Here is a 52407-nt window from a genome sequence, read left to right on the forward strand (position 1 = left end):
GCGTTGAGTTCCCCGCCCACGAACCACTTCGCGAACGGGGCCTGCGTCCAGTCCAGCGCCTGCCCGAAGTCCTTCTCCCAGGACAGCAGTTCCCGCGCCTGCCTGGTCCAGAACGCCGGCCGGTCCGCGGCCGCCTCCTCGTAGACCCCCGGCCGCGCCACCGCATTGGCCGCGAATTCCGGATCCGGGGCGAACCGGCGGTTCTCGTGCAGCAGGTTCTCAAGCGCCGGAGCAGATAACGGGGTGTCTTGGGCTGGCATGTCTCTTCCTTTGTCTCACGGGAATTTTGAGGCGACACTGCAAGTGGGATGGCACCATATATGGCCGGACAAATGCTCGGAGTCTTGGCAAGCCAGGAATCCGGGCGCCGGCTCTCAGCTATTGCCATCGGGTCAAATTCCGAAGAGCCTCGCGTCCTTGCCGGTCCATTTGAAGTCCGGGGTCTGCTTTGAGAGGAAGGCCTCGATGCCGATCTCGGGCTCACCGCTGGTGGCCATTTCACGTTGCCATGCGGCGTTGCGCTCCGCCAGATCGGTGCCGTCGTCGGCAATGACATCGACAATTTCCTTCATCGCCTGGATGGACAGTTGCGAACGGGTGGCCAGACGCTGCGCGAAGCCGGTGACCTCCGCCCAGAAGCCGGCGTGCGGCACCACCTTCGCCAGCAGGCCCAGGTCCTTGGCCTCTGCGGCCGTAACGAAGTCGCCGCTGAAGAGCAGGTATTTGGCCGTCGCGGGCCCGGCCAGCCTGACCAGCCGCTCGATGCCGGAGAGCGGGTAGACGATGCCGACCTTTGCGGGGGTGATTCCGAAGACCGCCCGGTCCGAGGCGATCCGGATGTCGCAGGCGCCGGCGATCTGCCATCCCCCGCCGATGCAGTAGCCGTTGATGGCCGCGATGGTGGGCTTGTGGAAGCGGGCCAGGGCATTCTCGCCCGCGGTGACGTGGCCGCCGTCGTGCCGGCCGGTGGCCGGATCGTGCAGGATCTCCTTGAGGTCGGACAGGTCGGCCCCGGCGGAGAAATGCTCCCCGGCCCCGCGCACTATCACCACCTTGACCGAATTGTCGGCGCCCAGTTCGGCCAGTAGTGGCGCGAACTGGGCCCACATGTGCTTGGCCATGGCGTTGCGCCGGCGCTCGTTGTCCAGCACGATCGTGGCCACCGGGCCGTCGTATTCGACCCGGAGCGATCCGGTCATGGTCGCCTCCCCTGCCGTTCTCACGCCCGGACCGCCTCGGGGACAGGTGCCTCGCGGACCACTCCGGCCTCGATCAGCCCGGCAATCTGTTCTTCGGACAGCCGCAGTTCCGCCAGGATCCTGCGGGTGTCCTCGCCCAGGGCCGGGGGCGCCTTGCGGATGGGTGTGGCTGCCCCGTTGACGGACAGGGGCCCGCGCAGCAGCGGCAGTTCGCTGCCATCGCTGCGTCTGACCCGTTGGACCATGTCCAGCTCCCGGACCTGGGCGTCCTCGAAAACCTGCCGGTAGTTGTAGATGGGTCCGGCGGGAATTCCCGCGGCGCGGAAATCCTCGATCCATTCGAGTCCGGGCCGTCCGGCCAGCAGCTGCTCAATGCGCAGCTGGAGGGCTTCGCGGTTTGCCGCGCGGTCCCGGCCGCTCAGGTATTCCGGCTCGTCGGCCAGCTCGGGCGCGCCGAGCAGGCCGCACAGCTGCCGCCACTGCTTGTCGCTGCCGACGGCGATGATCACCAGAATATCGGCGGTCTTGAAGACCCCGTAGGGCGAGAGCACCGGATGGTCGTTGCCCTGCGGCACGGGCACCTCGCCGGTGCTGAGGTAGCGCTGCCCTTGGAAAGCGGACAGCGCCAGACCGGCCTCGAGCAGCGAGGTGGACACCTCGATGCCCGCGCCGGTGCGCTGGCGTTCAACGAGGGCTGCGGCAATCCCAAAGGCGGCGAACATGCCCGCGCTCATGTCCACGATCGGCACCCCGAACCGGTACATGTGCCCGGCGTCCGTGCCAGTGACCGACATCAGCCCCGACATGCCCTGGGCTACCTGGTCCAGGCCGGCGGCCTGGCTAAGCGGTCCCGTGCTGCCGAATCCGCTCACTGAGGCGATGATCAGCTCCGGCCGTTCGGCGCGCAGCTCGTCCGGGTCAAGTCCCATTCCGGCCAAGACCCCGGGCCGGAAGTTCTCCACCAGTACGTCCGCCCCCAGCACCAGCCGGCGCAGGAGCGCCTTGCCTTCGTCAGTGTAGAAGTCGATGGCGACCGAGGACTTGTTCCGGTTGGTGGAGTCGAAGTACAGGCTGTGCTCGTCCTCGAACGGGGGCCAGGATCTGCTCGAGTCCCCGCCCTTGATGCTCTCCACCTTGATCACTGTGGCCCCCATGTCGGCCAACAGCGCCGTCGCGTACGGGCCGGCCAGGGCACGGGTGAGGTCGACGACGGTGATGCCCGCCAGCGGGGCCGAAGCCGCGGTGCCCATGCTCAGGCCCCCAGCTTCACGTTGATCTGCTTGGTCTGGGTGAAGCCGGCGAGCATGCCCTCCAGCGAAACCTCGCGTCCGATGCCGCTTTGCTTGTAACCGCCGTAGGACTGGCCCACGACCTGGCCGCCGCCCTGGTTGACCTGCACCCAGCCGGCTTCCACACGGTGCGCGGTGTTCAACGCGTTCTCAAGGTTGTGGCTCCACACGTAGGCGGCCAACCCGTAGTGCGAGTCATTGGCCATCCGCACCACGTCGTCGACGTCCTTCCACGGGATGGCCACCAGGACCGGGCCGAAGATCTCCTCCCGGGCCAGGCGGAAATCGTTACGGGCCCCGGCGAATACCGTGGGCAGGTGGTAGTAGCCCTCGGTGAGCGGGCCCGACGCCGGAACCTCGCTGCCCAGCGCCACGGTCATCTCCGGGTGGTTCCGCCCCTGATCAAGATAGTCGGCGATCTGGCCGAACTGGCTGCCGTTGATAACCGCCCCCATGTCCGTGGCCTCGTCCAGCGGATCGCCCACCTTCAGCGCGCCGAGGCGGGCCACGAGCCGTTCGAGCACCTCGTCGTAGACGTCCTCGTGCAGGAACAGCCGCGAGCCGGCGGTGCAGCTCTGGCCCTGACGGGTGAACCGCGAGGCCGCCAGCAGCCCCTCGATGAGGTTCTCGTCCACGGCGTCCGGGAACACGATCGACGGGTTCTTCCCGCCCAGCTCGAGCGAGACGTGGGCGAGGCGTTCGCTGGCGGTGCGTCCCACCCCGCGGCCGACCTCGGTGGAGCCGGTGAAGGAGACCTTGTCCACACCGGGGTGCTCGGCCAGCGCCTGTCCGATCACGGAACCGCGCCCGGTCAGTGCGTTGACGACACCGGCGGGCAGGTGGCGGTTGCAGATCTCGGCCAGCAGCAGGATGGTCAGGGGGGCATCGTCGGCGGCCTTCATGATGACGGTGTTACCGGCGGCCAGTGCTGCCGGGATCTTGAAGCCGGCAATCATCAGCGGGGAGTTCCATGGCAGGATGCAGGCCACCACCCCCAGCGGCTCAAGCCGGGTGTACTGCAGCTGGTTGTCGCCGGCCGGCAGCGTGGTGCCCTTGACCTCGCCGGCGATGCCGGAGAAGTAGCGGAAGAGGGAGACCAGGGTGACAACCTCGGGACGAGCCTGGGTGCGCAGCGCGTTGCCGGTATCCAGCGCGGTGAGCCGGGCGAAGTCCTCCGCGCGGGCCTCGATGTCGTCGGCGATCTTTGCCAGCGCCCGGGCGCGCTCGGTGAAGTGCAGCGACCGCCACGCCGGGAAGGCGCGGCGCGCAGCGGTGACGGCGCGTTCGACGTCCTCGGTCCCGGCGGAGGGCACGCGGGCGATCGTCTGTTCGCGCACGGCCGGATTCCGCACATCGCGCCATTGCCCGGTACGGGCCTCGGTCCGCTCACCGTCGATCCACATCAGCAGCTCGGCACCGGAAAGGATTTCCTCGATGGGGCTGTTGGCAATTGTTTCGGTCATGCTTCCTCGCATTCAGGGTTCCCGGCGTCCCGGCCCCGGAGCGGGGCGGTATGTCGGATGGGTCGTCCGGCTCAGCGGTGGGCGAAGACCGGGGGGCGTTTTTCGATGAAGGCGGCCATACCCTCCTTCTGGTCCTCGGTGGCGAAGCAGGAATGGTTGAGCCTGCGCTCGACGTGCACGCCTTCGGCCAGGGACGTTTCGAAGGCGATGTTCACCGCTTCCTTGGCCATCAGGGCGATGGGCTTGGACATGCCCGCGATCGTTTCAGCGGCGGCCAGGGCCGCCTCCATCAGGTCGGCCGCCGGCACGATGCGGGCGACGAGGCCGGAGCGTTCGGCTTCGGCGGCATCCATGGTCCGGCCGGTGAGGACCATCTCCATGGCCTTGGCCTTGCCGACCGCCCGTGCCAGGCGCTGGGTACCGCCCATGCCGGGGATCAGGCCGAGCCTGATTTCGGGCTGGCCGAATTTGGCATTCTCCGCGGCAATGATGAAATCGCAGATCATCGCGAGTTCGCAGCCGCCGCCCAGGGCGTGGCCGGCGACGGCGGCGATCAGCGGGGTGCGCACTGCGGCCAGTCTGTCCCAGTCGGAGAAGAAGTCCTGGGTATACATTTCCATGTAGGTGCGCGGGGCCATTTCCTTGATGTCGGCGCCGGCGGCGAAGGCACGTTCGGAGCCGGTGAGGATGATCGCGCCGATGCCCGGATCGCGGTCGAAGGCCTGTGCCGCGGCCAAAACCTCCGCGCCCAGGGCAGCGTTCAGGGCGTTCAGGGCTTCCGGGCGGTTCAGCGTAATGATGCCGACGCGGCCCTGCTCCTTGACGAGAATATTCTGGTAGTCGCTCATACCGTTTCCTTCACCGTTTCCTTCGTTGCCGGATTCTTCGCCTTGGAGTTGGCCCGGATTTCGTTGATGATGCCGGAGAAGTCCTGGTCGGCCCCGTCGCCGCCGGCGAAGCGGCGGTAGACTTCCTCGGCCAGGACGCCCATCCGGCCCTCCACCCCGGCAGATTCCAGGGCCTGGACGGCCAGGCCCAGGTCCTTGGCCATCAGGGCACCTGCAAAGCCGGGTTCGTAGTCGCGGTTGGCCGGGCTGGCCGAGACCGGGCCGGGCACCGGGCAGTTGGTGGTCAGGGCCCAGCACTGGCCCGAGGCGTTGGACGCGACGTCGAAGAGCGCCTGGTGGGACAGCCCAAGCTGCTCGCCCAGGACGAAGGCCTCGGACACGGCAATCATGGAAATGCCCAGGATCATGTTGTTGCACACCTTCGCCGCCTGGCCCGCCCCGGGCCCGCCGCAGTGGACAATGCGCTTGCCCATCGCTTCCAGGAGGGGTTTTGCCGCGGCGAAGTCCTCGGCGTCCCCGCCGGCCATAAAGGTCAGCGTCCCGGCCTCGGCCCCGGCGGTGCCGCCGGAGACCGGGGCGTCCAGGCCTCGGTGGCCCGCCGCCCGCACGAGGTCATGCGCGGTGCGTGCGTCGTCGACCGCAATGGTGGAGCATTCCAGGAACAGGGTGCCCGGTGCGGCCGCAGCCAGCAGCCCCTCCGGTCCCTGGTAGGCTGCCAGCACGTGGCGTCCGGCCGGCAGCATGGTGATCACGACGTCGGCGCCGCGGGCGGCGTCCGAGGCCGAGGCGGCGACCGTGATCCCGTGCTCCCGGGCCTGGTCCAGGGCAGCCGCTACCAGGTCGAAGCCCGTGACCGGGTAGCCGGCCCTAGCCAGATTGGCGGCCATCGGCCCGCCCATGTGCCCCAGCCCGATGAAAGCTACCTTCTTGCTCATCTTCTCAGCTCCTGACGTGTAGTTCTGACGACAGCCCAAGTTCGCGCGGGCCCAGGTCCGCGAAGTACTCCCCGACGTCCGCGGCAGTGACTTCGTGCAGCAACGGCGGGGTCCAGCGCGGGGTGCGGTCCTTGTCGATGACCTGCGCCCGGATGCCCTCGGCCATATCCGGGCCGGCCAGGGCCCGCAGGGACACCCGGTATTCCTGGTCCAGCACTGCTTCCAGATTGGGCAGCTGCCGGGCCCGGCGCAGCGACGCCAGGGTGACCTTCAGCGCGGACGGTGACTTGGCCAGGATCGCCTCCGCTGCGGCACGGGCGGCCGGAACAGGGCAGGCCTGCAGCGCCCCGAGGATCTCCTCCACGGAATCGGACGCGTAGCAGGCGTCGACCCACTCCCGCTGCGCGGCCAGGTCCGACGGCGGAAACGAGTTCCGCTCCATGGCCCGGACGGCTTCGGCGGCATCCGCCTGTGCCAGGGCCTCCGCCAGGGCCGGCAAGCCGGCACTGTCGACGAAATGATCGGCCAGCCCCAGGGCGATGGCGTCGGCCCCGGTAATCGTGCCCGCGGTCAGGGCCACGTGGGTGCCCAGCTCGCCCGGGGCGCGGGAGAGCAGCCAGGTCCCGCCGACGTCGGGCACGAAACCGATGCCGGTCTCCGGCATGCCGACCTTGGTCCGCTCGGTCACCACCCGCAGACTGGCATGGGCGGAGACCCCGACGCCGCCGCCGAGCACGACCCCGTCCATGACGGCCACATACGGCTTCGGGTACCGGGCGATCATGGCATTGAGGCGGTACTCGTCCGCCCAGAACCGCGCCGTTGCTTCTCCCTGCGCCAGGGCGTCCCGGTAGATCGCCACAATGTCCCCGCCGGCGCACAGCCCCCGATCGCCGGCCCCGGTGAGCAGCACGGTGACCACGGAATCGTTGTCGGCCCATTGGGCAAGGGCCTGCGTCATGGCGGTGACCATGCCGTGGGTCAGGGCGTTCATCGCCTTGGGCCGGTTCAGGATGAGGTGCCCCAGGTGCCCCTGGCGGCGGATGAGGATTTCTTCGCTGGTCTCCATCGCCCTACACCCCCGCCACGGTGCGCCCGACGATCAGGCGCATGATCTCGTTGGTGCCCTCGAGGATCTGGTGCACGCGCAGGTCCCGCATGATCCGCTCCAGCCCGTATTCGGCCAGGTACCCGTACCCGCCGTGCAGCTGGATGGCCTCGTTGGCGGCATGGAACCCGGCGTCCGTGGCCACCTGCTTGGCCATCGCGCACAGCCTGACCACGTCCGGGGCCCCCCGGTCGAGAGCATCGGCAGCCCGCCGCAGCAGGGTCCGGGCGGACTCCAGCTGCGTGTCCATGTCGGCGAGCCGGAACAGCAGGGCCTGCTGGTTGATCAGCGGTCCGCCGAACGCGGTGCGCCCCTTCAGGTACGCCGTGGTCTTCTCCAGCGCCGCCTGACCGCCGCCGAGCGAACAGGCACCCATGTTGATCCGGCCCCCGTTCAGGCCCTTCATCGCGATGCCAAAGCCGTCGCCTTCCCCGCCCAGCCGGTTGGTGACCGGGATGCGGACGTTTTCGAAGATCACCTGCCGGGTCGGCTGGGCGTTCCAGCCCATCTTCTTCTCGTTGGCCCCGAAGGACAGCCCGGGGGTATCCGCCGGGACCACGAGGGCGCTGATGCCGCGGGACCCGGTATCCGCGGTCCGGGCCATCACGATATACACCGCCGAGGCCCCGGCACCGGAGATGAACTGCTTGGTCCCGGTGATCACATACGAGTCCCCGTCGCGGACCGCCCGGGTGCGGATGGCCGCGGCGTCGGAACCGGCCTCAGGCTCGGTCAGGCAGTAGCTGCCCAGGGCCTGCATCGAGGCCAGCTGCGGCACCCACCGGGCACGCTGTTCCTCGTTGCCGAAGGTGTCGATCATCCACACCACCATGTTGTGGATGGAGACGTAGGCCGCGATCGCCGTATCACCCTTGGCCAGCTCCTCGAAGACCAGCACCGCGTCCGAGCGGGACAGCCCGGAGCCGCCGAACTCCTCGGCGGCGTAGATCCCGCCCATGCCCAGGGCGCCTGCCTCGGCCAGCATGTCCACCGGGAAGTGCTTGGTCTCGTCCCATTTCGCGGCGTTCGGTGCCAGTGCCTCGGCCGCGAAGTCCCGCACCATCTGGACCAGGGACTGCTGGTCCTCGCTGAGTTCAAACATCTGGATCCTTTCGAAGCGTGCAGTGGTGTGGTGGGAAGCGGCCCTATTTGCTGACCTTGCCCATCAGCGAGGCGATCGGACGCAGAAACAGCGGGCGGGCGAGGAACCAGGCGGCGGCCATGACCACCGCGGAGGCGGCGAAGAGCCAGAACCCGGCCCAGCCGCCGTCGTCGCGGGCGGCATACATGTGGTTCAGGTTGCGCAGCGCCCCGGTGGCAAAGACCAGGAAGACGTGGACGATGACGAAGAGGACGAAGTAGAGCATGACCGGAAAGTGCACCGCCCGGGCCGCCTCGACCGGGTAGATCCGGTTGAGCTTCTCCGCCTGCTTCGGCCAGGCCGGGGACATCCGCAGGCCGGTGACCAGGGCCAGCGGTGCGGCGATGAACACTGTGGTGAAGTAGGCCAGGACCTGCAGGGCGTTATAGTTGATCCAGCCGTTTTCGGTGGGCCAGTCCAGCGAGGCATACTGCAGCGCCGCCGACACCGCATTCGGGACCACGTCCCAGCTCGTCGGCACGATGCGCATCCACTGCCCGGTGGCCAGCAGCAGCACGATGAAGACGGCACCGTTCAGCACCCAGAGCGCGTCCAGGGTCAGGTGGAACCACAGGTCCAAGCTGATCTTCTGCGGCGGGTTCTTGGTGCGGATCAGGCCCTTGTTGTTGCGCGTCCAGTGCGCCTTCGGCCGGGCGGTGGTTCGCACCAGCCAGCCGGTGCGGATGATCAGCAGGATGAAGAACGCGTTGAGGAAGTGCTGCCACCCCAGCCACGCCGGCAGCCCCACGGGTGCGTCCTCAGGCAGTTCGGAGTGGCCCGGATAGGCTGCCAGGAAGCCTTCGACCGCGGGCAGGGTCCGCAGCCACTTGGCGGCCAGGACCAGGAGCACGAGCGTGACGACGGCGATACCGATCGTGACGGCCATCCGGACCGGTTTGTTCTGCGGCAGCATTGCCGTCTTCGTTACCGTGGGCATCGCACGGTTTCCTTTCGTGAACGGAAGCATTGATGGCTGTCCGCCGGAACCAGGGCCTCCGGCGGACAGCTGGACTAGTTGGCCTGGGCGGAGAGCGCCCCGGCATTCTTCGCCCGATCGCCCAGGGCTTCGATCAGCTGGGGCACGACGGTGAAGACGTCTCCAACGATGCCGAAGTCGGCGACGTCGAAGATCGGGGCATCCTCGTCCTTGTTGATCGCCACGATCGTCTTGGACGTCTGCATGCCGGCCCGATGCTGGATGGCCCCGGAGATGCCCAGTGCGACATACAGCTGCGGGGACACCGCGACGCCGGTCTGTCCGACCTGGTATGACTGCGGCACGTATCCGGCGTCGACCGCGGCTCGGGAGGCCCCTACGGCGGCACCCAGGGCATCGGCTAGCTGTTCGACCAGCACGAAGTTCTCCTTCGATCCCAGGCCGCGCCCGCCCGAGACCACTGCCGCGGCACCGCGCAGCGGCGGGCGACTGGAATCGGCAGCCGTGGGATGGACCTGCTCGATGACCGCCGCGTTGCCCGCCTCGACGTCCAGGGACACGGTGGTCACTTCCGGAGTGGCGGCCGGGGCCCGGTCCTCTAGTGCGCCCTGGCGCAGCGTGATGACCGAAAGCCTGCCCGGCACGGTGGCTTGGACGTTGTAGGCGCCGCCGAACACCGAGTGGGACGTCGCCGGCGTGCCGTCTGCGGTGACCATGACGTCCACGGCGTCGGCCAGCAGGCCGGCACCGCAGCGCACGGCGAAGCGGGCAGCCGCCTCGCGGCTCTCCACCGAGTTCGCAGCCACGACCGCGGACGGGGACAGTTCCCGCGCCGCGCTCTCCAGCGCGGCGGTCTGCGCCGCGGCGAGCACGGCGCCGGCCCGGTCGCTTTCGACCAGGAAGACTTGCTGCGCACCGAATTCCCCGAGCCGGGCCACGAATCGGGTACCTTCACCGGGCCTGGCGGCCAGGACGGCAACCGGGGTGCCCAGCTTCGCGGCGGCCGCGATCACCGCGGGCGCGCTGTTGGCGATGCCGCCTTCAGCCGAGATTTCAATGAGTGCCAGTACGTTTGCCATAACGGTTCCTCCGTTCAGATCAGCCGGCCGGCGGCCAGGAATTCGGCCAGCTCGTTGCCGGCATTACCGTCGTCGTGGATTTTCCTGCCGGCGGTCCGGGCCGGCCGTTCGGATATGCTCAGCACGACGGACGCCGATGCCGCCGCATCAAGCCCGAGGTCCGACAGGGAGAGGCTGGTCAGCGGCTTGCGCTTGGCCGTCATGATGCCCTTGAAGCTCGGGAACCGCGCTTCCGCGGCACGCTCGGTCACAGAGACGACCGCCGGCAGCGACGCGCGCACGGTCAGCGAGCCGTTTTCGACGCCGGCCTCACCCGCCACGGACGCCTCGTCGATCTCGACCGAGTTCAGCGACGGCAGCAGCGGCAGACCGAGGTGCTCGGCGACCATGGCCGGCACCACGCCGCCGCGGCCGTCGGTGGACTCGTTGCCCGCCACCACAAGGTCGAAACCGGTCCGTTTGGCCGCGGCGGCCAGCACCTCGGCGGTGCGGACAATGTCCACACCCTCCAATGCGTCGTCGAGCACGTGGACCGCCGAATCCGCGCCCATCGACAGGGCCTTCCGCAGCGCCTGGGCCGCGTCGGCCGGGCCCATGGCCAGCGCAACGACCTCGGTGCCTTTCTTGTCGCCGTCCTTGTAACGCAGCGCCACCTCCAGGGCCCGCTCGTTGATCTCGTCGGCAACGCGCTCACTGCCGTCGCGGTCCAAGCACCCGGTCGCCAAGTCGAGCCTGCGCTCCTCCTCGGTATCGGGCACCTGCTTCACCATCACCAGAATTTTCACCGCTATCTCCTTCGTCCGCGGCCTCAACAATTCTAATATAGCTAACATTAATATGATAGGAAGATCAAGGGAAGGTTGTCCCACGCCTGGGAAGGGAGACACCAATGGCTTCTGTGAACTTCACCATCGACGGTCCCGTGGCACGTGTCGTGCTCAACCGGCCCGAGGCCCTTAACGCGATCGATAGCGGAATGGACGCCCAGCTGTACGACGTTTGGACGGAGGTCAACCGCAATCCCGAGGTCCGGGTGGTGGTACTCTCCGGCACCGGGGACAGGGCCTTTTGCGCCGGCGGTGACATTTCCGAGGTGGATCCGTCCCCGCAGCAGGTCGCGCTGGGAGGCGGGTTGACCGGTATCGGGGGTGAGCTGTTGACGTTGCGCAAACCCCTAATTGCCGCCGTCCACGGTTTCGTGCTGGGCGGCGGGTTCGAACTGGCTCTGTGCGCCGACATTATCGTCGCCGCGGATACAGCAGTGTTCTCCATGCCCGAGGTGAAGATTGGGATCATGGCAGGTCCGGGGGTCATGCACCGCGCCATCCGCCAGCTGCCTCACCGCGTGGCGATGGCGATGATCCTCACCGGTGAGCGCCTTAGCGCTGAGGAGGCACTGCACTACGGCCTTGTCAATGAAAGCGTTTCGTACGGCGAACTGCGGCCGGCGACCGAACGCTGGGTGGAAAAGCTTCTGGCGGTCTCCCCCCTCGCGGCCCAGGCTGCCAAGGATGCCGTGCTGTCCAGCCAGGCGCACCCGATCGAGGTCGCCCTTAGCACGCGCTATCCGGCGATTGACTCCTATGCTGCCTCAGCCGACCATCGGGAAGGGCGGCACGCCTTCGTGGAGAAACGCCGGCCCAAGTGGCGCGGGGAATAACTGCCTGCACGGACGCCATTGCCCGGGGCCGCCGGAGACCACACGCTAGAAATTGCGTAGTCGGTGCTGCAACCTTGGGTCCACACCCTGCCGAGCACAATGTTCTGCGGAACTCCCCGTGCATGGCAAACAGTGGCAGGATGAACCGCAGCTTCCAGGCCACCATCCGGACCAATGCGATGAACGCCGCCCTGCTGCTAAACCAGCAACGCCTGAGGGGACTGCCGCCACCGGTTCCGGGTCCTCCACCCCCTGATAGGCCACTTGAACAGGCTTGGGCTGCGGTATGGTTTCGATGCCGCAGCCCGGCCGCCGACTCAGTCCTCCCTGCGCTTGGTGCCGAACACCGACGCAGTGTCGACATTGTTCAGAATGGTTGCCGCTTCGACTACGCGTCTGATTTTCACGCAGGCCGGAACCGCAGCCGCCGCCAGGAGCAGGACAACCCCGAACGTGCCGCGGCGCTTCGTGGCTGTGCCGCCCTCCATCGCTTCAGTCATTGCTTTTCCTTTCAGCTTCCGACGTAGAGTTGCTCAAGTTCGGCTCGTTCGCTGGCGGCACCGACGGCACCAGGCTCCGCAGCCCGGACGGCGGAAGTCGGTTCCGATGCCAGTCCGCTGCTCGGCATGATGTAGCGCGTCTTCCATGCGGCACGCCGGAGCAGTTTGGTGAGCACACTGTAGACAATGGCCCCGTCGCTCCACTGGGTCACGATCCGCCCGGTGGCGCTCTTGTAGTAGTTGCTGGCCCCCTCGAACGAAGCGCCGGCCAGGCGCTGCTGGATCACGCTGTTGAACCACTGGGAAACCGAGTCCCGGACTTCCACCGAGCTTGCCCGCCCGCGGGCCAGGAGCTTGATCGCCGCAACAACGTAGTCGGCCTGCGCCTCAAGGTGCGTCACGATAGCGCCGCCATTGGTGTTCGGGCCGTACATCATAAAGAAGTTGGGGAACCCGGTAGTCATGATCCCCAGCAGGGCCTGCGGCTCGCCGTTCCAGACTTCGTTCAGGCTCCTGCCATCTCGTCCGATGACCTCCACCGTGGACACGAAATCGGACTTGAACCCCGTGGACATGACCAGTATGTCGACTTCGTGCTCCTGTCCACCGGCATCCACCAACCCGCGCTTGGTGACCCGGGAAACGGCGCGGGGTACGACGGTGACATTCTCGCGGGTGAGGGACGGATAGAAGTCGTCCGTCAAAATTGGGCGCTTGCCGCCGAAGGGATACCCGGGCGTTACCGCCTCCCGCAGATCGGGCCGTTCCGCGAACACCGTATCAATGTATGTCCGGGCTGCCTTCTCGGCGGCCGCGTTTTCGGGAGTTCCCGGGCGCCAGGAAGCATTCCTGTACTGCGCTTTCTCCCGACGCATGAGCATCATGGCACGCACGATGCGCTGGGCGGCGTGCGAGTTCATGGCCGCCCTCTCCGAGGTGGTGAAATCACGTGCCCCCTTGGGCAGGACCCAGCCCGGTTCTCGCTGGAACATCTTCACCTGGCCGGCGACGGGAGCGATGCTCGGGACCACCTGAGCCGCGGTCGAGCCCGTGCCGACAACGGCCACCGTTTTCCCCGACAGGTCCACCGTGTGGTCCCAGCGTGAAGTGTGGAACCTCGGGCCGGCAAAGTCCTCCAGCCCCGGCCAGTCCGGGTAGCGTGGATCGCTGAGCAGGCCCACCGCGCTGACGACCGCCTCGAAGCGTTCGACCCGGCCGTCCTTGAGCAGGACAGTGTACCGCTGCCGGTCTTCGTTCCACACCGCGCTTTCAACCTCGCAGCGGGTCCGGATGTGCCTGCCCAGGCCGTATTCGTCCACCACGGCCTCGAGGTATTCCAGCAGTTCGGCCTGACGGACGTGGGTCCGGCTCCACCGCCATGGCCTGAAAGAGTACGAATAGAGAACTGAAGGCGTATCCACCTCGGCCCCGGGATAGCGGTTGTCCCACCACACGCCCCCGACGTTGGGGGACTTTTCGTAGATGGTGAAGTTCTCGATTCCCGCCTCCTTGAGCTTGATGCCTGCCGCGATGCCGGAGAAACCGGCACCGATGATTGCCACGCGGGGTGATGCAGTGCGCCCATCCACCATCGTGACCTCCCTTCAAGTTGCTATATATTGAAAAAGATTTTGATATATCGAAAGCAGAAATGGTATAATGAAATAGAACATAGTTCGCGCCTGTTCAGCAGTCAATACTTTTCGAGGACGGAGTCCCTGGATGAAGCCCGCTCCCGCCGCCGCCCGGGCCATGGCCGTGATCAACTACCTGACCGTTCACCCCCAAATGGCCTTCACCCTGTCCGAGCTCTCCTCTGCCCTGGGTGTTAGCCCGGCATCGATGTCCTCCATCCTCCTGGCGCTGTCCGAGTGGGGTTACGTCCTCCGCGACCGCCGGCACCGCACCTACGCCTTGGGTCCGGCAGTGGTGGCTGCCGGGCATGCCGCCTCCCAGCGTCATCCGGTCATTGAAGCTGCACGGCCTGAACTCAGGCGGCTGTCCACCTTCGGGAGTGAATGCATCGGCAGCGCCGCGGTGGCAGAGGAAATCCTGATCCTCGCCATCGAGGGCCGTCCCTCCAGCCAGTCGCGGGAAGCTTGGATCGGCCAGCGAGTCCCGCTCATCCCCCCATTCGGGCAAGTCTTCCTGGCCTGGGCACCTGAAGCCGATGTGCAGCACTGGCTTGGACGGCTTGGACCGGACGGAGCAGCCCGGCACGGTCGGGAACTGGTCGAAGACCTCCTCCAGGTGCGCGGGCGAGGCGTAGCCATCGGACTTCGAAACGAGCAGGTGGATACCGTGATCGGGCTCATCAACGAATCCGCGCACCGTCTGGACAAGGACGCGGAGATCCATAGAGCATTGCAGCGGGCCATCCCGGACCAGACGGATAACTACTCGCTTCGCGCCGTAGACCCAGGCGCACGATACGACGTCGCGAACCTGGCCGCACCGGTTTTCGGCCCGGACGGCACCGTGGCGTTCGCCATGACGCTGTATGGGATCAACGACATTCCCGGTTCCGACCTGCTGGAGCTCTGCTCCGAAATGCTGCAGTCGGGACGTACCGTCACCCGCGCAATTGGCGGGAGATGGGCCGCCCATATGCCTGAGAGTATCGCGCTCTAGCACGCCCCCTCATCATTCGAAGGAGAATGCACGATGGATCCAACCCCCTTCACTCGAGGACTCGCCTTTGCCGCCAAGGAGCATGTCGGCTCCCGGGTACCCCCGGAATGCACCGAACGATTTGCCTGCGACACCGCATCCGCCGCCCAAGTCCCCGCCGGCGTACGGCTTGAGTTCAGCGGCAACGCTGGGGCGGTCGACATTGACGCCACCACGGGCACCATGCACCCGCTTGCCGCTCCGGTGCCGGAACAGTATTTCTCGGTATGGCTGTCCGGACGCCTGCACACCCGGATCCCGGCCGCCCCGGGGGCACGCCAGAAGCTCCACATCGACCTGCCGCCGCACGGACGCAACAAGCCGGTGACCATCCACCTGCCCGAGGGCTATCGCCCCGTCCTCCACAGCATTGAGCCGATCGGAGGCACAATCTTCCCGTTGCCGCCCCGCCAACGCTGGGTGGCTTACGGCGACTCCATCACGCAGGGCTGGACCACCAGCGATCCGGGCCGGGCCTGGACCGCAGTGGCGGCGCGCGAAGCAAACCTCGACGTCATCAACCTCGGCTTCGCGGGCGCGGCACGAGGTGAACTGCCTGCGGCCAGCTTTGTCAGCACGGTCCCTACGGACGTGATTTCGCTTGCTTGGGGGACCAACTGCTGGTCGCAGATCCCGATGGACCGCAGCTACATCACCGAACTTATGCGGTTCTTCCTGACCGTGATCCGCAGCGGCCACCCCGAAACCCCGATCGTGGTTCTGAGCCCGCTCGTCCGCCCCCAGGCCGAGTCCATCCCCAACAGCGCCGGCGCAACCCTTGAGGACCTGCGCCAAGGAATCGAAGCGGCAGTCGCCACGTTCGCCACCACTGAGAATGACGGACGCATCCACCTCGTTCCGGGCCGGGAACTGATCTCCTCATCGCATCTGGTGGACGGCATCCACCCCGGGGACCAGGGGCATGCGCTGATTGGACAGGCGATGGCCGCAGCCCTGACCTCCGCCATACGAAGCGGCTACGGCGTCGAAACAGCACCCCGGGTACGCTAGGCCCGGCAGGCAGCGGCTAGGGCATGTCTCTTTATTGGCGTAGCCAGATCAGGCATGCGTAGAGGGCGATGCCTGCCCGGTAGGTGAGCGCGAGCTTGTCGTACCGGGTGGCGATGCCCCGCCATTGCTTGAAGAGGTTGAAGGACTGTTCGACGGCGGCCCGTCCCTTGTAGGTCTCGGCGTCGAAGTTCACGGGGCGGCCGCCGCGGGAACCCCTGCGTTTCCGGTTGGCGATCTGGTCCCCGGGCTCGGGGATCACGGCCCTGATCTTCCTGGCACGCAGCAGTTCCCGGTTGGCCCGGGAGGAATAGGCCTTGTCCCCGAGCACCGCATCGGGCCGGGTCCTGTCCCGGCCGCCGCCGGGACGCGGGACACGGACCGCATCGATGATATGCGGGAACATCCGCGAGTCCGAGCCCTGGCCGGGGCCGATGAGGAAGGCCAGCGGCCGGCCCTTCCCGTCGCAGGCATGGTGGATCTTCGTACTCAGCCCGCCGCGGGAGCGGCCGACCGCATGGTCGGACGGTTCCTCATGCAGTTTCCTGTAATTCGCCGGGTCCCCCTGTGGCGCGGGGAAGGTTGGCCGCGTGCTGGTGGGCGCGGTTGATGGTCGAGTCCACCGACACCGTCCAGTCGATCCGTCCGGCGGCGTCGGCCTCGGCCAGCAGCGCGGCGTGGATCCTGTCCCAGGTTCCGTCGGCGCTCAGGCGCCGGTGGCGCTTCCAGACGGTCTGCCAGGGACCGAAGGCCGCCGGCAGGTCGCGCCAGGCGATCCCGCACCGGTACCGGTAGACGATGCCCTCCACCACCTGCCGGTGGTCGCGGAACGGCCTGCCCCGCTGCCCGTCCGAAGAGGGAAGCATGGGCTGGATGCGGGCCCACTGCTCGTCGGTGAAAACCTGGAAACGCGACACGCCTCCAAGCCTTCCAGCCCGACCCGGACCTATTTAGGAGACACGCCCTAGGGCTAAATGCCGCCGCTCCTTGGTGGTGTCCCCGGTCATTTCCGCCATGTTTGCTCCGGGGTATGCGGCAGGGGCACGTCCTGGATGATGTGGGACACCACGGCATGTGGGCTCCCGCATAGGCTCCGACGAACCTTCATGCCCCCTGCGGATGTTCTCCGCCGTCTGGACGTGCTCCCACCCAATCCGGACACCGGATACGCAGCCGCATCTGGTGGCAAGCAGGTACTCGGCGCGGCGGTGGGAAATGTACTTGGCCGATTAGGTCTTCTGCGGCCCATAATCGATTGACCTGTCGACGAAGTTGATACCCCCGTCCAGAACGGTGCAAAGCAGCCGTCCGGCGTGGACATCGTCGATCGCCGGGCCGCAGTCGGCATTCTCCGCACACCCCATCGCCTCGAAGCCGAGGACCGACACGCTGAGTCCGGCGTTCCGAACGGCCACCGCGGCAGGTTTCCCATGGTCCCCCTCACCTGGTAGAAGCCCAATGGCTTCCAACGGTCGACAGCGTCGGCCACTTCAACCCGGATCGCCGTCATTCGGGCACGGGATGAAGGTCAGTGCGCGCGCCCGATGCGGCTTGGAATTCTACGGGGAAGGCGGAAGACGCGGACCTGCCACATGCGTCCGTGTCTTCCACTCCGGCGCCTGCAACGCATTCCTGGCAGGTTAGCCGGGTAGGTCGAATTCCGGCTCCTCGGGCCAAGGCAGCCCTGCCGGCAGATCGCGGCGCGGCGACAGACGCCACTCGGGCCTGCGCTTCTGAAGGAACGGTTCCACGCCTTCGGCAGCGTCTGCGAGCCGTCCCATTGCAGCAATTGCGGCCGAATCGAACCGGTGGGCGTGCATCGGGTGGTCCATGCCTGCAATCCGCCACAATATCCGCCGGGTCAGGGCCGCGAAAACGGGGGGCGACGTTCTCGGCGATCTGCCCGGCGATGCGGTAAGCTGCGTCGAGCAGTTCGCCGGGGGTGTGCAGACTGCGCACCAGTCCAGCGCGGTCGGAAGGCCGACGACCTGCGGCAGGAACCAGGTTGTGACGGCGTCGGGAACAATGCCGCGGGCTCCGGTCACGAAGCCGAGCTTGGCCCCTTCCACCATGAGCCGGAAATCCATCGGCAGCGTCAGCGCGCCCCGAATCCGACCGCCGGCCCATTGACGGCCGCAATGGTGGGCTTCAGCGATTGGAAGATGCGCATCGTAATCCGACCGCCGCCGTCGCGCTTGCTGCGGGGATCCATTTCACCGTCCGAATAGTTTTAAAGGTCTTCCCTCCCCCGGACACGTCCGTCCCCACGCAGAAGCCGCGCCCGGCACCTGTCACCACAACAGCCCGGACAGCGTCTTCCGCGTCGGTGTCGTCGAAAATCTCCAGCAGTTCTCCGCGCATTTGGGGGTCAGCGCATTGAGCCGCTCGGGGCAGTTCAACGTCAGGGCGGCGATGCCCTTCCGGACCTCGTACAGCACCTGGCCAGCCATTGTCCTGTTCTTCCGTTTCCTGGCCTAGTCGGTCACGGCAGTCTTGAGACGCTGGGAGCGGGCAGCGAACGACGCGAGACGTTCAGCAGTGTCCCGGTGCTCGGACAGGGCGGCAATCTGCTCCTGTTCGAGGCGCAGGTGTGCCTCGTAACCGTTCACTGCTTCGGCGGTGAGGAGCCGCTTAGTCGGACCAAGAGCCTGCACCGGCGAGGACGCCAGGGTTTCGGCCAGTTCCCGTACCCGTTGTTCCAGGAACCCATCGCCGGCGATCTCGCCGACCAGCCCCCATTCCAATGCCTCCTGCGCTCCGACCGGGCGTCCGCCGAGCAGGACTGTCGTGGCCCGGCGTGGGCCCACGGCCCGTGGAAGCAGGTAGGAAACCCCGCAGTCCGGGCTCAACCCGGCCCCCGCATAAGCCCCGATGAAGGATGCCTGCGGCGAAGCAACCGCAAAGTCGGCGTTCAGCACCAGCCCCAGCCCGGCACCGGCGGCCGGACCGTGGACGGCCGCAATGCTGACCAGCGACGACCGGGCCAGCCGGAGCAGGCCCTGGTGCATTGTGCCGGCCAACCGGGCAACGAACGCCCCCCGCTCGGGCGTCTGGGCCATCGCCGCGACGTCCCCTCCGGCACAGAAGAACCGCCCGTTGCCGGCCAGGACTACCACGTGGCAGTCCTGGTCTGCCTCTGCCAGGGCCAGTGCCTGGCAGAACTCGTCCGCCAACTGCTGGTTCAGCGCGTTGGCTGCATCCGGCCGGTCCAGCGTAAGCCAGGCGATGCCGTCCCGCAGGGCAAATTCGAGCGTCTCAAAACCGGCCGTCACCGCGGAGCCATCCGGACTGCGCCATCCAAGCGGATGGTTTCTCCGTTGAGCATGGGGTTTTCCACGATGTGAGCCACCAGCGAGGCGTATTCCTCCGGTGCTCCCAGTCGTGACGGATGCGGTGTCTGCGCCTCAAGCGAGGACACCGTCTCCTCCGGCAGCGCCTCGAACATCGGGGTGCGGAACAGTCCCGGCGCAATGGTGACCACCCGGATACGGTGCTGGGCCAAGTCCCGAGCGATGGGCAGGGTCATTCCTGCCACCCCGGCCTTGGACGCTGAATATGCGGCCTGCCCGACCTGCCCGTCAAAGGCCGCAACCGATGCGGTGCAGACCAGCACGCCGCGTTCCTCCCCGACCAGCGGCTGTTCGACAATGCGTACCGCTGCCAGCCGGATGACATTGAAGGTGCCCACCAGGTTGATTTCGACGGTGCGCCGGAAGTCACCCAGGGGAAATGGGCCGCTCCGGCCTGCCACCCGTGCGCCTAGGGAGATCCCTGCGCAGTTGACCACGATTCGCAGCCGTCCCAGTTCCGAGGCCGCGTCCACCGCTGCCTGGACCGCCTGCTCGTCGGTCACGTCGGTGGGCACGAAGCGCACCCGATTGCCCAGCTCGCGGGCCACCGTCTCACCTGCCGATGTTGCCAGGTCAGCAATCACGACTGCCGCCCCGTCCGCCGCCAGCCGGCGCACCGTAGCCAGACCCAGCCCTGACGCCCCGCCCGTGACCAGTGCTGCATTTCCGCTACTATCCATCACAAAATCTCCTTCCAAAGTCACAACAAATAGGGCTGTCCGGTGCCATCCCGCTATAGGCAGCCCCCCAGGTGTCCCGCCCCCGGAAACTTCACCATTGCCCCTCGGATGGAGCAATCCGGGCAGGGGCCGTCAGCGTACGGGCTCGGGTGACGGGACAATCTGTGGGGCCAGCCGGCCCGTGATGATCTCCTCTGCCTCGGCGATGATCCTGCGCACAACCTGTTCGCAGGAGGCAACCTCGTCGATCAGGCCCTGGGTCTGTCCCGCCCACCAGAGTCCGCCTTCCATGTCTCCGTTCTTGAGCACGGCTTCCCGGCCTCGGGCTCCCGAGGCCAGATGCGCGATGTCCTCAAACGTTGTTTCGGGACGGGCAGAGATCTCCAGGATTTCCTCTGAAACTGAATTCCGTGCCACTCGGGCCGAATTCTTGAACTTGCGGAACACGATCCGGGTGTCGCGCTCGGTGTTGGCTACAATCTGGTCCTTCACGTTCCGGTGCACCGGTGCCTCGTCGGTGGCAACGAACCGGGTGCCCATGTTCACTGCGGCAGCGCCCAGGGCCAACGCGGCCACCAGCCCGGCGCCGTCGGCGAAGCCGCCGGAGGCGATGACTGGGATGTCCAGGGCCCGCGCGGCGGCGGGCACCAGGATCAGGCTCGTAATGTCTTCCTCGCCCGGATGCCCGGCGCACTCGAATCCGTCGATGCTCACGGCATCGACCCCCAGGGCCTGTGCCTTGAGCGCATGCCGGACCGCTACGGCCTTGTGCACCACCTTCACCTCGGCGGCCTTGAATGCGGGCATGTGCGGTTCCGGACTGCTGCCGGCGGTCTCGACAACGGGGATCCGGTTCTCGATGATCACCTGCCGGTATTCCTCGTACGGCACCGGGCGAAGCGTCGGCAGGATCGTCAGGTTCACCCCAAACGGTCTGTCCGTCAGCTCCCGGCACGCCTTAATCTCGGCATCGAGAGCTTCAGGCGTCGGCTGGGTCAGTGCCGACAGGAACCCCAGGGCCCCGGCGTTGGCCACGGCGGCGATCAACGGCGCCTTACCGACCCCGGTCATTCCTCCGCACACGACCGGATGCTCGACCCCGAACGTCTCGGTAAAAACATTGGACAACATCGCTATCCCACCTATCCGTTTCAGCTTCACGTCACCCTGGCCCCGGCCTGCCGCTTTGGCAGCGGGGTGTCCGGCCTTAGTCCCGGACCAAATGCGGGAACTTCGCCCCGACGCCCCCGTCGACCAGAATGTTCTGTCCTGTGAGGTATGAACTGGCATCCGAGATCAGGAACGCCAGCACGCTGGCGATCTCCGCGGCCTCCCCGAAACGTCCCAGCGGCACGTTCGCCGCTTGCCGCGCAACGAAGTCCCCGTCGTTGAACAGCCCGGCCTGTGTCCGCGGAGTCATGATCACTCCAGGAGCCACTGAATTGACACGGATGTTGTCCGTGGCCAGTTCTACCGCGGCCGAACGCACCAGCGACATCAACGCCGCCTTTGCCGCGCCGTAGGCTGAATGCCTCTGGGCGCCGGCGACACCGGAGGCCGAGGACACAAACGCAAACGCACCACCGCCCGAGGCCTTCATCTGCGGTGCCGCCGCTTCAAGCACATAGACGGCCTGCCGGTAATTCAGCGCGAATTGTTCGTCCAGCACCTCGTTGGGGGTTTCCAGTACAGGATGCCAGGCGGCCGCCCCGACCACGTCCACGACCGCTTGCAACTCGCCCAGGCCCGCAAATGCCGCCTGGACGCCAGCCCGGTCTGTGACATCCACTTGGACCGCCGATCCTGCGACCTCCTTCGCGGCCGCCTCGGCCAGTCCCAGGTCCCGGTCCAGGCACACGACCGAGGCGCCCGCAGACCGCACGGCGCGTGCCGCCTCAAGGCCCATCCCCTGCCCTGCACCGACGACGGCCACCACCCGGCCCGCCAAAGACAGCCGGTCCGCATAATCCATCATCAGAATTCCCCTCGCCTCGGACACCGCGGCGCCGCCGTGCCAGCCTTATACTTTGAATCATAATAACAATAGCGCTGTCAGAAAGACATAGGCCGGATAAGTTTGACGAAAAGATGTACTTCCCATTACGGCCTCCATCCCGCCGCAGAGAAAATCGTGAAAGACATCGCAGGCAGGGACGGGCCTGCTCCCTTGCAGATTCATCGGGTGCGGGTGCCGGACACAGCGGCCGGGTAAGGGACGCTTCTGTTACTCGCTGGGTCCTGCCCTCCAAGCGCCCGCCACGACCATGAGTATCCAGGCCGCCTTTGTCGCATGGCTGGAATCTGTTTGCGCGCGCATGCGCGCCAAAGCACCCGACCGTCGAGGGCCGATTCACTCCGGTCTCCCGCATTTTCCACCGAACGGTGGTCAACGAGTGCCGAAAGCAGCCGTACCGTTTGGTGGCCGCCGGCTGGGTACACGAGGAGGCCCGGGCGGACCTGCTGCTTCCGCAGGCACCTGCCCGGGGCCGGCTGCGCCCGGGCATGCGGCCAGGGCGCACGGGCCCCTTCTCGATCGCGTCGGGGCCGGCGAGCCGGCGAAGCCGAACGGCTTTCCGCCGGCACATCGAGGCGCCGCAGTAGTTCCTGTTCCCGCAAATCGACAACCGTACTTGTCGGCGCGTCCTCGCCCCAGGCGCTCCACCGGCTGCTGGGCATAAGGTTGCGGCGGCCTGAAGAGGGTCCGGCGGGAGTCCAGATTCCGGGCCGGCCGTCGCCACGCCGTCGGGACCGGGGCCCGGGTGGCATGCTGGCAGGTAGGGGCCGTCCCGGGCATTGGGTTCCGGCATCCAATAAGCCAGGCAGCCCCAACCCCTCGAAAGCGCCGACCGGCATTCGCTGCCGGTCCATCGATTTGGTGGAAGCTCTGTTACGTGCCGGTTTAGGACTCGCCGGCAAGCGCTACTAGTTCGTCCTTTATGACCTTGCCGCTGGCATTCAACGGCAAGGCGTCCACGAAACGGATGCTGCTCGGCCGTTTGAAATTGGCCATACGGTCCCGGCACCACTCGGCCAGCTCGGCTTCGCTGACTCCGGCATCGCGGCGTACCACGCAGGCCAGTCCCACCTCACCGAGCCGTTCATCCGGCACCCCGGTGACCGCCGCAGCCAGCACCCCCGGGTGCGCCTGCAGCACCGCTTCGACCTCTGCCGGGTAGACGTTGAACCCGCCGACGATGTACATGTCCTTGATCCGCCCGGTGACCTTCAGATAGCCCCGTTCGTCGAGCACTCCCAGATCGCCGCTGCGCAGGTAGCCCTGAGCGTCGAGGAACGCCTCGTCCCTGCCCAGGTACCCCGCCATCAGGTTGTAGCCGCGCAGCGCGATCTCACCGGTTTCGCCTGGGGCAGCCTTGCTGCCGTCTTCGGTCAGCACCACCACCTCCACGCCCGGCACCGCCTTACCCGCGGTGGAAGCCACGGTGTCCCGGTCGTCGCCCTGCCGGGTCAGCGTCGCCACGCCCGTTCCTTCGGTGAAGCCGTAGGGGGAGAACACCTGGCCGAACCCGAACACGTCGTACATGTCGTAGATCAGCTGCGGAGGGACTGATGTCGCACCGGTAACGGCGATCCGCAGCGACGCGAGGTCGCGGCCAGGCAAGCTGGGATGCGCGAGCAGGGACTGGAAAACCGTCGGCGGTGCAGGATAAAACGAGATCCGCTCCCGCTCTATGATGTCCAGCGCGGCTTCGGCATCGAAGACCGGCATCGGGTAGGCGGCGGCACCGTGCAGCAGGCTGAGCAGCAGGCCGACCTTGAGGCCGAAGGCATGGAAGAAGGGGTTGGAGAGCAGGACGCGGTCCCCGGGGCGCACGCCCAGCAGCGACCCCCAGTTCCAGTAGGCCCGCACCAGCGCGCCGTGCCGCAGCATGGCACCCTTCGGCTGTCCGGTCGTTCCCGAGGTGAACAGGACCGTGGCAATGTCGTCCGGCGTGATCCGGCGGATGCGCTCGTCCAACTCGCCCTCCAGCACGGCCCCGCCCCCGGCCAGGAACGCGTGCAGGCCCGGGCTGTCCGGTGCGTCGATGTCCACGATCCGCGGCAGCTGCGGCAGCAGCCCGGAGGCCTCCCCGCAGAGGGCGCGCAGCTCCTCGGCGTAGCTGCGCCCGAGGAACTGCTCAACGGTGAAGACCAGCAGCGCGCCGGACCTGGCCAGGATATCGGCGGCTTCACGCGGAGTGTAGCGGGTATTTACGGGCACCAGTGCGGCGCCGCTGAGCTGGATGGCAAGGGCCAGCACGGCAAACTCGATGGAGTTGGGTGCCCAGATGGCCACCCGGTCCCCCGGCCTGACCCCCGCGGCGATCAGGCCGCGTGCGGCCCTCCGGGCATAACCGAGGTAGTCGCTAAAGCTCAAACGGCGCCCACCGCACACCAGCGCCGGGCGGCCCCCATATTGTTCCGCCGCCCACAAGGAGGCCGCAGCAATGGTGCGCACTCCGGCTGACGGATATTCGGTGACTTCGTCGTTCATCGTTCGTATCTCCGCGGGATTCTCGGCAGGAATGACGCCTGCTGGCAGGCATGAGGCCGGTTTCGGTGCCGGCATGGTTCGTGATTACGCGCCGTCGGCGAAGAAACGGTCCAGCCGGAAGGCCCGGATGGCGTTTTCGCCAAGGAACTTGCCCTCGACCTCCTCCGGCAGCCCGAGCTCCCGCGCCGAGGCAAGGGGACGCTGGAAGTCCAGCAGCGGCCAGTCCGAGGCGTAGATGCATTTGTCCTGCCCGTACCCGCCCAGAAACTTGCGGAAAGGGGCTTCGAAATGCTTGGCCAAGCGGGCCGAAGTATCGATATAGACGTTGTCGTGCTTCCACGCGACATGGATCATCTCGTCGACCCACGGCGACCCGACGTGGCCGCAGACGATGGTCAGGTCCGGAAAGTCGAGCGCAACCTCGTCGATATAGAGCGGCAGGCCCGACCGCGAAGGGAAGAGCGGCCCCGTGCCACCGACCTGTGTCTGGACCGCGAGCCCGAGTTCCTCGCACTTGGCGTACAGGGGGTAGAACACCCTGTCCGTCGGATCCCGCCAGAAGTAGAACGGTTCCAGTTTCATCGCGCAGACCGGGTAGTCCCGGGCCAGGCTTTCGAGTTCCCGCACCGCCTGCATGACGCCGTCGGTCGGGTCGACAGCGACAACCCCGACCAGCCGGTCGGGCCACTTATCCAGCGCCTCCAGAACCAGATGCCCCGGAACCACCGGGCCGCCCGAAACCAGCGACACATCGACGTCGGAGGCATCCATTTCCTCGATCATTTCCTCGAGTGAAATGCCGTTCTGCATCCTGTCGGTTCCGTACTTGCGGAAGACGTGCGCCGTGCGTTCGGGCATCACGTTGACCACTTCGCGGGTCCACGGCTGGATCCACGCATCAACCACCTTGGGACGGGCCTTCAGGTTCTTTATAGGAGCGGTCATCTCGCACCTTTCGGGGTCAGCGGTTCCAGGACCGGGGGTCAGGGGGTGCCGAAGCCGGAGATCCGCGGCGCGGTGCCGCAGGCCTTCAACAAGCGGGCGGTTTCCATGCCAAGTTCGGCGGCGGAGCCGAGGAACGGTGCGAAGAACTGGGCCCGCCGCACGAGCGGGGCCAGCGGGAATTCCTCGGTAAAGCCCATACCGCCGCACACCTGAAGGCCGTGCGCCACGGCCGTCTGTACCGCCTTCTTCGCCAGGGAAGTGGCGACAAGCACCGTCAGTTCCGTCTGGTCCGATTCGTCCCAGCTGCCGGCCAGAACCGACCGGGCCGCCGCGATGGCGACGCGCACATCCGCCAGGCGGTGCTTGACCGCCTGGTAGCTGCCGATGGGGCGCCCGAACTGGTGGCGTTCCGAGACGTGGGTCACCGCGATCCGGAGGCATTCCTCGGCTGCACCCACCAGCTGGTAGGCCAGGGCCCGCCGGGCGGTGCGCAGAGCCAGGCGGGCGTGCTCCGGTGCCAGCCGGTCGAGTACGGCGGCACTGCGGCCGGTGAGGCGGCCCGCCCGTACGCGGGCATCCGCGCCGTCAAGTCCTGCGACTTCGGATGGTTCCACCGGAGCGAGCCGGACGACGGCGGGCTGGCCGGCCGGATCGGTGACAAAGGCCAGGATTTTGTCGCCGGGCTCCACTCCGCCCAGGAACAGGCCGTCAAGCTCTGCGGAACCATCCGCGAACAGCTGTCCCGCGCCCGGCGAGGACGGGAGGGGATACAGCACGGCGTGGGACTGTTCGGCCACCACCGGGGCGCCGGCCTGCTCCAGCGCGTGAACGACGGCGGCATCCAGCGCACGCGACGCGAGGGCGGCCCGGCCCAGCTCTTCGCCGAGCACGCCGGTGGCCAGCCGCGGATCTTCCCCGGCCAGCTCGAACCATCCCAGCTCCAGGAGCGCTTTCCAGCCGACTCCTTCCGGGCTCTGGGCCACAAGGGCACGCGTGGATTCGCTGACGGCCTCGGCCAGCTCTTCCATCTCGTCGACCAACTCAGCCACGGGCTGCCTCCCTCGGAAGACCAAGCACACGCTCGGCCACGATGTTTCTCTGGACCTCGGCGGCCCCGCCATAGACGGTCGCGGCACGTGAATAGAACCATTCGGCCCGTTCGGTCCGTGCCTCGGCGCTGTCTCCGATAGCAAAGCCGCGCTCCCGTACGGCGCGCACCGCGTCATTGACCAGGTGCTCGGTCTGGCCGAGCAGGATCTTGTCAATTGACACCTCCGGACCGAGCCGTTCCCCGGCGGCGAGCCGCTTCACCGTTTCCCGGCACCGCATCCGCAGCGCAGTAAGGCTGATGTATGCCTCGGCTACGATCGACGCGGTGAGGGCGTCCGACTCGTCCAGCTCGGCGATAAGCCCCGAGAGGGTCGAATGCATAATGGCTTGGCGCTGCCACGCCCACATGCCGCGTTCGTACTGGAGCAGGTCCATTGCGACGCCCCAGCCGCCGTCGACCGGGCCGATCATATGGTCGGAAGGGACGTAGACGCCGTCTAGGAACACCTCGGAAAATTCCTCTTCACCGGTGAGCGTGAGCAAGGGCCGCACGTCGACGCCGGCAGCCTGCAGGTCGACCCAAAACAGGGTCAGGCCGCGGTGGCGCGAGTCGGGCGCGCCCGTCCGGGCGAGCACTCCGCACCAGTTTGAACGGTGTCCCAGCGAAGTCCAGACCTTCTGGCCGGTGATCCTCCAGCCTTGGCCGTCGCGCACCGCCCTGGTGCGCAGGCTGGCCAGGTCGCTGCCCGCCTCCGGCTCCGAGAAGCCTTGGCACCATAGTGCCCGGCCAGCCAGAAGCTCCGGAAGATATCGGGAGGCGATGCCCGGATTGTGGGCGACCAGTGCCGAGCCGAGGACCTCCAGGGCACCGACCTGTTCCGGCATGCCGAACCCGGCCGCGGTGATGGCGTCGTATAGTTCGGCGCGGAGCTCGGCGCTGCCGCCCCGGCCGCCGCTTTCGGCCGGCCAGCCCCAGCCGGTCAGGCCTGCAGCGTCGAGCCGGGCGAAGAATTCCAGGCTGCGGTCTATGCGGTCGTCCAGGGAGTCGGTCCGCCGTGGGTTACAGTCTTGCAGGGTATCGGAGTGTGCCCTCAGCCACTCCAGCACGTTCGGTGCGTCCACCTCTTGGCTCGCCACGGCCTCTGTCCTTTCCCATGTTCCGGGCCTGCGGGGCCCGAGGTCCTCTGGTCCGAAAACCGTCCCTAGTGCGCGGTCCATCCGCCGTCGACTGTCAGTGTCTGACCGGTGACATAACTGCTCATGTCGCTGGCGAGATAGAGCAGTGCACCGTCAAAGTCTTCCACCTGCCCGTGCCTGGGGATCAGTGTGTTACGTCCAATCCACTGCTGGATGTTTTCGCGGTTGATCACCTCGGCGGTGATCCCGGTTTCAATGAAGCCGGGGGCAATGGAATTAATCCGGATCCCGTAGCGGCTCCACTGGGCGGCCCATTCCCGGGTAATCGCTTCCAGCCCGCCTTTGGACGCCGAGTAGATCGCCTGCGGAAACCTGCCGATGCCCACGCTGGCCACAATGGACGTGACGTTGATGATCGACCCGCGGCCGCGTTCCTTCATGGCCGGGAACAGTGCCTGCGCCAGCCGGATCGGCGAAACAAGGTTGACGTTCAGGGTCGAGTGGATGATGTCCAGCGTCTCGTCTTCGGCCTTGACGCCGCCGGCGATGTAGGCCGCGTTGTTGACCAGGATGTCGATCGGTCCCAGTTCCTCGAGGGCTGCCCGCGCCAGCTCATCCGCCGCTTCCGGATCGGCCAGATCTGCCGGGAAGGGGACGCAGCCCTTGTATTGGCCGGCAAGCTCCTTGAGGGCCTCCTCCCGGCGGGCCACGATTCCGACGGTGGCGCCGGCCTCGGCCAGCACCTGTGCGAAACGGCGTCCTATTCCGGAGGATGCCCCCGTGAGCAGGGCCGTCTTGCCCTCGAGCGAGAACTGGGCAGCGGTTGTCATCATTGGTCCTCTCCGACGCCGGTATGGCGTCACTGGCCCTCCGGGCCTATGCACATGTTGCAACTACTATGGGGCGGTTGCACACCGTCAGTGCGCAAGTGCCCCCTCGGGGCGAACCGCTGACGGCAGGGGCGTAAAGAGATTGGTGAAGCGGTCGGTTCCCATCGACTCCACCACGGCAGCCTCAGTCTGGCTCAGCCCTGCCGGAAGACGCCGTACCGGCTGGGAAATCCGGGAGTACCAGGACACATTCGTCTCGTCGGCGAATCCCATGGCGCCGTGCAGCTGGTGCGCCCTGCGCATGACGGCGTCGGCGGCTTCGAGACCGGACAGCCGCAGGGACAGCGCGTCGGTCAGCCAGACCGGCTCATGATCGTCCTGCGCCAGGGACCACAGGGTGTACTTGGCCAGCTCAGCCAGGCTCTGGGCGGCGACCGTGAGATCAGTGAGCGTGAACTGCACGCTCTGGAACTTGGCCAGGGTGCGGCCGAACTGTTCGCGTTCCTTGACGTATGTGAGGGTATCGGCCCCGGCCCGCTCCAGGACGCCGAGCAGCCACCACATCTGCAGTGTTATTAGCAGCGCCGTTTCACGCTCAAGGGTTCCACAGGCCTCGCCCACCTGGACCTCGCCCGCAAAGCTGCCGAGTTTGGTGTGGAGGGAACCTCCGGTCGACAGAACCGGGCGCTGCAGGCCGGTCAGCTCAACCGCGCTCCAAGACAAGCCGAGGTCGGCGTGGGGGGCCACACGCCGGCCCGTGGAGGGTACCAGCAGCAGGCCTTCCGAGCCTTCCGGCGCCGCGAACCGCTCCGCGATGGGGTAGGCCAGGACATGCCGGCCCGCGGCACGGCAGGCGGCGGCCGCTGCCTCGAGCTGGACCTGGTCCGCCAGCGGCTCGATCTCCCAGAGGCCAAGCTCTTCGAGCAACGGGCCAATCAGCGCGGCACGGGCGGCCGGGTCAGCTTCCGCGCGGCGGGTCAGGTCAACACCGCCGGCGGCTGCCAGAGTGTCGTCTACGGCCTCGCCGAGCGCTACTGCCTCATCCGACAGCTGATTCTTCATCGCTTCCCCACCAATCTGTTCGCAAGCGCCAGGCGCTGCATTTCCAAGGTTCCCGATGCGACGGTCGAGGCCTGCGCGTAGCGCCAATGGTCCTCGACCGCGCGTTCAAAGATCCGTTCCGTGTCTTCGGTGCCAAGGCCCCAGCCGCCGACGATGTCCATCAGGACTTCGGCCACCTCCTGGTCGAGCAGGGTGACGGCGATACGGTAGGCCGCCGCGTCGGCGGGGTCCAGTAGGCCTTGGTCCTGGGCGGCCACGACCTTGTAGGCGAGCAGCCGGACCGAGCGGCTGTGCACAAGTGCCTTGGCCCAGCGCTGGTGGAGGCCTTGGGGAAGGTCCGCCCAGGCCTCGCCGAGCGCCCGGGGCGCCCACGAGAGGAGCTTGTCGCAACGGGCATACCGGGCGATGCCGATGCGTTCGAAGGCAAGCACGTCGTTGACGATCTTCCAGCCCTCGTTGATCCCGCCCAGGACGTCCCGGTCCGGCACCCACGCTCCGGTGAAGTACACCTCGTTGATATGGTGCCGGCCCAGCATGGAAGGAATCGGACGCACCTCGATTTCTGCCTGCTCCATGTCGACCAGGAAGACAGTGATGCCGTCCTTGCGGCTCTCCGGAGTGCCGGTCCGGGCAAGCAGGAAGCACCAGCGGGCCATCTCGGCGTAGGAAGTCCAGACCTTCTGCCCGTGGATGCGCCAGCCGCCTTCCTCGCGGACTGCCTTCGTACGCAGCGCGGGAAGATCCGATCCGGCTTCGGGTTCGCTGAAGCCCTGGCACCACAGCACGTCGCCGGCGGCAATCGGCGGCAGGTGCCGCTGCTGCTGGTCCTCATTGCCGTACCGCATCAGCACCGGCCCGATCCAGTTCAGTCCCATGTACTGGGCGCCCCGGGGTTCGTGGGCGGCCCACATTTCTTCCCGCAGTGCCGTCTGTTCCCAGCTGCTGGCTCCGCCGCCACCGAATGATTCGGGCCAGGTCAGGGCAAACAGCCGCTGCTCGCCTAGGATCCGGCTGAACCGCTGCGCTATCTCCAGATCATTCGGATTATCTGTAAAGGCGCCGAGATAAGACTTCGGAATGTGTTCTTCCACGAGGGCCCGCAGCCGGTGACGCAGTACCTGGACTTCATCCGCCTCAGCATAGTCAAGCATGGCGCTCCTTCATTCTTCGGTGCCGTTGCCGCAGCGGCCCGCTCCTGTGGGGCTCCTCCGGCGCAGAGGTTGGTGGGCAACTGAGCGCCCCGTTTTCATTTTTATTATAGTAATGATTGATAAGTCGTAATTCAAGACGTGGCGGAAGTGTTCCACCGGTGCTGGGCACCGGTGTCGGGCTACATCGGCGCCCGAGCCCGAGAGTCTCGCAAATGGCTTCGCTGGCCGGTCCGCTTCCACCGCAGCCACTTACTCCCTTATCAAAGCGAGTTCACCCTTTCCCATTGCTTCGGTGTCCGTGCCCTCCGCTCGACGCGACGGACCTGGCGGCGTGCGGCACCGTCGGCGAACGCTGCTTTTCCTTCAACACAACCCTCCGCGCTGCCCACCTTTTCCGCCCCTCGGCATGCAGGGGTCAGAGCGCACTGCACTTCAGCGACGGCAATGGCCAGTTAGGCCTAGCCGCCTGGCTCAGCAGCGAGAGGTCGCCGGTTTCGGCGCACAGTCACGGCCGACGGATCGGTGTCCCGTGGGGCACGGGGCCGCCTTCGGCATTGCCTCCGTTCACCCCATGGAGCACTGACATGGTTGCGACTCTCGCACATGACGATGCCTCTCGGCGGCACCGGGTGCCTGGGCCGGAAAAGGCGACTTTGGCCAGCCGGTGCGGGCAAATGCCACACCGGCCGGCGGATTCCCGCAGGAAACCCCTCAACGATTGCTCAAGCAGCAGCGCCTGGCCGGGAAATCCCGTCGGGCTGTTGCTTGTTCATCTAGACGCACTGCAAATCATTTATATGTTGACATATTCTGCTATTATTGTAAGATAACGGTTCTAAGGCTGTATCAACCGAATGAGCGGGGCTTCAGGCTTCTTCCCGCGCAGAGCTGGACCACCAACAACCGCAGGCCTGCCTCCATCGGACCGGGCGTCACCTCGACGACGAAGGGTCGCCACTTCGATGGCGAAGGACGAAGACGCAGTCCTGGCTCCCACACGTCCGTTGCCAGGCGCCGTACGCTCGTCAGCCGGGTCCGAACGCGCACGGACCGCTCGGCTCAACCCATTTTCAGAGGATCGGAAGGATCGGACCAAAGATGACAACCCCTACGATTGAAGCAGCCGCAGTGAGGACCGAGACTCAGGCCGAGAAGACCGCCAAGTGGGTCGGCATCGCCCGTTCACTCGCACCGCTTATTGAGTCAGAGCTCCCACAGGCCAGGAAGGAAGCGAACACTACGGCGAAGATCGTCCAGGCCTGGAAGGACGCGGGGCTCTACAAGGCGCAGCTGCCTGTGGAGCTTGGTGGTGACGGTGCAGACAATGTCACCATGATCAACGTCATGGAGGAGGTCTCACGACAGGATGCCTCCTCGGGCTGGACCTTTGGGGTCAACACCAGCGGGACGATCATCGCCGGCGTCCTCCTTGGGAAAGAGGCGTACTTGGAGCTGCTCGGCCCGAACGGCGATGGGATCGCCTGCGGCTTCGCCAACGGTATGCCCCCCGGAACCGCCAAGAAGGTCGAAGGCGGCTACCTCGTTAGGACCGACCCGATGCCGTTCGGTTCCGGGACGCTGCACGCGACCCGTGTCATCACGCTCCTCAACCTGGTCGATGACAACGACGAAAAGGTGATCGACGAGGACGGAAACCCGGTCGTCTTGACGGCCTATGTCGATGTGAAGGACGTCGAGTGGCTCCATAACTGGAACGCCTCCGGGCTGGAGAGCACCGGTTCCGGCCACTACCGCATCAAGGAGCATGTCCTCGAGGACAAGTGGTTCGCTACCTCCACCGGAGACAAGGTGACTGGTACCATCTTCGCCCAGGAGTTCTGGACGCCCGGGATCATTGCGCATGTCGGGGTGGCCCTCGGTATTGCGAAGCGGGTTATCGAGGAAGTCGCAAAGGCAACCGCGCGGAAACGGCGCGGCGCCGTCCCCGTCGTCGATGAGTACCCGCTGTTCCTCTATGAATTCGCCCGCATTGAGGCTGAGTACCAGTCAGCTCGTGCGTTCTGTCTTAAGGCTTACCAGGATGCCTGGAATGCGGCTGAGGCCGGGACGTTTTGCCAATTCAACATCACCCGCATCGACCAGGCAAATGCTTACCTGCACCGGCTCCTCGACGATATCGTCTCCACTGCGGCTCTGTGGGCAGGCTCGGCCGTAATCCCCAAGGACGGCGTGGTCGCGCGTTTCGTCGCCGACGCTCGATTGGTGATGAACCACCTCGTAGCCGACCCACAGCAGTTGGTCAAGGTCGCGCCGGCAATCCTCGAACGGTGGCGCGACGACTCCGCAGCCAAATCCTGATCGCGGAACGGATTCCGGGCAGACGCGGGGCCCGGAATCCGTTCCGGCATCAGATAGGAATCGGTCCTCTCCTGAGACGGGCCCGAATAGCAAGGAGTAATTGTGCAGTCTACCGCGGTCTCTTTTGATGGGGCATCATTGTCGCTTTCGCTCATTACCGAAAAGGTCGATGTTCCGCCGGTTGGGGGGCTCATTGCTCGGGTCACTATGGCCGGGATTTGCGGTACTGACGCTCATCGCCTCGTTGGCGACGTACCCAAGGAAGACGCACCGATTTCTTTCGGCCACGAAGCGGTTGGGGTCGTGGCCGAATTGGGTGTTGGCCGTGTGACCGATTGGCACGGCCAGAATCTTGCTGTTGGTGATCGCATAACCTGGTTCCCGCCCGCCGCAGGTTGCGGTCACTGCCAGAATTGCCTTGACGATTTCTTTTTGCTTTGTGAAGAAGAGACCTGGCCTTACCCTTCGTCGAGACCAAATCCGGCCGGTTTTCAGCAGTATGCCACCCTTTCTGCACGAGTGCCGGTGTACAAGGTTCCCAATGACATTCCGGACGAGGCCTACGTTGCATTCGGATGCGCGTTGCCAACCGCCGTCAACGGAATGGACGTGCTCGGCCAGATCCTCCCCGCCCAAACGGTGCTGGTACAGGGCTGCGGTCCGGTCGGCCTTGCGTCCATAGCCTTGGCGACACTAGCAAGTCCCGCACAACTCATTGTGATTGGTGCTCCGGCAAAGAGGCTCGAATGGGCCACGCGGCTTGGCGCGACGACGGCGCTGGACATAACGACGACGACTCAAGCAGAGCGCGCTGAGCGAGTGCGAGAACTGACTGACGGCCGGGGTGCCGACGTGGTGATCGAGGCTGCTGGCCAACCCGCAGCCTTCACTGAGGGCATCGAGCTCCTGGCCAGACGCGGACGCTATCTTATCTCCGGTTTGTTCTCCGGCTCACGCACAGTCGAAGTGAATCCCGTGCTCATCAATAACCGCAGCCTGCACATCATGGGCAACTTGGGCGGTAAGCGCGGGAACCTAGGAAACGCGGTGGCTCTGGCCTCTCGGCTTCAGCGACGTTTCGCGATCGCCGACCTAGTCACTGACCGGTTCGAACTTGCGGAAATCGCCACCGCGATCCGAAGTTCCGGCATTGGATTGTCTACAAAAACAGTCGTCGTGCCTTAGACTGCAGAAGTAGGAGCGTATAGACGTATCGCTGTCGCCCCGATAGCGGGCATCCACTGTCCGCGGCCGGCTGGATTGGCCAGCCAAAGTCGGCTACGACTATCACCCCGCTTCCAACGGGACGCCAAAAGGGCCGCAACCACGGGCTCGGTCCTGCCTCGCGTGCACTGCGCCAGCAAAAACTTCAAGACCTGGTCACCAGGCACCCGCCGTTTGGTGGGTAGCGAGCACCTGCGGGCTTACCTTGACGAATTCATGTTCCGCTACAACCGTCGCGGCACTCCGGTGTTGGCGTTCCAGTCGTTGATCGGCCGGGGAGCACAACAGGCTCCCGTCACGCCTACGTGATGCTCCTGCAGCTTTCCGTTCGTTTCTCGGGTAGGTTTTGCTCGGTCAGCCAGCATCTGTATTCATTGGCGAGGCCGTCGTCCCGCTGAGTCCTCGTTCGGCCCAGGAAAGGGCGTGTGGCCAGGCGTTGAAGTTCCCGGCCGCATCCCGGAGGGTTGTCGCGAGTTGCTTTCCTGCCGGGCGCAAATCTGTGATGACGGACGCCGGCTTAGGGTTTGTCATTGAGAAGTAGATCTCGCGCGAACGTAACGTTTGACATGGCGCATGATCTCTTTCTGGCTCTTGCCTTCCTTGGTACGCCGGAGAACATGGTCCTTGTGGGCCGATCGATAGCCATTCGGGAAATCACCACGCGCTGGATGGCCTTGTTGGTGGCCCTGTCTCCGCCGTGCCTGAGCCGGCGGCGGCAGTTTTCCCGAGGGCGTGGGGATGGGGCGGGGCCCGCAAGGGCTACACCCTGAGCTTCGTTGCCGATGCGTTAGTGTTGTCTCCCATCGTGACGAGGACACCGCTGGCATCTTGAAAATCCGGGCCACACGCGGAATCTGGACTGCGAAATCGGCGAAGCAAATAGAACAGTTGACCCAGGAAGGCTTTCCCTGCGCCCAGTCGCCGAGCCCGCCCGGGGGAAATCCAGTACGTTGCCGGGAAACAGCCTGCGGTGGCCGGCAAAAACCCACGGCGCGTCAGCGCAGCGCTGAAGTAGTGGTCGTCCTCGTACCACCGGCTGTAGTCTCGCTCCTTGCCAGGCCAGGGCTCGGTCAGTGTGACCAGGGCGGTGCCAACGCCGACCTTGTGACCGGCACCGCGGGCAAATGCCTCGGTGGATCTTTCAGTCCGCTCAGTTCCCTTCTGCTGCCTGCCCTGTTACTTGCTGCTCACGGGGACGAGGCCGAGCTGTTCGTCGGTCCAGGCCGACTTCACGCCCGAACCGCCTGCGCGCGGATGCACGCCTTCAACGAAGTTGCGCATGTAGGAGGCAAGGTATTTGATGAAGGATTCCCCGACTGCCTGGCCGCGAAGATACTCCGGTGTGACCGGCAGCCAGCGGGGCTTGAATGCGGGGTCTCCGGATACCCGGTTCGGGTAGTCGCCGTGCAAGATCGCCACCTTGCCCAGCGCCACGTAGTCCGCCCCGGCGTCGAGGCAGGCCCGGGCGGTTTCCGGATCAACGATCCGTCCGGCGACGCCGACACGAACGGGACCGCGGTCGAGTTCCAGGAAATGGGCCATGATGCTTTTGCCGTGGGCCCGTTCGTCGTCGGGTTCCTTAAAGATGTTCCACAAGGACATGTCGAGATAGTCGATCAGGGCCTCGTCCAGCAGCCGCTGAACGGTCTCGCGGACGTCGAAGAAGTCCTGGCCGTAACGTTCCGGAGAGATCCGGATGCCGAGCTGGAAGTCCTTGCCGCACCGCCGGCGGATGGCATTGACCACCCGGAACAGGAGCCGGCTGCGGTTTTCGAGGCTGCCGCCGTATTGGTCCGTTCGACGGTTGATCGTCCGGCTGAGGAACTGGGCGATGAGGTAGCCGTGCGCACCATGGATCTGAACCCCATGGAAGCCTGCCGCCTCTGCCCGCGCCGCGGCGTCAGCAAAGCTGTCGATGACGGCTTCAATTTCCTCGACCGTGAGGGCGCGCGCGCCGGTTTCGGCATCCGCGGAAGGACCAACGCGGCCGGTGCTGTCGGCCCGGATGCCCGCGTGGTTGAGCTGGACGCTGGCTACGCTGCCGGCGCCGGCAAGGGCGGAGGCCAGCTTCCGCAGCCCGGGCAGGTGCATGTCATCGTACACGCCGATCTCGCCTGGGAAGCCACGCCCGCAGGGCTGGACGGTACTGGCGCAGGTCACGATGTGTGCGAATCCGCCGCGGGCCCGGCGGAGGAGCCAGCTGATTTCCTGGTCCGAAACCGTGCCGTCGAGGTTGCTCTGCTTGTTGGTCATGGGTGCCAGCATGAAACGGTTCTTCATGGCCGGCCCGCGAGAAAAACTTAACGGCGTGAACAGCGGATCCATGCGGCTCCTTCCGGGAATGCGTTCGGTCGGTGACGCCGCACCGGCGGGCAGGGGAAGCCTCCCCACAGCCGTGCCGCGGAGGAGCCGCCAGCTGGTGCCAGCGCGGCTGGCAATTCTGCCCCAACGCTAGCACGGCCGAAGGTACATTGATAGATATGATTTATATGTTGGAGGGAGGGAATCGAATTTTCCTGCCGCCCCTATCGACGCCGAGCCCGCCGGTGGTCCTCGCTACCGCCCGCCCTGTCCGAAACCGCCCATGCAGCAGCCGGTGGCCGCATGGCTGACGGTTCCGTCCCGCGCTCAGGCTTGCATCGGCGAATTCGCCGGCACGGACGCGACCCCGTTTGCTGCCGTCCCGCCCCGGCCCACCAATGCGTAAAACTGCCTTCCATGGAGGTGGCGTGCTTGGAGCTGGAGTCGCGGCCCAAGGCAATTCTTGCGGCGCAAATATCTAACATGATTATAATCTTTGAGATAATTTAAGCGGACAAGGGCGCGGCCAGACGCTTGGAATCCACCACGCGCGTTCCGTGCGATTTGACTCAGCGCACCTTCAAGCAGATCGGTGAGAATATGAGCGACCAGGAGAAGATTGTCCTTCTCGACGGAGCCCGAACCCCTATCGGCAGTTTCGGCGGTGCCTTCAAAAACGTGCCGGGGCATGAACTTGGAGCCGTGGCGGCGAAGGCGGCACTGGAGCGCTCCGGGGTGGACGCCGCCGAGATTGACGAGGTCGTCATGGGCTGCATTGGACAGGTCGGTCCGGATGCCTACAATGCCCGCCGGGTGGCCCTGGCCGCGGGACTGCCCAAGAACATCCCCGCCTACACCGTGAACCGGCTGTGCGGGTCCGGGCTGCAGGCCATCTGGTCCGCGGCGATGCAGATGCGCTGGGGCGGGGCGGACTTCGCGCTGGCTGGCGGAAACGAATCCATGACCAGGATGCCCTTCTACGACTTCGGTGCCCGCAACGGCTACCGGCTCGGGGACCGTGCCCTGGTGGACGGCACTGTCGCGATCCTGACCGACCCCTTCCACGGCATCCACATGGGGGTAACGGCCGAAAATGTCGCCCGCAGGTACCGCGTCTCCCGTGCCGAGCAGGACGAGTTCGCCCTCGAATCCCAGCGCCGGGCCGCCGCCGAGACCGCCCGGACCGCCTTCGCCGAGGAAATCGCCCCCGTCCATGTGGGCGGCCGCAAGCCGTTCACGGTCGAGGTAGACGAACATCCCAAGCCCGGGACCACCTTGGAAGCGCTGGCAAAGCTGAAACCGGCCTTTGAGGACGGCGGCACCGTGACCGCTGGCAACGCCTCGGGCATCAACGACGGCGGGGCCGCCGTCGTGCTCGCGCGCGAATCGGTTGCAGCCGAGCGCGGCCTCACCGGCCTGGTGACCCTGGAGGCAGTGGCCACCTCGGCCATGGCGCCGGACCTGATGGGCTACGCTCCGGTTTTCGCGCTGCAGAAGCTCTTCGAGCAGACCGGCACTACCCCTGCCGACATTGACGTGGTCGAACTGAACGAGGCGTTCGCCGCGCAGGCAGTCGCGGTGATCCGGGATGCCAAGCTGAACCCGGAGAAGACCAATCCTTACGGCGGCGCCATCGCGCTGGGTCATCCGGTCGGTGCCACCGGTGCGATCCTTTCGCTCCGGGTAGCAAAGGACCTGGTCCGTCGCGACCGTGAACTGGGCATCGTCACCATGTGTATCGGCGGCGGACAGGCCATGGCGGCGCTCTTCCGTCGCCATGGATAGGACGGGCGTGGCCGGTTTCCGGCCGCGTCTCGTCGCACATAGCGTATCCTTTATATGAAGATAACTTTAGATTCTTAAGAACGGTCCGGCACCAAGAACCCAGCGGGTGAACCAACCCCAGAACTACCCGCCCAATCCCCTGGAGGTCTCCGTGAGTGAACTCTTGGATGCGCAGCGACCCGCGGCGTCGCAAATCCATCAGGTGCGCGTCGCCGAGTCGGTGGCCAGCGAACTGCGGGCACGCATCCTCCGGGGCGAGTTCTCCAGCGGAATGCTGCCCAAGCAGGAGGATCTTCGTGACGAGTACGGCATCAGCCACCCTTCCCTGCGGGAGGCGCTGCGCATCCTTGAAACTGAGGGGCTGGTCACGGTACGCCGGGGCAATGTCGGCGGCGCGTCGGTCCATCGCCCGGGCGAGGGCAGGTTCGGCTACTCCCTGGGGATTGCCCTGCAATCGGCCGGCACGCGGATCGACGAGCTGGCAGCCTCGCTTGCCCGGTTGGAACCGCTGTGCGCGCGGTTGTGCGCCGAAAACCCCAACCGCGGCACTGAGGTTGTCCCGAAGCTGCGCAAAGTCTTGGCACAAGCACCCCACGACGACGAGGGTGTCTCCTTCACCCGGTCCTCCCGCGACTTCCACGCTGCTGTCGTGGATCTGTGCGGAGATTCGCCTATCCAGCTCATTGTCGGCGGTCTGGTCCGGCTGTGGACGGCTCAGGAGGAAGCCTGGGCAGAGACCTTAAGCTTGGAGGGCGAATATCCCGGCCATGAGGCCCGCGCGCACGCCACGAAGGCCCATGCGCGGCTGGTCGACCTGATCGATGCCGGCAATGCGGATGAGGCCGAGGCCTACTCGCGCAAGCACATCGTTGCGACGCAGCAGCTGGTGATCGCCAAGGTCGACGGCCGCGTCGTCGATGCATCCTCCACCCGAGCGCGGCGGCACCTGCTGAGCGCATAGTCCACCATCCCAAGGGCAGCGATCCTCGGGATTCCGGGGATCGCTGCTTCCGGCGCCGGCCGCTGCCGGATCAGTTTAGGCGTCCGCGGTTTCCTTATGCCGGAGCCGGGCATCGGCAATGGCCGGGGCAGCCTTCACCATTGTGATCGGGGTGAGCAGTACGTGGATCTTTGCCGCCGCGATATCGCGTGTGGTGCGGCCCAACGCGCTCGGGTCCGGAGTGGCTGCGTGCCGCCCCAGAGGTGGCAGAAGCTGATCACGTCGTCGGCGACCGTATGGATCCAGGTGGTCGCCGGGCGCAGCCGCGCGTTTTGCTCCGGTATGATGGAGCCCTTGGCGTCGGCACCTTCGGCGGCATTTTCGAACGCCGCAAGCGCGTAGGCCCGGGCTCCCTGGTGGGCGGCGTCCTTCCGGGCGAAGCCGTGGAGGAAAACAAGGTAGTCCCCCACTCGGACAGGGTAGCCCTGGCGGGACTTGCCGTCGACGAGCTGCACAACTTCCTCGAGCGCCCGCTTTATTATGCCCAGCATGACACCGGCATGGCGGGCGGTGCCGAGGCCCATCGGACCGAGGCTGTAGATGGCTTCGGACCGGTTCGCCGTCGTCGAGAAGGTGGACTTGAGGTGCTTGTCCGGAATGAACTGCTCGGGAAGTTCGTAACCGACGCTGCCTGAGGCCACCAGGCCCATGACGTCGCAGTTGTCATGGAAGACGATGCTGTCCCGGGGGACGAAGCCGAACAAGCGGTCGGGCAAGCCGTTCTCGAGGATCTTGGGTTCCCCTTGCTCGTCCACGACCTAGATGCCGCAGCCGATCCAGGTGGCGTAGGCCGGACCGCTGCCCAAGCGCAGTCTGCCGCTGCCCCACGGTCCGCCTCGACGGCACGGCACACCGGCGCGGAGAATCCCGCTGTAATGGCCTTGGCTCCGCCACTGAAGAGTTCGCGCCCCCTCCTCGGGAAGGAATCCCGACGCGGCCCAGAGGTCGATGGAATTCGCCATGAAGGCCCACCCCGTCGAACCATCCGCCCTGGAGATTTCCTCCATGGCCTCAATGATGTCCACCCCGCCCCAGCGAGTTCGCCGGGAAACCAGCATCCAGAACAGCCCCTATTCCTTCAGTGCCTCAACGACCGGCCCTGTCACTTTGCGTTGCTGCTCGGCGGCGTCCGCTTCCGACGCGATGGATCGCTGCGATGGACTTGGCGCGTGCGAGGTACTCACCCGCGCCAACTGCTGCGGACCGTTCCGCCGTAAGGCCGATCGTCGTGTCAGTACCCTCCCCCTGGAACCGCGTTTGCTGCAGACGGGGCCACGCCGGGCTCGCCCCGGAGCCGCTCCATCGCTGTGGCGTAGTTCATAATTGCTGTTATCTGAAAGATAAAAATTGTTAAGCGCGGTGCTCAGCGTTGCCCGGAAGCAGCGAGTGCTGTTTCCGTCCCGTCGCCCCCAGGGGTGCCGCCCGATCCTGAGGGGGCGGCGCCGGAATTCCGTCCGCGCCTGGAGCCTGCCAGTCGCGCCCTCAGGCGGCTGCTTGCTTTTTCAATAAGACCGGCCAGACCTTCCGGAGCGAACAGCATCATGAGTACTACGGCCAGCCCGATGTAGAGCGGCGGTTCCTGGAGAGGCCCGGAAATCCACTGCGGCAGGCCCTCACCGAAAGCAGCCGTGCTCATGCTGCCCAGCCGGATGTTGGCCACGCCGTACAGGAACCCGCCAAGCGCTGCCCCCCACAGGCGTCCGGTGCCTCCGAACACCACCATGACCATAATGAGCAGCGCAAAGTCCGTTCCCGCAATGCCCGGATAGGCCACCCTGGCAACCAGCAGGTAGACAAAACCGCACAACACGGCCAGCATCGACGAGAGCACAAAGGACAACAGCCTGAAACGGTAGGTGTGCAGGCCCAGGAGTTCGACCCGCAGGGGATTCTCCTTCAGTCCCTGCAGGACGTGCCCAGCACGCGAACCGACGCTCTGGCGCAGGAGCAGGTAGATGGTCACCGCCAGCACCAGGGCGATCCAGTACACCGTACCGATGCCGGCCACACCCCGTACTGCTTGGGGAAGGAGGGAACCGGCTACTGTGATGCCTTCGTCGCCGCCGAACATCTTGGTCGGGTTTCGCTCGACGAAAATCAGGAACGCCTCGGCGAACGCCATGGTGACCATCGCGAAGGCGATTCCCGAGGTCCGCAGCGCCACCGCCCCAATGATGAGCGAAAGCAGGAGGCATGCGGCCAGGGCCAGAAGCAGGGCGGTTCCGAAGGGGGCGCCTGCCCCCACCATCAGCACCGCAGGAAGGTAAAGCCCCAGGGCGAACCACAAGGTATGGCCGAACGACAATAGCCCGGTGTAGCCGAAGAGCAGGTCAAAGGTCATGGCAAGGGCGGCGAAGATCAAACCCACGGCGATGATCTGCATGGTCCCCAGGGAACCCAGCGGTCCGTCGAAGACCAGCGGGACCGAGACGTTAGACAGGAACGGCACGGCCGCGAAGAGGGCCACGGCGATGGCCAGGGGAACGTTCCTTGCTGCTGTGCGCTTCATGCTGCAACCTTTCCGAGCAGGCCCCGCGGCCTCACCAGAAGCATCACCGCGAGCAGGAGGACAGTGACGAGGTCGCCGGCGCCGGGCGGCCCGTAATAGTTGACGAACTGCTGAAGGACGGCGACGACGAGCGCCGCCAGCGCCGTGCCTTCCAGGGATCCCAGTCCGCCGACGATGATCACGATGAACGCGAAAATCAGCTGCTGCGTGCCCAGCTCCGGCGTGACGCTGCCAAAAAACACCCCGGCCAGCACCCCGCCGAGGCCGGCCAGGCCCGAGCCGATGACAAATAGCAGGGTGAATGACTTGGAGACGTTGATGCCCAACGCCATCACCATGGACCGGTTGTTCACCCCGGCGCGGATGATCAGGCCATGTTTGGAACGCCGCAGGAAGACGACCGTGGCGAGGAACAGGATCAGGGCGATCCCGACGATCACCAGCCTGCTGTTGACCACGCGGCTGCCCGCAATGACGGTGACCTCGTCGAACCAGGCCGGCTGCTTCAAGGTGAGCGGATCATGCCCGAGCCACCCGCCCAGGAATGCGGTCATCGCGAAAGCCAGGCCCAGGGTCAACAGCATCTGGGCATAGGGGCGGCCGTAAAGCCGGGCCAGCAGTCCCTTTTCGATCAGGATGCCGAGCATTGCGCCGGCCAGGGTGGCCAGCACCAAGGCGGCTGTAAAACGGAGCCAGTCAGGTTCGACGGGAAGGTACTCCAGGGCTGCCCAACCCACGAAACCCCCGACCGCGAAGATAGCCCCATGGGCCAGGTTGAGCACCCGCATCAGTCCGTAGATTAGCGAAAGCCCGGACGCCAGCAGGAAATAGATTCCGGCCAGGCCCAAACCGGAAATGAGCAGCGAAATGACGTCATTCATTGCCACGGCCACCAACCGCCTTGGGCCTGATATCGACGCCAAGCCACCGCGAGGTCGCTTCCGTATCCCGAGCGAAATCCTCCATGGGGCCCGAATAAACAAGGCGCCCCTGGTCCAAGACGAGGGCGTGGTCCGCTAGGCGTGCGGCCACCGCGAGGTTCTGTTCGACCAACAGGATGGTGGTGGTGGCCTTGACCTGCTCGATGGCCTGTACCACCTCCGTTACAACGGCGGGGGCCAGACCCTTGCTGGGCTCGTCGATCAGCAGGATCTTATTGTCGTTGAGCAGCGCCCGTGCGATGGCGATCATCTGCTGCTGGCCGCCCGACAGCGTTCCGGCGCGCTGCTGTGCACGTTCGTGCAGGATGGGGAAGAGCTTGTGCACCTGCTGCAGCCGCGCCTGGGATTCGGGTCCGCGCATTGCCAGCCGCAGGTTCTCGGCAACCGTCAAATCGGCGAAGACTTCCCGGTCTTCCGGAACGTAGCCAATGCCCTGTCGCACCCGTTCATCGACTTTGAGCGGCTTGAGGTCGGTGCCTGCCATCGACATCCGGCCCGTGGCCGCCAGCAGCCCGACAACGGCAAGCAAGGTCGTCGTTTTGCCGGCGCCGTTGCGCCCCAGCAGCGCTGTGACGGCGTTCGGCGGCATCTCGAAGGAGACGTCCCGTAGAACGTGCGCTTCCCCCCTGTGGACATCGACGTTCCGCAGTGAGAGCACACTGGTGGAGGCGGTCCAGGACCGTACCGGTGACGCCTGGGTCCTTGTCATTTCACAATCCCTCTCCCAGATAGGCCTTCTGCACCGTTGGATCGGACAAAACCACGTCCGGGGAATCGACCATGAGGAGACCGCCGTTGTGCATCACTGCGATGCGGTCCGAGATGCTGGCCACCAGCTCGATGTGGTGTTCAACCATTACGACCGTGTTGCCTTCCCGGTGAATGCCGCGCGCGATGTCAATGAGCACGTCGACTTCCTCAGCGGCAGCTCCCGACGTCGGCTCGTCAAGCAGCAGCAGCTTCGGCCGCTGCACGGCCAGGATGGCCAACTCCAGCTTGCGTTTATCGGCGTGGGTCAGCTCGCCTGCCTGCTTGTAGGCGACGCCCTGCAGCGCGGAGCGCTCCAGGGCGTCCCTCGCCAGTTCCGTAGCCCGATCGTTCCGGCGCGGCCGCCGGAACAGGGACCCGCTGCCGCCCAGACGCGCCTGCGCGGCCAGCCGGACGTTTTCCAGGACCGTCCGTTCCAGGAACACGCTGGAGGTCTGGAAGGTCCTGGCGATTCCGGCCTTGGCCCGGTCGGCGGGTCCGCGGCGGGTGATGTCGGTCCGGCCAAACCGGATGGCCCCTGCCGTCGGGCGGACGACGCCGGAAACCAGGTTGATCAGACTGGTCTTTCCGGCGCCGTTCGGTCCGATGACGGACAGGAATTCCCCCTGCGTGACCCGGAGCGAGACACCACGGATGATGTGGATGCCGCCGACGCTCCATGAGAGGTCCTCGGTTTCCAGGATCTCGCCGGCCTCTGCGACGCTCATGGTCTTCCCTTCGCTGGTTGGTGCCTTCGGCTGGTTCCGCACCACGGTCTACGGCAGCGGCGGGGCGATGGATTCGCCATCAATCAGCTGGTCCACGACAGCCTTGCCATCTTTGAAGTGGAGGAAGACCATGGGGGCGATGAGCGCGTGGTCCTTGGCCCGGATGCTCGTCGGGCCGCGGGGGCTTTCGAAGGAGTAGCCTTCCAGGGCCGCGACCATATCGGCGGTGGTGCCGGCGTTGGTTTCTCCGACGGCGTGGGCGATCATCTGCGCGGCGAGGAATCCGTCGGCATGGATGTAGTCCACCTCGTGCCCCAGGGCGGCGACTTCCTTGTCCAGGAAGCGTGCAGCGTCGTTGTCCACTTCGTTGCCCACATAGGAGGTGAACAGGGACACGTTGGGGGATTCGATCTCGGCGTAGGTGGGCCAGGTGGGACGCATCCCGATGTTGGACATGACCTGCGCGTTGGAGAAAATGTCCTGCTGCTCGAGCGCCCGCCACATGGCCGTTACGTCGCCGGACCAGAATGGAATAACGATATCGAAGTTGCCGGATTTGATGCGCTGGACATAAGGGGCAACGTCGTCGGTCGGAAATGGGGCCAGCACTTCCGTGATGGACTCGGCCCGGTCACCGATGATCTCCTTGGTGGTTTCGATCAGGCTCTTGCCGTATTCGATGTCGTGGGCGAGGATGCCGATCTTGGCGCCATCTACCTTGTCACCCAGGCCCTCGACGATGGTGGCGACATCCTGGTACGCCTGGCGGGACCCGCGGAACGTGTTTTTGTTCGCGCCCGTGATTTGGTTCGAGTTCGCACTTCCGGTGATGTAGAGGATGTCGTTTTCCTCCGCGAAGCCGGCCAGGTTCAGCGCAATGCCCGAGCTCTGCGTGCCGGCGATGATATTCACTCCCCGGCCAACGAGGTTGGTGGCCTCGGTCATCGCCGTGTTGGGATCGGTGCGGTCATCCACTTCCTCGACGGTGATCTTGGTGCCGTCTACTGCGCCGGTGCCACCGGTCACATAGTCCAGTCCGATCTTGAAGCCCTCGAGCCAGTTCTTGCCGGAAGGAGAGTTTGCGCCGGACAGCGAGGTCAGGGCCCCTACAACAACCTCGCCGCCTGCCGTAGCCCCGCCGGCAGCACTGCAGCCTGTGAGAGCCAGTGCCGCGGCCGCCATCCCCACCAATGCCACGCGGATCTTCGCGTTTGTTTTCATGCCCTACCCGTCCTCATTAACTTTGGATCGTAATCCTAAGTAGGATTCTAAAAATTATAAGTATTGTTTACTCTGACTTACCAGAAATGAATTTAGAGTGCGGAAAGCTTCTCGCAGCCGGGCCCGTGCAGGCCCTGCGTTCAGCAGTAGCGGCCGCCGCCGTCGACCACCAAAGTGTGCCCGGTAATGAACGAGGCGGCATCGGAAATGAGGAACAGCATCGCGTCCGCGACGTCGGCAGCGGTGCCGGGGCGCCGGAGCGGAATGGTCTCCATGGTGGCCTCGAAGACTTCCGGGCTCTCATGGATCCAGGCCGCCATCTGGGTATCGATGATGCCGGGGGCAATGGCGTTGACCCTAATCCCGGCCGGCCCGAGCTCGACGGCCAGGAAACGCGTCAGATGCTCGACGGCCGCCTTAGACGCGCCGTAGGAGGCCCGTTCCCGGCGCACCGTAAAGGCGGCAATCGAAGCCATGTTGACCAGCGAACCGCCGCTGCCATCCATGGCGGCCACCGCTGCCTGAGCCCCGAAAAGGACGCCGTTGACATTGATCCCAAAAGTCGTGCCGAACTGTTCCGGGGTAATGCTGCGCACCCCGGCCTCCGGGAAGATGCCGGCGTTGTTGATCCAGTGATCAAGCCGGCCGAACCGACGGCAGGCCAGTTCCGCCAGGACATCGTGGTCTTCCCGTGAGGCGACGTCGATGCGGGCGGGCACGACACTCGCGGCCGAGCCCTCCTCGGCGTTGATCCGGCGGGCCGTCTCCGTCACCAGCCTTAAGTCAATGTCGCCGGCAACTACATTGACGCGGTTGCGCACCAGTGCCCTCGCATGGGCTTCGCCGAGTCCCCTGCCGGCCCCGGTGACGACGGCGGCACGTCCCGCCAGCTCCGGGTACTTTGCTTCGCTGGCTGTCATGCTGCTCCTTATGGATGAGGCCGGGCCCGGTGCCTGCATAGGCGGACGATGGCCGGGTCCTATCGTGCCGTGCTTGAGCCTGTCTCTTCGGCTAGCTAGCCGACAGCGATGGGATTTACGGGGCTACCCGTCGCCCCGACAATGCGCAGGGGTGCCGTGGCAAAGAGGAACTGATAGCAGTTGTCCGCCGAGAGTTCGGCAAGACTCAGGTGTTCGATCAGGTGGATGCCGCGCTTGACCAACAACTCGATGTGTCCTCCGAGGAACTCCCCCTCGCTCCAGGGCTGGACCTCCACGGATGTGTTGTCGGCGCCGACGACGGCAACATCCTGCTCCCCCAGGAACCTCGCAGCTTCCAGGGAGAGTCCCGGCTGGTCCAGCCGCATTTCGTCTGTCTCCATGAACAACTCAAGCCACCCGGTACGGATCAGCACGGCGTCGCCGGGCCGGAGCTCGACGCCCTGCTGCTTTAGGGCCGTTTGAAGGTCATCGGCCGTGATCGCGTAGCCGAAGTCAAGGTGCGGAAGGCCCTTGGCGGCGGCGACGTCGATCAGCACGCCCCTGGTGACAATCGTCCCTGCCTTCTCGATACCGCTGTACGCCGCTCCCCCATAGGAGGACATGCCGTCGTGCGGATGGCCGTTGTAGGTGGCACCGTCCGCGTAAACGTGGCAGAGAGCATCCATATGGGTCGCCGTGTGCGTGCCCATAACGACAATGTCCTCGTTCGCGCCGACCCCGACCCGCCCGCCGAAGCCGTTGACGAACATGGATTCGTCACTGTGGTTTGTCAACGTTAGGCGCTGTGGTGCACCGCGGTAGTCCAGATGGGGTCCGGTACGCTCGATCGGCATCGAAAGCGAATACAGCTTTCCGGTCCGCGGGGTCTGCAGGGCAGCAAGGACGCGTTCAGGCGTCAGAAGGTTGAGCGCGCCGCGCTCGTCCTGCTCGCCCCAACGGCCCCAGTTGCCTTCCCGGACCATCGGGCCGGTCTGTGTTTCAGTCATGATCGCTCCTTTTTTCTTTATCGTTTGTGCGTCCGTCACGCTCATGCCAGGCGCTGGCGCAGGAAGTCGCCGATGTTCCGGACAGATGCATCCGCCTCCGGGGCGTTGCCGGCCATGAACTGGAAGACGTGCTGCATGGCAGGAGTGACTTCCAACTGGACGTGCACGCCGGCTTCGCGGGCTGCTTCGGCAAACCGGCGGGAATCGTCGAGCAGCATTTCGTGCCCGCCGACCGAGAGATACACCGGCGGCAGCCCGGAGAGGTCGTGGTTCAGCACACTCACATAGGGCGCGTCCTTGGAGCCGTTTTCACCCAGGAGCAGGGCCGCGATCGCCGCTATCTGGGACTTATCCGCCAGGAAGTCCAGCTCGGCGTGAAGCTCCATGGTTTCCCCCGTGGCGTCCAGGTCGTACATCGGTGAAAGTGCGACGACGGCGGCGGGCTGCTCCGATCCGGAGTCGCGGATCTGCAGCGCCAGCGCGGTGACAATGGCGCCCCCGGCCGAGTCGCCCACCAGTGCGATCTTCCGTGCCGCAACGCCCTGGCCGAGCACCCAGTCATAGACCTTCCGGGAGTCCTCCAGTTGGGCAGGGAAGACGTTTTCCGGTGCCAGCCGGTAGTGATAGACGAGGGCCGGCACGCCCGCCGCCTTGGCAATGTGCCCTGCGAGCTTTCGATGCCCGTCCGGGGATCCTCCGATATAGCCCCCGCCATGGGCGTAGACGATCGCACCGTCGGGCGCGGAATCCAGCGGGACCGCCCAGATTGCCGGAATCCCACCGGCGTCAACGGACTTGTAGGCTACGTCTTCCGGCTCCGCGGTGACGCGGCCCCACCCGTCATACATGTCGCGGATTGTCTCGATGTCCATGGCCGGATTCGCCGCCATGCGGCGCCCCCAGTGACGGTACAACTCGGCCATAGCCTCCGACTGCTGGCTTGCCATTCGCCTGCCCCCTCTCAGGAATTCTCGTCCAGGTCACCGGCCCAGCGCTCGATGAGCGGAGGGGCGGTGTCGATCAAGGTGTTCTGGTCGATCAACAGGTGCCCCTTCGCCACGGCGATGTCGCGGGTGCAACGGCCCAGTGCGCTGGGGTTGCGGAATGCCCGGGACCCGCCCCACAACTGGCAGAAGTTGACCACGTCGTCGGCCACATTGTGGACCCAGGTGGAGACCTGCTGGATTCTGGCGGAATGCTCCGGGGTCAGTTCACCGTCCCGTTCAAAGGCGTCCGCGGCTTCCTTCAGCGCGTTCAGGGTATAAGCCCGGGCTGCCTGGAATTCAGCTTCTTTGATGGCGAAGGCGTGCCGGAAGAGCGGGTTCTCGGCCACCGTGCCTCCCTGCCCGGAGCGGGACTTGGTCAGGGCGATCCTGGCGATTTCCTGCAGCGCACGCTTCATAATTCCTAGGGCCACCCCGGCATGACCGGCGACGCTGATGCCCAGCAGGCCGAAACTGTAGACGCCTTCGCTGCGGTTTGGGGTGGTCGAGAAAGTGGAAAGCACGAATTTGTTTGGAATGAACTGCTCGGGCAGTTCATAGTCGACGCTGCCGGTGCCCACCATGCCCATGACGTCCCAGTTGCCGTGGAACTTGAGGTCTTCGCGGCGTGCGTATGCAAAGCGCGCGTCGATCTGCCCGTTCTCCAAGATCTTGTTGCTGCCGTCCGCCAGAACAATCCGCAGGCCGGAACCGATGTGAGTTGCATGGTCGGACCCGCTGCCGAAGGAGAGCCTCGGGGCCGTGGCGATGATGCCGCCCTCCACCTCGACCGCCGTGCCCACCGGACCGGAGAATCCGCAGGTAATGGCCTTCTCGTCGCCGCCGAAGAGTTCCTCGACGCCCTCCGCCGGCAGGTAGCCGGCAGCTATGGCGTTGCCGAACGAGTTGGCCATAAACGCCCACCCGGTCGATCCGTCCGCCCGGGAAATCTCCTCGAGCACCTCGACGGCATGGGAGACCCCGATGCCGCCGCCGCCGAGCGCGGACGGAACCAGCATCCAGAACAGTTCTGTCGACTTGAGGGCATCGACGACGGGCCGCGTGACTTTCCTTTCCCGCTCGATCGCTTCCGATTCGGAAACGATCAGCGGTGCAATCGATTTGGCGCGGGCGATGTATTCCTGGCCCAGCGATTCGGCAGTTGTTTCGGAGGTGATTTCCACCGTCATTGTTGGTTTCCCTTTTGGCGGAGATGGATAGATTGGTCTTTAGGCTCTACTATCAGCGAGGCATGACGAATCCGCCGTTGGGACGCAAGGTCTGGCCTGTGGTGAACCTGCTCATATCGGTTGCCAGGTACAAAGCCGCCCAAGCGACGTCCATCGGCTCTCCCACCATCCCCAGCGGGGAGAGACTCCTGTAGTTGTCGAGCGTCTCGTTCCAGCGGGCTTCATCCAGTGTGCCGTTGTCATCGACGTAATTGCGTCGGATCATCGGGGTGTCGATATAGCCGGCTGCGATGGCGTTGACGCGGATATTGGCGGCCCCGACTTCGAGCGCCAGGCACCGAGTAAGTTCGGTCACGGCCGCTTTGGAGGCAACGTATGCAAGCTGCTCCGGTCTCGGCTTGTCGAGGCCTCCAGTGGAGAGATTGACGATGGAGCCGGACCGTGCCGGGCGCATATGCCGGACCGCGGCCTGCGACGCGTAGAGCGACCCCATGTAGTTGACCTGCATAACCTTACTAAGGTCGGTATCTGACGCTGCGGACGGGGTGACGTCAATGAAGATTCCGGCCGCGTTGCAGAGCACGTCCAGCCGCCCCCATCGGGCGACTGCCGCGTCGACCGCCTGGTCAACCTCGGCACGGCTGGACACATCGACCCCGACCGCCTCGGCAACACCTCCGGCCGCCTCGATCTCTGCCACAGTCGATTGGGCGCCGGCCTTGTCGAGGTCGGCACACGTAACCCTGGCGCCAAATGCGGCATAAGTGGCAGCGATCGCGCGGCCGATTCCGCTGGCCGCTCCGGTGACAAAAGCCGTCCTGCCGGCCAGATCAGGAAACTTCACCTGAATTCCTTTCATGGGTTCCGCAGAGATCGGACCCACGCTACACGCTGGTGAAGGTGCCGTAGTTGCCGCGGTGGAACACCAGCGGCAACCGGTCGTCGTCGCGGTAGTCGAGGGAGCGGACTCGGCCGAGCACCACCGTATGGTCGCCTGCCGGGTATTCTTCCGCGATCTCGCATTGGATCCAGCACATGGCCTCTTCCAGCAGGGGCCCGCTGACGGACTCGCGCCAAGCCACCCCGGCAAACCGGTCGACCCCCCGGCGCGAGAAATCACGGGCAAGCGCTTCATGGCCGTTCGCAAGGAAATTGACCGTGAACTGCCTGGATTCCCTGATCCCGGGCCACGTGCTGGAAGTGTTTGCGGGAAAGAATCCCACCAGGGGAGGATCCAGTGATACGGAAGTGAACGAATTGCAGGACATTCCTGCCGGGTACCCGTTGCTCCAGCCGGTCACGACGATCACCCCGGTGGGTAACTGCCCCAGTGCGTCCCGGAACGTCCGTGCATCGATTTCCATGGCCCTCTCCTCTGGCTCTCTGTCCCAAATCAGCGATAGGTCCGCGGCCATCCCTCATTGCGAAGGGCAGTGCGTCAAATCACTTTATGATTTGTATCATATATAAGATTGCAAAAACAATGGGTACTTAGGCCCGCCACATCAGGCTCGGCACAGGGAGTCGACTGCGGTCCGCGTGGAACTTCCGGCCCCGCTCTCAGCCCTTTCCTAGAGGGAGGGTGGGAAGCGGCAGGCCAAATGCTGCCGCACAGGTCCATGCCCGCCTTTGGGCGACAGCTTTACTGCCTTGTGGGTCGCCGGGTGCCCCCGAGCCGGACGACAACTTACATCTCGCCCCTGCCCTTCCCGCCCTAATCTGTGCCGCCCGGCAGCGATCAGCTCAAATCGCATGAGGCACCCACCCCTCGACCTGTCCGCAACGGAAGGACGTGCCGGGTCTGCAGGTTGGGCCAACCTCACCTCGACCTCATCGCAGGTGCAGGCCCTCGCAGAAGATGACGTCCGTTGGAACTATCCGCTGCGGGTGTAGGCACAGGCATTCAATGCTTCCTTTTCAATAGTTGTTGCCCGGAACGTTCACGACCAGCCCGTCAAGGTCCTCCACGACTTGGATCTAGCAGGACGGCCGGCTTTCGGACCGCAGACCCTGGACCATCTCCAGCAGGTCGCGCTCGTCGTACGAGGCTTTGCCGTCCTTGTCCACCCAGGGGGTGCAGGAGATTTCGCCGCCGCATTCGCCCTCAATTCCGGCAAGGACGTTCCACACGGCCTGCATCACGTTGCCTCGCTCATCGCCCACCGGGATGATGTGCCCTCCGCGTCCCGATAAGTAGTGGTTGGCATTTCAAATCTTCCTTTCGCCCGTGTCCACTGGGCATCGTTGTGGGCCGTACCACTTCCAGTAGATGCCTTACCACACTTGGCGTCCAATGCATGTTCCGGAAGTATAAAATGCATATTCTGCATTTTTGCGCTCCGTCCACGGCAGGCAACGGGGTCAGCTGTGGACCGCCGAGATCCGAGCGGAGACCGCGCGCGGGACAGCCAGGGGCAACGCAACTCCGGCTGCCGCCGTACCTGTGCTCTCCAGCAGAACAAGCTAAAACGCGGAGGCGCGGGTTAAGCCGGATGCCGCTCCGCGGCTGCCAGGATCGATCCGAGCCCTCGCAGCTGCGGAGACAAGATCCTTAGCTGGAAGTTCAGGCCGTTGGCGACTGCGACGTCCGGGGACATGCTGCGGCCACAATAACCTGCGGCGCCGCCGCGAAACGCAGGCCGAAGCCGACGCCCAGCAGGAGGTTGATGCACAGAATCAACCAAGCGGGGCCCATGATCGGGATGGCCAAGCCTGGTTGGACGGCGACGATCATGGCACCGCGGAGCAGGCCCAGACGGGGGGCCACGGCGACTATTGAACCAGCTGACAGAGGTGGCGGACGCGGTGGCCAAACCGTTTGCCCTCATGATGAGGCTGGCGCCCACGACGGCCAGGCCCAGCCCGACCCCGCCGCCGGGGTGCAGCGCCAGGCTTTGCGACAATGCGACGGAGGAGGCCATCTTGTGAAGTTGAGCAGTGCTGCGACCAGGTTGGTCGACGGGACGGGACGGGACGGGACGGGACGGGACGGGACGGG

49 protein-coding genes are annotated in these 52407 nt (G+C 65.6%); 7 read left to right on the forward strand and 42 right to left on the reverse strand.

What is annotated here, in order from left to right; genetic code table 11:
• The 11 genes from HGG74_RS15230 to HGG74_RS15280 form a co-directional block, all read right to left on the reverse strand.
• A partial coding sequence (locus tag HGG74_RS15230; protein WP_281356145.1) for an acetyl-coenzyme A synthetase N-terminal domain-containing protein occupies window positions 1-260 on the reverse strand: 260 nt, incomplete at its 3' end.
• 132 nt (window positions 261-392) lie between these two features.
• The gene (locus HGG74_RS15235; protein WP_168487699.1) at window positions 393-1199 is read right to left on the reverse strand and encodes an enoyl-CoA hydratase/isomerase family protein; all 807 of its coding nucleotides are present in this window, start codon (window positions 1197-1199) and stop codon (window positions 393-395) included.
• A gap of 20 nt (window positions 1200-1219) precedes the next feature.
• Complete coding sequence (locus HGG74_RS15240; protein WP_168487700.1) at window positions 1220-2449, reverse strand: CaiB/BaiF CoA transferase family protein; 1230 nt, start codon at window positions 2447-2449, stop codon at window positions 1220-1222.
• A gap of 2 nt (window positions 2450-2451) precedes the next feature.
• Entirely contained in the window at window positions 2452-3951 is a 1500-nt protein-coding gene (locus HGG74_RS15245) for an aldehyde dehydrogenase family protein (protein WP_168487702.1), read from the reverse strand.
• Window positions 3952-4022: 71 nt separating this feature from the next.
• Window positions 4023-4799: an enoyl-CoA hydratase gene (locus HGG74_RS15250; RefSeq protein WP_168487704.1), complete on the reverse strand. Its 777-nt coding sequence runs from the start codon at window positions 4797-4799 to the stop codon at window positions 4023-4025.
• Window positions 4796-5734 carry a 3-hydroxyisobutyrate dehydrogenase gene (mmsB, locus tag HGG74_RS15255; protein ID WP_168487706.1) on the reverse strand — a complete coding sequence of 313 codons (939 nt, stop codon included), beginning with the start codon at window positions 5732-5734 and terminating at the stop codon, window positions 4796-4798. The genes HGG74_RS15250 and mmsB overlap by 4 nt, the downstream gene beginning before the upstream one ends.
• Window positions 5735-5738: 4 nt before the next feature.
• Window positions 5739-6803: an enoyl-CoA hydratase/isomerase family protein gene (locus HGG74_RS15260; protein WP_168487707.1), complete on the reverse strand. Its 1065-nt coding sequence runs from the start codon at window positions 6801-6803 to the stop codon at window positions 5739-5741.
• A gap of 4 nt (window positions 6804-6807) precedes the next feature.
• The gene (locus HGG74_RS15265; protein WP_168487708.1) at window positions 6808-7944 is read right to left on the reverse strand and encodes an acyl-CoA dehydrogenase family protein; all 1137 of its coding nucleotides are present in this window, start codon (window positions 7942-7944) and stop codon (window positions 6808-6810) included.
• 43 nt (window positions 7945-7987) lie between these two features.
• Window positions 7988-8869: a cytochrome b/b6 domain-containing protein gene (locus HGG74_RS15270; protein WP_376766147.1), complete on the reverse strand. Its 882-nt coding sequence runs from the start codon at window positions 8867-8869 to the stop codon at window positions 7988-7990.
• Between the two features lie 125 nt (window positions 8870-8994).
• Window positions 8995-9999 (reverse strand): electron transfer flavoprotein subunit alpha/FixB family protein, encoded by a 1005-nt coding sequence (locus HGG74_RS15275; RefSeq protein WP_168487710.1) that lies wholly within the window; start codon window positions 9997-9999, stop codon window positions 8995-8997.
• A 14-nt stretch (window positions 10000-10013) separates the two neighbouring features.
• A complete protein-coding gene (locus tag HGG74_RS15280; protein WP_168487711.1) occupies window positions 10014-10784 on the reverse strand; it encodes an electron transfer flavoprotein subunit beta/FixA family protein in 771 nt (256 codons plus the stop codon).
• Window positions 10785-10888: 104 nt separating this feature from the next.
• On the opposite strand from HGG74_RS15280, the gene HGG74_RS15285 reads away from it, so the two are divergent.
• Window positions 10889-11659, forward strand: a complete 771-nt coding sequence (locus tag HGG74_RS15285; protein WP_168487712.1) for an enoyl-CoA hydratase-related protein — start codon at window positions 10889-10891, stop codon at window positions 11657-11659.
• 317 nt (window positions 11660-11976) lie between these two features.
• On the opposite strand, the gene HGG74_RS15290 is transcribed toward HGG74_RS15285, so the two are convergent.
• Both HGG74_RS15290 and HGG74_RS15295 read right to left on the reverse strand, forming a co-directional pair.
• The gene (locus HGG74_RS15290) at window positions 11977-12159 is read right to left on the reverse strand and encodes a hypothetical protein (protein WP_168487713.1); all 183 of its coding nucleotides are present in this window, start codon (window positions 12157-12159) and stop codon (window positions 11977-11979) included.
• A gap of 11 nt (window positions 12160-12170) precedes the next feature.
• Window positions 12171-13721 carry a flavin-containing monooxygenase gene (locus HGG74_RS15295; protein WP_168487715.1) on the reverse strand — a complete coding sequence of 517 codons (1551 nt, stop codon included), beginning with the start codon at window positions 13719-13721 and terminating at the stop codon, window positions 12171-12173.
• Window positions 13722-13881: 160 nt separating this feature from the next.
• Here HGG74_RS15295 and HGG74_RS15300 point away from each other — a divergent pair, with 160 nt between their 5' ends.
• The gene (locus tag HGG74_RS15300) at window positions 13882-14790 is read left to right on the forward strand and encodes an IclR family transcriptional regulator (protein WP_281356146.1); all 909 of its coding nucleotides are present in this window, start codon (window positions 13882-13884) and stop codon (window positions 14788-14790) included.
• A gap of 33 nt (window positions 14791-14823) precedes the next feature.
• Window positions 14824-15840: an SGNH/GDSL hydrolase family protein gene (locus HGG74_RS15305; RefSeq protein ID WP_168487719.1), complete on the forward strand. Its 1017-nt coding sequence runs from the start codon at window positions 14824-14826 to the stop codon at window positions 15838-15840.
• 31 nt (window positions 15841-15871) lie between these two features.
• Here HGG74_RS15305 and HGG74_RS15310 read toward each other — a convergent pair.
• The 15 genes from HGG74_RS15310 to HGG74_RS15375 form a co-directional block, all read right to left on the reverse strand.
• Window positions 15872-16754, reverse strand: a protein-coding gene (locus HGG74_RS15310) for an IS5 family transposase (RefSeq protein ID WP_376766146.1) whose coding sequence is annotated in 2 segments (ribosomal slippage) — window positions 15872-16406 and window positions 16405-16754 — 885 coding nt in all. Because the reading frame shifts where the segments join, the coding sequence is not laid out codon by codon here.
• Between the two features lie 312 nt (window positions 16755-17066).
• Window positions 17067-17252 (reverse strand): hypothetical protein, encoded by a 186-nt coding sequence (locus tag HGG74_RS15315; RefSeq protein ID WP_168487722.1) that lies wholly within the window; start codon window positions 17250-17252, stop codon window positions 17067-17069.
• A 225-nt stretch (window positions 17253-17477) separates the two neighbouring features.
• Entirely contained in the window at window positions 17478-17924 is a 447-nt protein-coding gene (locus tag HGG74_RS21215) for a Clp protease/crotonase-like domain-containing protein (protein WP_205762009.1), read from the reverse strand.
• A 204-nt stretch (window positions 17925-18128) separates the two neighbouring features.
• The gene (locus HGG74_RS21220) at window positions 18129-18287 is read right to left on the reverse strand and encodes a hypothetical protein (RefSeq protein ID WP_205762011.1); all 159 of its coding nucleotides are present in this window, start codon (window positions 18285-18287) and stop codon (window positions 18129-18131) included.
• 24 nt (window positions 18288-18311) lie between these two features.
• Entirely contained in the window at window positions 18312-19109 is a 798-nt protein-coding gene (locus HGG74_RS15325) for an enoyl-CoA hydratase/isomerase family protein (RefSeq protein WP_168487724.1), read from the reverse strand.
• Entirely contained in the window at window positions 19106-19867 is a 762-nt protein-coding gene (locus HGG74_RS15330) for an SDR family NAD(P)-dependent oxidoreductase (protein ID WP_168487726.1), read from the reverse strand. Before HGG74_RS15330 ends, HGG74_RS15325 begins: the two co-directional genes overlap by 4 nt.
• Before the next feature lie 132 nt (window positions 19868-19999).
• On the reverse strand, window positions 20000-20998 hold the full coding sequence (locus HGG74_RS15335; protein ID WP_168487727.1) for an NAD(P)H-dependent flavin oxidoreductase: 999 nt from the start codon (window positions 20996-20998) through the stop codon (window positions 20000-20002).
• Between the two features lie 76 nt (window positions 20999-21074).
• Window positions 21075-21803: an SDR family NAD(P)-dependent oxidoreductase gene (locus HGG74_RS15340; protein WP_168487729.1), complete on the reverse strand. Its 729-nt coding sequence runs from the start codon at window positions 21801-21803 to the stop codon at window positions 21075-21077.
• A 963-nt stretch (window positions 21804-22766) separates the two neighbouring features.
• The gene (locus HGG74_RS15345; protein WP_205762013.1) at window positions 22767-24359 is read right to left on the reverse strand and encodes an AMP-binding protein; all 1593 of its coding nucleotides are present in this window, start codon (window positions 24357-24359) and stop codon (window positions 22767-22769) included.
• Between the two features lie 84 nt (window positions 24360-24443).
• Window positions 24444-25304 carry an amidohydrolase family protein gene (locus HGG74_RS15350; protein ID WP_168487732.1) on the reverse strand — a complete coding sequence of 287 codons (861 nt, stop codon included), beginning with the start codon at window positions 25302-25304 and terminating at the stop codon, window positions 24444-24446.
• 38 nt (window positions 25305-25342) lie between these two features.
• Window positions 25343-26353 (reverse strand): acyl-CoA dehydrogenase family protein, encoded by a 1011-nt coding sequence (locus tag HGG74_RS15355; RefSeq protein ID WP_168487733.1) that lies wholly within the window; start codon window positions 26351-26353, stop codon window positions 25343-25345.
• The gene (locus tag HGG74_RS15360) at window positions 26346-27491 is read right to left on the reverse strand and encodes an acyl-CoA dehydrogenase family protein (protein WP_205762015.1); all 1146 of its coding nucleotides are present in this window, start codon (window positions 27489-27491) and stop codon (window positions 26346-26348) included. The genes HGG74_RS15355 and HGG74_RS15360 overlap by 8 nt, the downstream gene beginning before the upstream one ends.
• A 65-nt stretch (window positions 27492-27556) precedes the next feature.
• The gene (locus tag HGG74_RS15365; RefSeq protein WP_168487735.1) at window positions 27557-28324 is read right to left on the reverse strand and encodes an SDR family NAD(P)-dependent oxidoreductase; all 768 of its coding nucleotides are present in this window, start codon (window positions 28322-28324) and stop codon (window positions 27557-27559) included.
• Window positions 28325-28408: 84 nt separating this feature from the next.
• Window positions 28409-29383, reverse strand: coding sequence for an acyl-CoA dehydrogenase family protein (locus HGG74_RS15370; protein WP_168487737.1), 975 nt, complete (start codon window positions 29381-29383; stop codon window positions 28409-28411).
• On the reverse strand, window positions 29380-30534 hold the full coding sequence (locus tag HGG74_RS15375; RefSeq protein ID WP_168487739.1) for an acyl-CoA dehydrogenase family protein: 1155 nt from the start codon (window positions 30532-30534) through the stop codon (window positions 29380-29382). The genes HGG74_RS15370 and HGG74_RS15375 overlap by 4 nt, the downstream gene beginning before the upstream one ends.
• 1098 nt (window positions 30535-31632) lie before the next feature.
• Between HGG74_RS15375 and HGG74_RS15380 the strand changes: the two genes are divergently transcribed.
• Both HGG74_RS15380 and HGG74_RS15385 read left to right on the forward strand, forming a co-directional pair.
• Window positions 31633-32853: an acyl-CoA dehydrogenase family protein gene (locus tag HGG74_RS15380; protein WP_168487741.1), complete on the forward strand. Its 1221-nt coding sequence runs from the start codon at window positions 31633-31635 to the stop codon at window positions 32851-32853.
• A gap of 102 nt (window positions 32854-32955) precedes the next feature.
• Window positions 32956-34038, forward strand: coding sequence for a zinc-binding dehydrogenase (locus HGG74_RS15385; RefSeq protein ID WP_168487743.1), 1083 nt, complete (start codon window positions 32956-32958; stop codon window positions 34036-34038).
• 1215 nt (window positions 34039-35253) lie between these two features.
• On the opposite strand, the gene HGG74_RS15390 is transcribed toward HGG74_RS15385, so the two are convergent.
• Complete coding sequence (locus HGG74_RS15390) at window positions 35254-36402, reverse strand: NADH:flavin oxidoreductase (RefSeq protein WP_168487744.1); 1149 nt, start codon at window positions 36400-36402, stop codon at window positions 35254-35256.
• Between the two features lie 576 nt (window positions 36403-36978).
• Between HGG74_RS15390 and HGG74_RS15395 the strand changes: the two genes are divergently transcribed.
• Window positions 36979-38163, forward strand: coding sequence for a thiolase family protein (locus HGG74_RS15395; RefSeq protein WP_168487745.1), 1185 nt, complete (start codon window positions 36979-36981; stop codon window positions 38161-38163).
• 151 nt (window positions 38164-38314) lie between these two features.
• Window positions 38315-39124, forward strand: coding sequence for a FadR/GntR family transcriptional regulator (locus tag HGG74_RS15400; RefSeq protein ID WP_205762016.1), 810 nt, complete (start codon window positions 38315-38317; stop codon window positions 39122-39124).
• Window positions 39125-39258: 134 nt separating this feature from the next.
• Here HGG74_RS15400 and HGG74_RS22150 read toward each other — a convergent pair whose 3' ends face one another.
• The 13 genes from HGG74_RS22150 to HGG74_RS15465 all read right to left on the reverse strand — a co-directional run bounded on the left by HGG74_RS22150 (window position 39259) and on the right by HGG74_RS15465 (window position 51572).
• The gene (locus HGG74_RS22150) at window positions 39259-39918 is read right to left on the reverse strand and encodes an acyl-CoA dehydrogenase family protein (protein ID WP_168487747.1); all 660 of its coding nucleotides are present in this window, start codon (window positions 39916-39918) and stop codon (window positions 39259-39261) included.
• 608 nt (window positions 39919-40526) lie between these two features.
• Window positions 40527-41546: a branched-chain amino acid ABC transporter permease gene (locus HGG74_RS15410; protein WP_168487749.1), complete on the reverse strand. Its 1020-nt coding sequence runs from the start codon at window positions 41544-41546 to the stop codon at window positions 40527-40529.
• 122 nt (window positions 41547-41668) lie between these two features.
• Window positions 41669-42553: a branched-chain amino acid ABC transporter permease gene (locus HGG74_RS15415; protein WP_168487845.1), complete on the reverse strand. Its 885-nt coding sequence runs from the start codon at window positions 42551-42553 to the stop codon at window positions 41669-41671.
• Complete coding sequence (locus HGG74_RS15420; RefSeq protein ID WP_168487751.1) at window positions 42546-43322, reverse strand: ABC transporter ATP-binding protein; 777 nt, start codon at window positions 43320-43322, stop codon at window positions 42546-42548. Before HGG74_RS15420 ends, HGG74_RS15415 begins: the two co-directional genes overlap by 8 nt.
• A 1-nt stretch (window position 43323) precedes the next feature.
• Window positions 43324-44088 carry an ABC transporter ATP-binding protein gene (locus tag HGG74_RS15425; RefSeq protein WP_168487753.1) on the reverse strand — a complete coding sequence of 255 codons (765 nt, stop codon included), beginning with the start codon at window positions 44086-44088 and terminating at the stop codon, window positions 43324-43326.
• A gap of 48 nt (window positions 44089-44136) precedes the next feature.
• Window positions 44137-45309, reverse strand: coding sequence for an ABC transporter substrate-binding protein (locus HGG74_RS15430; RefSeq protein ID WP_168487755.1), 1173 nt, complete (start codon window positions 45307-45309; stop codon window positions 44137-44139).
• A 140-nt stretch (window positions 45310-45449) separates the two neighbouring features.
• On the reverse strand, window positions 45450-46229 hold the full coding sequence (locus HGG74_RS15435) for an SDR family NAD(P)-dependent oxidoreductase (protein ID WP_168487757.1): 780 nt from the start codon (window positions 46227-46229) through the stop codon (window positions 45450-45452).
• Window positions 46230-46324: 95 nt separating this feature from the next.
• Window positions 46325-47236: a cyclase family protein gene (locus HGG74_RS15440; protein ID WP_205762019.1), complete on the reverse strand. Its 912-nt coding sequence runs from the start codon at window positions 47234-47236 to the stop codon at window positions 46325-46327.
• Between the two features lie 41 nt (window positions 47237-47277).
• Window positions 47278-48108 carry an alpha/beta hydrolase gene (locus tag HGG74_RS15445; protein ID WP_168487759.1) on the reverse strand — a complete coding sequence of 277 codons (831 nt, stop codon included), beginning with the start codon at window positions 48106-48108 and terminating at the stop codon, window positions 47278-47280.
• Window positions 48109-48197: 89 nt separating this feature from the next.
• On the reverse strand, window positions 48198-49409 hold the full coding sequence (locus HGG74_RS15450; RefSeq protein WP_168487761.1) for an acyl-CoA dehydrogenase family protein: 1212 nt from the start codon (window positions 49407-49409) through the stop codon (window positions 48198-48200).
• Window positions 49410-49461: 52 nt separating this feature from the next.
• Complete coding sequence (locus tag HGG74_RS15455) at window positions 49462-50253, reverse strand: SDR family NAD(P)-dependent oxidoreductase (protein ID WP_205762020.1); 792 nt, start codon at window positions 50251-50253, stop codon at window positions 49462-49464.
• A gap of 40 nt (window positions 50254-50293) precedes the next feature.
• Window positions 50294-50773 (reverse strand): flavin reductase family protein, encoded by a 480-nt coding sequence (locus HGG74_RS15460; protein WP_168487764.1) that lies wholly within the window; start codon window positions 50771-50773, stop codon window positions 50294-50296.
• 613 nt (window positions 50774-51386) lie between these two features.
• Window positions 51387-51572, reverse strand: coding sequence for a hypothetical protein (locus HGG74_RS15465; RefSeq protein WP_205762021.1), 186 nt, complete (start codon window positions 51570-51572; stop codon window positions 51387-51389).
• Window positions 51573-52407 lie beyond the last annotated feature (835 nt).

It is taken from the genome of Arthrobacter mobilis (assembly GCF_012395835.1).
Classification (GTDB): Bacteria; Actinomycetota; Actinomycetes; order Actinomycetales; family Micrococcaceae; genus Crystallibacter; species Crystallibacter mobilis.

What these genes read in the sequence shown, in the direction of transcription:
- HGG74_RS15235 (WP_168487699.1), bottom strand. Translation starts at nt 1,199, where the DNA reads ATGACCGGATCGCTCCGGGTCGAATACGACGGCCCGGTGGCCACGATC.
- HGG74_RS15240 (WP_168487700.1), bottom strand. Translation starts at nt 2,449, where the DNA reads ATGGGCACCGCGGCTTCGGCCCCGCTGGCGGGCATCACCGTCGTCGAC.
- HGG74_RS15245 (WP_168487702.1), bottom strand. Translation starts at nt 3,951, where the DNA reads ATGACCGAAACAATTGCCAACAGCCCCATCGAGGAAATCCTTTCCGGT.
- HGG74_RS15250 (WP_168487704.1), bottom strand. Translation starts at nt 4,799, where the DNA reads ATGAGCGACTACCAGAATATTCTCGTCAAGGAGCAGGGCCGCGTCGGC.
- mmsB (WP_168487706.1), bottom strand. Translation starts at nt 5,734, where the DNA reads ATGAGCAAGAAGGTAGCTTTCATCGGGCTGGGGCACATGGGCGGGCCG.
- HGG74_RS15260 (WP_168487707.1), bottom strand. Translation starts at nt 6,803, where the DNA reads ATGGAGACCAGCGAAGAAATCCTCATCCGCCGCCAGGGGCACCTGGGG.
- HGG74_RS15265 (WP_168487708.1), bottom strand. Translation starts at nt 7,944, where the DNA reads ATGTTTGAACTCAGCGAGGACCAGCAGTCCCTGGTCCAGATGGTGCGG.
- HGG74_RS15270 (WP_376766147.1), bottom strand. Translation starts at nt 8,869, where the DNA reads ATGGCCGTCACGATCGGTATCGCCGTCGTCACGCTCGTGCTCCTGGTC.
- HGG74_RS15275 (WP_168487710.1), bottom strand. Translation starts at nt 9,999, where the DNA reads ATGGCAAACGTACTGGCACTCATTGAAATCTCGGCTGAAGGCGGCATC.
- HGG74_RS15285 (WP_168487712.1), top strand. Translation starts at nt 10,889, where the DNA reads ATGGCTTCTGTGAACTTCACCATCGACGGTCCCGTGGCACGTGTCGTG.
- HGG74_RS15290 (WP_168487713.1), bottom strand. Translation starts at nt 12,159, where the DNA reads ATGACTGAAGCGATGGAGGGCGGCACAGCCACGAAGCGCCGCGGCACG.
- HGG74_RS15300 (WP_281356146.1), top strand. Translation starts at nt 13,882, where the DNA reads ATGAAGCCCGCTCCCGCCGCCGCCCGGGCCATGGCCGTGATCAACTAC.
- HGG74_RS15305 (WP_168487719.1), top strand. Translation starts at nt 14,824, where the DNA reads ATGGATCCAACCCCCTTCACTCGAGGACTCGCCTTTGCCGCCAAGGAG.
- HGG74_RS21215 (WP_205762009.1), bottom strand. Translation starts at nt 17,924, where the DNA reads ATGGATTTCCGGCTCATGGTGGAAGGGGCCAAGCTCGGCTTCGTGACC.
- HGG74_RS21220 (WP_205762011.1), bottom strand. Translation starts at nt 18,287, where the DNA reads ATGGCTGGCCAGGTGCTGTACGAGGTCCGGAAGGGCATCGCCGCCCTG.
- HGG74_RS15330 (WP_168487726.1), bottom strand. Translation starts at nt 19,867, where the DNA reads ATGGATAGTAGCGGAAATGCAGCACTGGTCACGGGCGGGGCGTCAGGG.
- HGG74_RS15335 (WP_168487727.1), bottom strand. Translation starts at nt 20,998, where the DNA reads ATGTTGTCCAATGTTTTTACCGAGACGTTCGGGGTCGAGCATCCGGTC.
- HGG74_RS15345 (WP_205762013.1), bottom strand. Translation starts at nt 24,359, where the DNA reads ATGAACGACGAAGTCACCGAATATCCGTCAGCCGGAGTGCGCACCATT.
- HGG74_RS15350 (WP_168487732.1), bottom strand. Translation starts at nt 25,304, where the DNA reads ATGACCGCTCCTATAAAGAACCTGAAGGCCCGTCCCAAGGTGGTTGAT.
- HGG74_RS15365 (WP_168487735.1), bottom strand. Translation starts at nt 28,324, where the DNA reads ATGATGACAACCGCTGCCCAGTTCTCGCTCGAGGGCAAGACGGCCCTG.
- HGG74_RS15370 (WP_168487737.1), bottom strand. Translation starts at nt 29,383, where the DNA reads ATGAAGAATCAGCTGTCGGATGAGGCAGTAGCGCTCGGCGAGGCCGTA.
- HGG74_RS15375 (WP_168487739.1), bottom strand. Translation starts at nt 30,534, where the DNA reads ATGCTTGACTATGCTGAGGCGGATGAAGTCCAGGTACTGCGTCACCGG.
- HGG74_RS15380 (WP_168487741.1), top strand. Translation starts at nt 31,633, where the DNA reads ATGACAACCCCTACGATTGAAGCAGCCGCAGTGAGGACCGAGACTCAG.
- HGG74_RS15390 (WP_168487744.1), bottom strand. Translation starts at nt 36,402, where the DNA reads ATGGATCCGCTGTTCACGCCGTTAAGTTTTTCTCGCGGGCCGGCCATG.
- HGG74_RS15395 (WP_168487745.1), top strand. Translation starts at nt 36,979, where the DNA reads ATGAGCGACCAGGAGAAGATTGTCCTTCTCGACGGAGCCCGAACCCCT.
- HGG74_RS15410 (WP_168487749.1), bottom strand. Translation starts at nt 41,546, where the DNA reads ATGCAGATCATCGCCGTGGGTTTGATCTTCGCCGCCCTTGCCATGACC.
- HGG74_RS15415 (WP_168487845.1), bottom strand. Translation starts at nt 42,553, where the DNA reads ATGAATGACGTCATTTCGCTGCTCATTTCCGGTTTGGGCCTGGCCGGA.
- HGG74_RS15420 (WP_168487751.1), bottom strand. Translation starts at nt 43,322, where the DNA reads ATGACAAGGACCCAGGCGTCACCGGTACGGTCCTGGACCGCCTCCACC.
- HGG74_RS15425 (WP_168487753.1), bottom strand. Translation starts at nt 44,088, where the DNA reads ATGAGCGTCGCAGAGGCCGGCGAGATCCTGGAAACCGAGGACCTCTCA.
- HGG74_RS15430 (WP_168487755.1), bottom strand. Translation starts at nt 45,309, where the DNA reads ATGAAAACAAACGCGAAGATCCGCGTGGCATTGGTGGGGATGGCGGCC.
- HGG74_RS15435 (WP_168487757.1), bottom strand. Translation starts at nt 46,229, where the DNA reads ATGACAGCCAGCGAAGCAAAGTACCCGGAGCTGGCGGGACGTGCCGCC.
- HGG74_RS15440 (WP_205762019.1), bottom strand. Translation starts at nt 47,236, where the DNA reads ATGACTGAAACACAGACCGGCCCGATGGTCCGGGAAGGCAACTGGGGC.
- HGG74_RS15445 (WP_168487759.1), bottom strand. Translation starts at nt 48,108, where the DNA reads ATGGACATCGAGACAATCCGCGACATGTATGACGGGTGGGGCCGCGTC.
- HGG74_RS15450 (WP_168487761.1), bottom strand. Translation starts at nt 49,409, where the DNA reads ATGACGGTGGAAATCACCTCCGAAACAACTGCCGAATCGCTGGGCCAG.
- HGG74_RS15460 (WP_168487764.1), bottom strand. Translation starts at nt 50,773, where the DNA reads ATGGAAATCGATGCACGGACGTTCCGGGACGCACTGGGGCAGTTACCC.